The 57671-nt window shown below is 74.9% G+C and carries 52 protein-coding genes (1 of these 52 running past the window's edge); 29 read left to right on the top strand and 23 right to left on the bottom strand.

The window, feature by feature from the left end; all coding sequences use genetic code 11:
* Positions 1 to 182 carry the 5' portion of a Gfo/Idh/MocA family protein gene (locus AC0IVP_RS13145; protein ID WP_471757058.1) on the bottom strand. It extends 847 nt beyond the left edge of the window, so the window shows 182 of its 1029 coding nt (coding positions 1-182); its start codon is at positions 180 to 182; its stop codon lies off the left edge, out of view.
* 70 nt (positions 183 to 252) lie between these two features.
* Between AC0IVP_RS13145 and AC0IVP_RS13140 the strand changes: the two genes are divergently transcribed.
* Complete coding sequence (locus AC0IVP_RS13140; protein ID WP_056290950.1) at positions 253 to 1704, top strand: catalase; 1452 nt, start codon at positions 253 to 255, stop codon at positions 1702 to 1704.
* 36 nt (positions 1705 to 1740) lie between these two features.
* Here AC0IVP_RS13140 and AC0IVP_RS13135 read toward each other — a convergent pair whose 3' ends face one another.
* The 3 genes from AC0IVP_RS13135 to AC0IVP_RS13125 are packed head-to-tail and all read right to left on the bottom strand — an operon-like array spanning position 1741 to position 4058.
* Positions 1741 to 2610: a hypothetical protein gene (locus tag AC0IVP_RS13135; protein WP_082556593.1), complete on the bottom strand. Its 870-nt coding sequence runs from the start codon at positions 2608 to 2610 to the stop codon at positions 1741 to 1743.
* A 51-nt stretch (positions 2611 to 2661) separates the two neighbouring features.
* Positions 2662 to 3627 (bottom strand): polyphosphate kinase 2, encoded by a 966-nt coding sequence (ppk2, locus tag AC0IVP_RS13130; protein WP_471757056.1) that lies wholly within the window; start codon positions 3625 to 3627, stop codon positions 2662 to 2664.
* Between the two features lie 59 nt (positions 3628 to 3686).
* Complete coding sequence (locus tag AC0IVP_RS13125; protein WP_471757054.1) at positions 3687 to 4058, bottom strand: hypothetical protein; 372 nt, start codon at positions 4056 to 4058, stop codon at positions 3687 to 3689.
* 313 nt (positions 4059 to 4371) lie between these two features.
* Between AC0IVP_RS13125 and AC0IVP_RS13120 the strand changes: the two genes are divergently transcribed.
* The gene (locus AC0IVP_RS13120) at positions 4372 to 5448 is read left to right on the top strand and encodes an MGDG synthase family glycosyltransferase (protein ID WP_471757052.1); all 1077 of its coding nucleotides are present in this window, start codon (positions 4372 to 4374) and stop codon (positions 5446 to 5448) included.
* A gap of 26 nt (positions 5449 to 5474) precedes the next feature.
* On the opposite strand, the gene AC0IVP_RS13115 is transcribed toward AC0IVP_RS13120, so the two are convergent.
* Positions 5475 to 7844 carry a LuxR C-terminal-related transcriptional regulator gene (locus AC0IVP_RS13115; RefSeq protein WP_471757050.1) on the bottom strand — a complete coding sequence of 790 codons (2370 nt, stop codon included), beginning with the start codon at positions 7842 to 7844 and terminating at the stop codon, positions 5475 to 5477.
* 281 nt (positions 7845 to 8125) lie between these two features.
* On the opposite strand from AC0IVP_RS13115, the gene AC0IVP_RS13110 reads away from it, so the two are divergent.
* The 3 genes from AC0IVP_RS13110 (at position 8126) to AC0IVP_RS13100 (ending at position 12217) form a co-directional block, all read left to right on the top strand.
* Positions 8126 to 9313: an IniB N-terminal domain-containing protein gene (locus AC0IVP_RS13110; RefSeq protein ID WP_471757048.1), complete on the top strand. Its 1188-nt coding sequence runs from the start codon at positions 8126 to 8128 to the stop codon at positions 9311 to 9313.
* A 232-nt stretch (positions 9314 to 9545) separates the two neighbouring features.
* Complete coding sequence (locus AC0IVP_RS13105) at positions 9546 to 11255, top strand: dynamin family protein (protein WP_471757046.1); 1710 nt, start codon at positions 9546 to 9548, stop codon at positions 11253 to 11255.
* Positions 11252 to 12217 carry a hypothetical protein gene (locus AC0IVP_RS13100; protein ID WP_471757044.1) on the top strand — a complete coding sequence of 322 codons (966 nt, stop codon included), beginning with the start codon at positions 11252 to 11254 and terminating at the stop codon, positions 12215 to 12217. The genes AC0IVP_RS13105 and AC0IVP_RS13100 overlap by 4 nt, the downstream gene beginning before the upstream one ends.
* Positions 12218 to 12402: 185 nt before the next feature.
* Here the strand turns inward: AC0IVP_RS13100 and AC0IVP_RS13095 are convergent, their stop codons facing one another.
* The 3 genes from AC0IVP_RS13095 to AC0IVP_RS13085 form a co-directional block, all read right to left on the bottom strand.
* Complete coding sequence (locus AC0IVP_RS13095; RefSeq protein WP_471757042.1) at positions 12403 to 14175, bottom strand: alkaline phosphatase D family protein; 1773 nt, start codon at positions 14173 to 14175, stop codon at positions 12403 to 12405.
* A gap of 115 nt (positions 14176 to 14290) precedes the next feature.
* Positions 14291 to 14794 (bottom strand): hypothetical protein, encoded by a 504-nt coding sequence (locus AC0IVP_RS13090; RefSeq protein ID WP_471757040.1) that lies wholly within the window; start codon positions 14792 to 14794, stop codon positions 14291 to 14293.
* Positions 14795 to 14824: 30 nt separating this feature from the next.
* Positions 14825 to 16579 carry a PHP domain-containing protein gene (locus tag AC0IVP_RS13085; protein ID WP_471757038.1) on the bottom strand — a complete coding sequence of 585 codons (1755 nt, stop codon included), beginning with the start codon at positions 16577 to 16579 and terminating at the stop codon, positions 14825 to 14827.
* 308 nt (positions 16580 to 16887) lie between these two features.
* On the opposite strand from AC0IVP_RS13085, the gene AC0IVP_RS13080 reads away from it, so the two are divergent.
* On the top strand, positions 16888 to 17583 hold the full coding sequence (locus AC0IVP_RS13080) for a hypothetical protein (RefSeq protein WP_157519044.1): 696 nt from the start codon (positions 16888 to 16890) through the stop codon (positions 17581 to 17583).
* Between the two features lie 70 nt (positions 17584 to 17653).
* Here the strand turns inward: AC0IVP_RS13080 and AC0IVP_RS13075 are convergent, their stop codons facing one another.
* Complete coding sequence (locus AC0IVP_RS13075) at positions 17654 to 19216, bottom strand: Mur ligase family protein (RefSeq protein ID WP_471757036.1); 1563 nt, start codon at positions 19214 to 19216, stop codon at positions 17654 to 17656.
* Positions 19217 to 19434: 218 nt separating this feature from the next.
* Between AC0IVP_RS13075 and AC0IVP_RS13070 the strand changes: the two genes are divergently transcribed.
* On the top strand, positions 19435 to 20022 hold the full coding sequence (locus tag AC0IVP_RS13070; RefSeq protein ID WP_471757034.1) for a hypothetical protein: 588 nt from the start codon (positions 19435 to 19437) through the stop codon (positions 20020 to 20022).
* A gap of 12 nt (positions 20023 to 20034) precedes the next feature.
* Positions 20035 to 22740, top strand: coding sequence for a formate dehydrogenase (fdh, locus tag AC0IVP_RS13065; protein ID WP_471757032.1), 2706 nt, complete (start codon positions 20035 to 20037; stop codon positions 22738 to 22740).
* 3 nt (positions 22741 to 22743) lie between these two features.
* Here fdh and AC0IVP_RS13060 read toward each other — a convergent pair whose 3' ends face one another.
* The gene (locus AC0IVP_RS13060) at positions 22744 to 24075 is read right to left on the bottom strand and encodes a cytochrome P450 (protein WP_471757030.1); all 1332 of its coding nucleotides are present in this window, start codon (positions 24073 to 24075) and stop codon (positions 22744 to 22746) included.
* 122 nt (positions 24076 to 24197) lie between these two features.
* Between AC0IVP_RS13060 and AC0IVP_RS13055 the strand changes: the two genes are divergently transcribed.
* Positions 24198 to 25226 carry an Atu2307/SP_0267 family LLM class monooxygenase gene (locus AC0IVP_RS13055; RefSeq protein WP_056299019.1) on the top strand — a complete coding sequence of 343 codons (1029 nt, stop codon included), beginning with the start codon at positions 24198 to 24200 and terminating at the stop codon, positions 25224 to 25226.
* An 81-nt stretch (positions 25227 to 25307) separates the two neighbouring features.
* On the opposite strand, the gene AC0IVP_RS13050 is transcribed toward AC0IVP_RS13055, so the two are convergent.
* The 3 genes from AC0IVP_RS13050 to AC0IVP_RS13040 are packed head-to-tail and all read right to left on the bottom strand — an operon-like array spanning position 25308 to position 28134.
* Entirely contained in the window at positions 25308 to 26333 is a 1026-nt protein-coding gene (locus AC0IVP_RS13050) for an NAD(P)-dependent alcohol dehydrogenase (RefSeq protein ID WP_471757028.1), read from the bottom strand.
* Positions 26330 to 27085: an iron-sulfur cluster assembly protein gene (locus tag AC0IVP_RS13045; RefSeq protein WP_471757026.1), complete on the bottom strand. Its 756-nt coding sequence runs from the start codon at positions 27083 to 27085 to the stop codon at positions 26330 to 26332. The genes AC0IVP_RS13050 and AC0IVP_RS13045 overlap by 4 nt, the downstream gene beginning before the upstream one ends.
* On the bottom strand, positions 27085 to 28134 hold the full coding sequence (locus tag AC0IVP_RS13040) for an amidohydrolase family protein (RefSeq protein ID WP_056299010.1): 1050 nt from the start codon (positions 28132 to 28134) through the stop codon (positions 27085 to 27087). The genes AC0IVP_RS13045 and AC0IVP_RS13040 overlap by 1 nt, the downstream gene beginning before the upstream one ends.
* Before the next feature lie 184 nt (positions 28135 to 28318).
* Between AC0IVP_RS13040 and AC0IVP_RS13035 the strand changes: the two genes are divergently transcribed.
* Together AC0IVP_RS13035 and AC0IVP_RS13030 are read left to right on the top strand one after the other, a co-directional pair.
* A complete protein-coding gene (locus tag AC0IVP_RS13035) occupies positions 28319 to 29752 on the top strand; it encodes an AAA-type ATPase lid domain-containing protein (RefSeq protein WP_471757024.1) in 1434 nt (477 codons plus the stop codon).
* Positions 29753 to 29794: 42 nt separating this feature from the next.
* Entirely contained in the window at positions 29795 to 31381 is a 1587-nt protein-coding gene (locus AC0IVP_RS13030; RefSeq protein WP_471757022.1) for a hypothetical protein, read from the top strand.
* A gap of 3 nt (positions 31382 to 31384) precedes the next feature.
* On the opposite strand, the gene AC0IVP_RS13025 is transcribed toward AC0IVP_RS13030, so the two are convergent.
* Complete coding sequence (locus AC0IVP_RS13025) at positions 31385 to 31969, bottom strand: TetR/AcrR family transcriptional regulator (protein WP_471757020.1); 585 nt, start codon at positions 31967 to 31969, stop codon at positions 31385 to 31387.
* A 105-nt stretch (positions 31970 to 32074) separates the two neighbouring features.
* Between AC0IVP_RS13025 and AC0IVP_RS13020 the strand changes: the two genes are divergently transcribed.
* The 3 genes from AC0IVP_RS13020 to AC0IVP_RS13010 are packed head-to-tail and all read left to right on the top strand — an operon-like array spanning position 32075 to position 35671.
* A complete protein-coding gene (locus AC0IVP_RS13020) occupies positions 32075 to 33400 on the top strand; it encodes an NtaA/DmoA family FMN-dependent monooxygenase (RefSeq protein WP_471757018.1) in 1326 nt (441 codons plus the stop codon).
* A gap of 38 nt (positions 33401 to 33438) precedes the next feature.
* The gene (locus tag AC0IVP_RS13015; RefSeq protein WP_471757016.1) at positions 33439 to 34911 is read left to right on the top strand and encodes a DHA2 family efflux MFS transporter permease subunit; all 1473 of its coding nucleotides are present in this window, start codon (positions 33439 to 33441) and stop codon (positions 34909 to 34911) included.
* Between the two features lie 13 nt (positions 34912 to 34924).
* Positions 34925 to 35671 carry an NADPH-dependent F420 reductase gene (locus AC0IVP_RS13010; RefSeq protein ID WP_471757014.1) on the top strand — a complete coding sequence of 249 codons (747 nt, stop codon included), beginning with the start codon at positions 34925 to 34927 and terminating at the stop codon, positions 35669 to 35671.
* On the opposite strand, the gene AC0IVP_RS13005 is transcribed toward AC0IVP_RS13010, so the two are convergent.
* From AC0IVP_RS13005 to AC0IVP_RS12995, 3 genes are all read right to left on the bottom strand, one after another.
* Positions 35662 to 36867: an MFS transporter gene (locus tag AC0IVP_RS13005; RefSeq protein WP_471757012.1), complete on the bottom strand. Its 1206-nt coding sequence runs from the start codon at positions 36865 to 36867 to the stop codon at positions 35662 to 35664. The genes AC0IVP_RS13010 and AC0IVP_RS13005 overlap by 10 nt on opposite strands.
* Positions 36868 to 36912: 45 nt before the next feature.
* The gene (locus AC0IVP_RS13000; protein ID WP_471757010.1) at positions 36913 to 38406 is read right to left on the bottom strand and encodes a GAF domain-containing protein; all 1494 of its coding nucleotides are present in this window, start codon (positions 38404 to 38406) and stop codon (positions 36913 to 36915) included.
* 169 nt (positions 38407 to 38575) lie between these two features.
* Complete coding sequence (locus AC0IVP_RS12995; protein WP_056298987.1) at positions 38576 to 38983, bottom strand: GlcG/HbpS family heme-binding protein; 408 nt, start codon at positions 38981 to 38983, stop codon at positions 38576 to 38578.
* 142 nt (positions 38984 to 39125) lie between these two features.
* On the opposite strand from AC0IVP_RS12995, the gene AC0IVP_RS12990 reads away from it, so the two are divergent.
* Genes AC0IVP_RS12990 through AC0IVP_RS12970 form a run of 5 tightly spaced genes read left to right on the top strand, consistent with a single transcriptional unit; the run spans position 39126 to position 44172 of the window.
* Positions 39126 to 39659: a diol dehydratase small subunit gene (locus AC0IVP_RS12990; RefSeq protein ID WP_471757008.1), complete on the top strand. Its 534-nt coding sequence runs from the start codon at positions 39126 to 39128 to the stop codon at positions 39657 to 39659.
* Positions 39656 to 41368, top strand: a complete 1713-nt coding sequence (locus AC0IVP_RS12985) for a propanediol/glycerol family dehydratase large subunit (protein WP_056298976.1) — start codon at positions 39656 to 39658, stop codon at positions 41366 to 41368. Before AC0IVP_RS12990 ends, AC0IVP_RS12985 begins: the two co-directional genes overlap by 4 nt.
* 1 nt (position 41369) lies before the next feature.
* Complete coding sequence (locus tag AC0IVP_RS12980) at positions 41370 to 41957, top strand: propanediol/glycerol family dehydratase medium subunit (RefSeq protein ID WP_056298970.1); 588 nt, start codon at positions 41370 to 41372, stop codon at positions 41955 to 41957.
* Positions 41954 to 43822: a diol dehydratase reactivase subunit alpha gene (locus tag AC0IVP_RS12975; RefSeq protein WP_471757006.1), complete on the top strand. Its 1869-nt coding sequence runs from the start codon at positions 41954 to 41956 to the stop codon at positions 43820 to 43822. Before AC0IVP_RS12980 ends, AC0IVP_RS12975 begins: the two co-directional genes overlap by 4 nt.
* Positions 43819 to 44172, top strand: coding sequence for a glycerol dehydratase reactivase beta/small subunit family protein (locus AC0IVP_RS12970; protein WP_471757004.1), 354 nt, complete (start codon positions 43819 to 43821; stop codon positions 44170 to 44172). Before AC0IVP_RS12975 ends, AC0IVP_RS12970 begins: the two co-directional genes overlap by 4 nt.
* Before the next feature lie 30 nt (positions 44173 to 44202).
* Here AC0IVP_RS12970 and AC0IVP_RS12965 read toward each other — a convergent pair whose 3' ends face one another.
* Entirely contained in the window at positions 44203 to 45366 is a 1164-nt protein-coding gene (locus AC0IVP_RS12965; RefSeq protein ID WP_471757002.1) for a PucR family transcriptional regulator, read from the bottom strand.
* A gap of 116 nt (positions 45367 to 45482) precedes the next feature.
* Here AC0IVP_RS12965 and AC0IVP_RS12960 point away from each other — a divergent pair, with 116 nt between their 5' ends.
* Positions 45483 to 46577, top strand: a complete 1095-nt coding sequence (locus tag AC0IVP_RS12960; RefSeq protein ID WP_471757000.1) for a ferredoxin reductase — start codon at positions 45483 to 45485, stop codon at positions 46575 to 46577.
* Between the two features lie 39 nt (positions 46578 to 46616).
* Complete coding sequence (locus tag AC0IVP_RS12955) at positions 46617 to 47831, top strand: fatty acid desaturase family protein (protein ID WP_056298954.1); 1215 nt, start codon at positions 46617 to 46619, stop codon at positions 47829 to 47831.
* A 64-nt stretch (positions 47832 to 47895) separates the two neighbouring features.
* Here the strand turns inward: AC0IVP_RS12955 and AC0IVP_RS12950 are convergent, their stop codons facing one another.
* Both AC0IVP_RS12950 and AC0IVP_RS12945 read right to left on the bottom strand, forming a co-directional pair.
* Complete coding sequence (locus AC0IVP_RS12950; protein ID WP_471756998.1) at positions 47896 to 48123, bottom strand: hypothetical protein; 228 nt, start codon at positions 48121 to 48123, stop codon at positions 47896 to 47898.
* A 111-nt stretch (positions 48124 to 48234) separates the two neighbouring features.
* Positions 48235 to 48519 (bottom strand): isoamylase early set domain-containing protein, encoded by a 285-nt coding sequence (locus tag AC0IVP_RS12945; protein ID WP_056298950.1) that lies wholly within the window; start codon positions 48517 to 48519, stop codon positions 48235 to 48237.
* A 318-nt stretch (positions 48520 to 48837) separates the two neighbouring features.
* Here AC0IVP_RS12945 and AC0IVP_RS12940 point away from each other — a divergent pair, with 318 nt between their 5' ends.
* A complete protein-coding gene (locus AC0IVP_RS12940; RefSeq protein ID WP_471756996.1) occupies positions 48838 to 49617 on the top strand; it encodes an ANTAR domain-containing response regulator in 780 nt (259 codons plus the stop codon).
* Positions 49614 to 50336 carry a GAF domain-containing protein gene (locus AC0IVP_RS12935; protein ID WP_471756994.1) on the top strand — a complete coding sequence of 241 codons (723 nt, stop codon included), beginning with the start codon at positions 49614 to 49616 and terminating at the stop codon, positions 50334 to 50336. The genes AC0IVP_RS12940 and AC0IVP_RS12935 overlap by 4 nt, the downstream gene beginning before the upstream one ends.
* A 6-nt stretch (positions 50337 to 50342) precedes the next feature.
* Here AC0IVP_RS12935 and AC0IVP_RS12930 read toward each other — a convergent pair whose 3' ends face one another.
* From AC0IVP_RS12930 to AC0IVP_RS12920, 3 genes are all read right to left on the bottom strand, one after another.
* A complete protein-coding gene (locus AC0IVP_RS12930) occupies positions 50343 to 51467 on the bottom strand; it encodes a spore photoproduct lyase family protein (protein WP_056299150.1) in 1125 nt (374 codons plus the stop codon).
* A 40-nt stretch (positions 51468 to 51507) separates the two neighbouring features.
* Positions 51508 to 52770 (bottom strand): Nramp family divalent metal transporter, encoded by a 1263-nt coding sequence (locus AC0IVP_RS12925; RefSeq protein WP_471756992.1) that lies wholly within the window; start codon positions 52768 to 52770, stop codon positions 51508 to 51510.
* 206 nt (positions 52771 to 52976) lie between these two features.
* Complete coding sequence (locus AC0IVP_RS12920) at positions 52977 to 53657, bottom strand: response regulator (RefSeq protein ID WP_471756990.1); 681 nt, start codon at positions 53655 to 53657, stop codon at positions 52977 to 52979.
* Positions 53658 to 53722: 65 nt separating this feature from the next.
* Here AC0IVP_RS12920 and AC0IVP_RS12915 point away from each other — a divergent pair, with 65 nt between their 5' ends.
* The 6 genes from AC0IVP_RS12915 to AC0IVP_RS12890 all read left to right on the top strand — a co-directional run bounded on the left by AC0IVP_RS12915 (position 53723) and on the right by AC0IVP_RS12890 (position 57662).
* Complete coding sequence (locus AC0IVP_RS12915; protein WP_471756988.1) at positions 53723 to 54427, top strand: sensor histidine kinase; 705 nt, start codon at positions 53723 to 53725, stop codon at positions 54425 to 54427.
* A 116-nt stretch (positions 54428 to 54543) separates the two neighbouring features.
* Positions 54544 to 55407 carry a manganese catalase gene (locus AC0IVP_RS12910; RefSeq protein WP_471756986.1) on the top strand — a complete coding sequence of 288 codons (864 nt, stop codon included), beginning with the start codon at positions 54544 to 54546 and terminating at the stop codon, positions 55405 to 55407.
* 83 nt (positions 55408 to 55490) lie between these two features.
* Positions 55491 to 55718, top strand: a complete 228-nt coding sequence (locus tag AC0IVP_RS12905) for a hypothetical protein (RefSeq protein ID WP_471756984.1) — start codon at positions 55491 to 55493, stop codon at positions 55716 to 55718.
* Positions 55719 to 55836: 118 nt separating this feature from the next.
* Positions 55837 to 56139, top strand: coding sequence for a hypothetical protein (locus AC0IVP_RS12900; RefSeq protein ID WP_157519535.1), 303 nt, complete (start codon positions 55837 to 55839; stop codon positions 56137 to 56139).
* A 231-nt stretch (positions 56140 to 56370) separates the two neighbouring features.
* Positions 56371 to 57180 (top strand): hypothetical protein, encoded by an 810-nt coding sequence (locus tag AC0IVP_RS12895; protein ID WP_471756982.1) that lies wholly within the window; start codon positions 56371 to 56373, stop codon positions 57178 to 57180.
* Positions 57177 to 57662 (top strand): phage holin family protein, encoded by a 486-nt coding sequence (locus AC0IVP_RS12890; protein ID WP_471756980.1) that lies wholly within the window; start codon positions 57177 to 57179, stop codon positions 57660 to 57662. The genes AC0IVP_RS12895 and AC0IVP_RS12890 overlap by 4 nt, the downstream gene beginning before the upstream one ends.
* Positions 57663 to 57671: the final 9 nt, after the last annotated feature.

Genomic DNA, 57671 nt, shown 5'->3' with positions numbered 1-57671 from the left:
GCCTGCAGGGAGGCGAACGTCGCGGCACCCGGGTGCTCGGCGGCGACCTGCGCCTGCCGGTCCGGCGACGTCGTCACCACCCCGAGGAAGTCGACGCCGGGTGCCGCCGCCAGCAGCGGGGCGTGGAACCACCTCCCGCCGAAGCCGTAGCCGACCAGGCCGAACCGCACGTCACCGCTCATGACGGCGATCATGCCGCGCCACGCCGGGTGGCTCGGTTCGGACCCCCTCCGGTGGGGCACCCCAGGAGACATGACGGCAACCCCCCAGACCCGGGTGACCACCGACGACGCCGGGATCCCCGCAGCCAGCGACGAGCACTCGCTCACCGCCGGCGCGGACGGCCCGATCCTGCTCTCGGACCACTACCTCATCCAGAAGATGGCCCAGTTCAACCGGGAGCGCGTCCCGGAGCGCGTGGTGCACGCCAAGGGCGGCGGCGCGTTCGGCACCTTCCGGGTGACCGCCGACGTCAGCCACCTGACCAAGGCGGACTTCCTGCAGCCGGGCAAGGTCACCCCGATGCTGGCCCGGTTCTCCACCGTGGCCGGTGAGCAGGGCTTCCCCGACACCGCCCGGGACCCCCGCGGCTTCTCGCTGAAGTTCTACACCGAGCAGGGCAACTACGACATGGTCGGGAACAACACCCCGGTCTTCTTCGTGCGCGACCCGTCCAAGTTCCAGGACTTCATCCACTCCCAGAAGCGCCGGGCCGACAACGGCCTGCGCGACAACGGCATGCAGTGGGACTTCTGGACGCTGTCCCCGGAGTCCAGCCACCAGGTGACGATCCTGATGAGCGACCGCGGGACGCCGAGGACCTGGCGGAACATGAACGGGTACTCCAGCCACACGTTCCTGTGGGAGAACGCCGCGGGTGACAAGCACTGGGTGAAGTACCACTTCAAGACCGACCAGGGCGTCGTGAACTTCACCGACGACGAGGCGGGTGCGATGGCCGGCGAGGACGGCGACTTCCACCGCCGCGACCTGCGCGAGGCCATCGAGACCGGCGACCACCCGTCCTGGACGTTCTCCGTCCAGGTCATGCCCTTCGAGGACGCCGCGGACCACCGGGTGAACCCCTTCGACGTCACCAAGACGATCTCGCAGCAGGAGTACCCGCTGGTCGAGGTGGGTCGGATGACCCTGGACCGCAACCCGGAGAACCACTTCGCCCAGATCGAGCAGGCCGCGTTCGAGCCCTCGAACCTGGTGCCCGGGATCGGCTACTCGCCGGACAAGATGCTGCTGGGGCGGCTGTTCAGCTACCCGGACGCGCACCGCTACCGGATCGGCACCAACTACCTGCAGCTGCCGGTGAACGCGCCGCTGTCCCCGGTGAACAGCTACAACCGGGACGGCGCGATGCGCTTCAGCAACCCGGGCGACCCGGTCTACGCCCCCAGCACGATGGGCGGCCCGGTGGCCGACCCGTCGGTGGCCGAGCCCGGCTGGCACGTGTCCGGTGACATGCAGCGCGCCGCGGCGACGCTGCACGCCGAGGACGACGACACCACCCAGCCCGGCATCCTGATCCGCGAGGTGATGAGCGAGACCGACCGGGAGCACCTGGTCGCCAACATCCTCGGCCACGCCGGTGACCCCTCGGTGTCGGCGGAGATGAAGCCGCGGATCGTGGAGTACTGGCGCGCCATCGACCCCGGCATCGGTGCCCGGGTCGAGAAGGGCCTGCTGGGCTGAGCCGTCGGCCCGGCGCTCCCTCGTGGGGGCGCCGGGTCAGCAGGGCAGGTCGTGGTCCAGCGGCCGCCCGTCGCGCTCGACGACGTACTGGCTGAGCACCACCGACCCGCCGGCGACCAGCGGTGCGTCGGCGCAGTGCAGCTGGGCCTCGGACCGGGACAGCGCCCCGGCCAGCCAGCTGTCCAGCTCGTACAGCGAGCTGCCCGGCGGGACCAGGCCGACGATCTGCTGCCACTGCTGGCTGGTCGAGTAGAGACCGACCCGGGCGCCGGTGGTGGCCAGGTAGTCGTGCATGCCCTCCAGCGCCGCGCGGTTGGCGGCCAGCGCGGCAGCCGAGCCGGACTGCCAGGTGTTCATCGTCTCCACGTCCAGCCACCAGACCAGCTCGGCGGGGACGACGTCGACACCGGCGGCGCGGGCGGCCGGCAGCAGGAACCCGTGGATGTCCACCGACGCGCGGATCTGGCCGTAGACCCAGGAGCACGCGGTGTCGTTCGCGCCGGTGCAGGGGCCGTAGGGGGAGTCCCCGCTGCGCGGCCAGGTGCTGATCTCCTCCTGCAGGTGCCCGGGGTTCGCGGTGTTCACGTAGACCTGCAGCGCCGGCTGGCCGGGCACGTCACCCGTGGTGGAGTCGGCCCAGCGCAGCTGATCGACCAGGCACGGGTTGACCGTCGTCGCCACGCCGCCGTTGACACCGACGACGCCGAAGTCGGCGCCCGTGGGCAGCGGGGTGTCGCACTGCGGGTGGGAGACGTCGAAGCCCAGGTCGGCGGCCGGCGCTGCGGGCACCGCCGGCACGGCGGGCAGACCGGGCACGGGCAGCGGCGCAGCCGAGGCAGCGGTGGGCAGCAGACCCAGGACCGCCGTCCCCACCAGCACGGTGACCGCGCGCACCAGACCCCCCATGGCCGGGACGGTACCGGCCGTACGTGAGGAGGCGGCGGCGGCGGCCCGTGCTCAGGCGGGGCGGGCGTCGTCCTCGAGCACGTCGGCGGCCGACACCACGATCAGCGGGTCCGGCCGGCCGACGACGGACTCGTCGCGGCCCTCGTAGGGCAGCGTGGACAGCACGTGCCGCATGGCCTCCAGCCGGGCCCGCTTCTTGTCGTTGCTGCGGACCACGGTCCAGGGGGCGTGGTCGGTGTCGGTGGCGGCGAAGACCGCCTCCTTGGCCGCGGTGTAGTCCTCCCAGCGGTCCAGCGAGGCCAGGTCGGTGGGGGACAGCTTCCACTGGCGGACCGGGTCGATCTGCCGGACGACGAAGCGGGTCCGCTGCTCGCCGCGGGACACCGAGAACCACAGCTTGACCAGCCGGACGCCGCTGTCGACGAGCATCTGCTCGAAGCCCGGTGCCTGCGCGCAGAACAGCTCGTACTCCTCGTCGGTGCAGTAGCCCATCACCCGCTCGACGCCGCCGCGGTTGTACCAGGACCGGTCGAACAGCACGATCTCCCCGGCCGCGGGCAGGTGTGCCACGTAACGCTGGAAGTACCACTGGCTGCGCTCGCGCTCGGTGGGCTTGTCCAGGGCCACGACCCGGGCGCCGCGGGGGTTGAGGTGCTCGGTGAAGCGCTTGATGGTGCCGCCCTTGCCCGCGGCGTCCCGGCCCTCGAAGACCAGCACCAGGCGCTGCCCGGTCTCCTTCACCCAGCCCTGCAGCTTGAGCAGCTCGATCTGCAGCCGGCGCTTCTCGATCTCGTACTCGCGACGCGCGAGCCGCTCGGCGTAGGGGTAGTCCTCCCGCCAGGTCTCCACCCGGTCGCCGCTGGGGTCCAGCAGCTCGCGGTCGTCGTCCCAGTCCTCGTCGGAGTGCTCGTTGGGGAGGGGGGCGAGCTGCCAGCCGGTGAAGTCGCTCATCCGGTCGGCGTGCTCGGGGTCGGCGACGTAGCGGGGGGCGCCGGGCGGGGTGCCGAGAGGTGTCACGGGGGCAGGTTGCCGCGCCCGGGTGGACGGCGGGTGGACGAGGGGTGACCGCCGGCCCCTCAGAGCTGGTAGGTGCGCCACACCCCGTCGGTCCGGTCGCGCAGTCGGACGGTGCCGCCGGTGTCGGCGTCCAGGTCGAAGGCGCGGTGACTGGCGTAGTCGAACCCGGTCCACGACCCGGGGTGGGCCAGCTGCAGGGTGAGGAAGCGCATCGTGCCCTGGTGCAGCAGCCACCAGGTGGCGTCGGTGCCGGCCTGGCCGGTGACCAGCACGTCCTCGTCGGTGTCGTGCACGAAGACCCGCTGCGCGGTGACGTCGCCGGAGAAGGCGGCGCGGTGGGCGGACCGGTGGTCGAGCACCGAGGACGCCGGGCGGCCGGTGGTCAGCCGGCCGGCGATGTAGGCGACGGCGCGGGCGGTGCTGTCCTGCACGGCGGGCTCCTCGGCTGGGGTGCCACCGAGCGTCCCCGGGCCCGGTGTCGTCGGGGTGAGGTCCGGGTCAACAGCAGGCGGCGACCGGTGTGTCGACCCGGTGCGCCGCCCGCGGGCCCGATGGGCCGCCGCGGGCATCCGCGGTCGTACACCCCGAGTTCGTCGTGCGGTCGTGGCGGGAGCCCCGGCCGGTCCCCGGCGGCGCGGAGGGTCGGGGCGTGCGGGGTCGGCGACCGAGGGGACGGGCATGCACCTGGCGTGGCAGGCGGGACGGCCGGTCCGGAGGCCCACCGGGGGAGGTGGCCGGGCCGGCGTGCTGGTCGTGTCGGCCGGCGTGGGCGCCGGGCACGACGCCGCTGCGGCCGAGCTGGCCGTACGCCTGCGGGCGGCCGGTGTGCCGGTGTGGGTCCGCGACCTGCTGACGGTGCTGCCCGGTCCGGCCCGTCGCCTGCTGGGCAGCGGGTACGGGCCCTGCGTCGACCGGGCCCCGGCCGCGTTCGAGCTGCTGGTCCGCAGGCTGGAGCACGAGGGCCTGCTGTGGGGCGCCGTCCAGCGGGTCGCCACGTCGGCGTCCGCCGGGGTCGCCGCGTGGTGTGCGGACCTGCGGCCGGCCCTGGTCGTGTCGACCTACCCGGTCGCCTCCCAGACGCTGGGCGGGTTGCGGGCCACCGGGCGGCTCGCGGCACCGGTGCTGACCTACCTGACCGACCCCGCGGTGCACCGCAGCTGGCTGCACCCGGCCGTCGCGGCGCACCTGACGGTGTCGGCCGCGACCGCGGAGCACGGGCGGACCGCCTACGGCGCCCCGATGACGGTGGCCGGGCCGCTGGTGTCGCCCCGGTTCGACCGGCCGGTGCCCCCTGAGCGGCAGCGCCGGTTGCGGACGGCGCTCGGCCTGGACGCCGGCCCCGGCCGCCCGCTCGCGCTGGTGGTGGCCGGGTCGCTGGGTCTGGGCGACCCGGTCCCCACGGTGGTCGACCTGCTCGCCGTCGGTGCCACCCCGGTGGTGCTGTGCGGCCGGAACCCGGGACTCCTCGACCGGGTGGCCCGGGTGCCGGGGGCGGTCGCCCTGGGGTGGCGGGACGACGTCCCGGACCTGATGGCGGTCGCCGACGTGCTGGTGCACAACGCCGGCGGGATGTCCTGCACCGAGGCCCTGGTCGCGGGGCTGCCGGTGGTCACGCACCGCCCGGTGCCCGGTCACGGCCGGATCAACGCCGCGGTGCTGCACGACGCAGGGCTGGCGCCGTGGGCCCGCACCCGGACGGAGCTCGCCGCCGCGCTCGCCGGCGCCGCGCGCCGGCCCCGGACCCGGGTGCACCACCCCGACCCGGCGGCCCTGGTGCTGCGCACGCTCGCGCTCCGCGGGGCCGGGACGACGGCGGCCTGAGCCGGCCGGCCCTCCGCCCTCCGGCCTCACGGACCGGCGTCGAGCTCCCGGCTCAGCCGGTCGAGCAGGTCCGCGCGGCCGCCGGCGCCCAGCCGCCGGCGCATCCGGGCGACGTGGTGCTCGACGGTGCGGGGGGACAGGAAGAGCCGGGCGCCGATCTGGGCGTGCGTGCGGCCGGCCAGCAGCAGGCGGGCGACCTCCACCTCCCGGCCGCTGAGCCGGGCGCCGGGTGCCGGGGCGGCCTCCCGGGCGCGCCGGAGCAGCTCGGTGCGGTCCCGCCCCGGTCCGGTGCGGAGGGCGGCCCGGCCGGCCAGGTCCCGGGACTCGGCGGTCAGCCCCAGCCGCACCAGGCGGGACACCGAGGCGGTCACCGTGGCCGGCTCCGCGGTGCCGGTCAGCACGTCGGCCCACACCCGGCCCAGCGCGGCCAGCTCCCGGGCCCGGGAGCCGTGCCGACCGGCCCGGTCCAGCCCCGCCGACGCCTCGCCGGCTGCCGCGCCCGTGGAGGCGGCCCGGACGGCCGCCCAGTGCCAGCCCGCGGACCAGGGTGCCGGGTCGCCCAGCCCGGCCAGCAACGCCGAGCCCTCGGCGACGGCCACCCGCACCGCCGTCGCGGCCCCGTCGTGGACCTCCGCCGACGTCGCCGTGGCCACCTGCAGCTCGGCCAGCACCGGCAGGCCGAGCAGGTCGACCGGGTGCGCCCGGACGGCGTCCCGGACCCGCTCCCAGCCCTCGGCGGACGACTCCTGGGCGGTGCGCAGGCGCAGCACCAGGGACAGGGCGGCGGCCCACAGCTCGTCCCGTGCGGTGAGTCGCCGGCCGGGTCCCGGCTCGACGGCACGGAGGTGGTCGTGCGCGGTGGCCGGGTCGTCGGACCGCAGCGCCGACCACCCCAGCAGCAGCCGGTGCCGGGCGGTCAGCAGCGGGCCGCCGGTGGCCGTGGCGAGTGCCCGGGTGAGCAGCTGTCGCGCCGTCCCCGGGTCGCCGGTGTGCAGCGCCAGGACGGCGCCCACCGCGGCCGGGCTGTCCACCAGCAGCGCCGCGGGGCCGCCCGGTGCCAGCGCCTGGGCCCGGGTGAGGGAGGTCAGGGCCTGCTCGGTGACGTCGTCGCCGGCCATCGGGCAGGTCGTGGCCAGCAGTGCGGCCGCCGTCCTCGCCTGCGTGTCGTCCGGGTCGGGCCCGACGTCCCCGGTGCGTCCCGTGAGAGCCCCGAGGAGGGCCGCCGCGCCGCTGCCCGGGACGGCGCGGGCCGCGGCCCGGTGCTCGCCGGCCGCCGCCAGCAGGGTCGCGGCGAGCTGGCCGTCGGGGTGTTCCCGGACCGCGGCGAGCGCGAGGTCCACCCGCCCGTCGCCGGCGGCGGCCCGGGCGCGGAGACCTGCCAGCGACGACGCCGGGGCACCTGCGGCCACGGCCTCGTCCAGCAGGTCCGATGCCGCGCCGGGATCGACCTGCACCCGCGCCCGCGCCAGGTCGGCCAGCGCGGCAGCGGCAGACGGATCCGCCCCCCGGGCGGCCACCGCCCGGGCCAGGGCCGGCGGGACACGCCCCTGCTCGTGCAGCAGGGACAGTGCCCGCCGCCGCCAGCCGTGGGTCCGGGCGGCGGGCAGCGTGGCCGCCACGGTGGTCAGGGCGACCGGGAGGAGCGTGCCGTCGGGGCGGACCAACCCGGAGGCCCAGCAGGCAGCGACGACGTCGCCCAGCGGGGTGGCGAGCACCTCGGCGAGCAGGTCCTCCTCCCAGGGCACCCCGTCGCCGACCAGGGCCAGCACGGCGGTGGCGGGCCGGGGCAGCGTCGCCAGCTCCGCCGCGGCCCAGGCCCGGACCGCCCGGTCGCCGGCCGGGCTGCGGCCCAGCGAGGCGCCCACGAGCACCGGCAGCCCGCCGGTCCGCGCCGCGAGGGCGGCCGGGTCGACGTCGTCGGGGCCGGAGTGGTGCACCCAGCGGGCGACGTCCGCCTCGTCCAGGTGGGTGCGGTGCACCACCGCCCGGTCCCGGGGCAGGTCGGCCAGCAGGTCCCACCAGGCCGGTGCCGACGGTGCCGGGCGGGCCGCCAGCAGCACCCGGCCGGCCGGCCGGCGCAGCTGACGGCGCAGCGACGCAGCGTCGTCGGTGGTGAGCCGGTGCGCGTCGTCGAGCAGGACGGTCAACGGCGTCCGGGCCGTCCGGGCCGTCCGGGCCGGTCGGGGCTCCTCCCCGGGCCCGACGACGACCTGGCCACGGGCCCGCAGGGCCTCGGCGACCCGGCCCAGCAACCAGCTCTTCCCGGTGCCTCCGGCGCCGCTGACGACGACCACCCGGGGGAGCCGGTCGGCGGCGGCGTCGGCCAGCAGCTGCCCGGCCTCGTCCCCGGCGACGAAGGGCCGGGCCGTGGTGGTGGCCAGGCTCAACGCACGCACGGGTGGCCGACCTCCTCGTCCGGGCGGGCCACGGTGGTCCGCGAGGTGGACGGTAGGAGGGGCTGCCGTCCACGTCGGCGTCTCCGGGTGAACGGCCGGGAGCCGCCCGGTGAAGCCTCGGGCCCACGGGCCCGGCAGCGGTGGGGCGTCCCCGCACGATCCCCCTCCGGTGGCGCCGGGAGAGGGGGACCGGACCGGGTGACCCTCCGTGAGGGTGCGACGGACAGTGGCCGGGAGAGCGGGGCCACCCCCCGCCACGACGACCCGAGGAGCTCCCCGACGTGTCCGACATCGCCAGCTCGCTGCTGACCTTCATCCTCGACCTCCTGCGCGACCCGGCCGCGGCCCGCGCCTTCGCCGAGGACCCCGACCGGGCGCTGGCCGACGCCGGCCTGTCCGACGTCGACGCCGCCGACGTGGCCGCCCTCGAGCCGGCCGTCGCCGAGCACGTGCCCGCGCTGGCCGCCGCCGGGGCCGCCCCGGTCCACTCGGCCGCCGGCCGGACCGCCGACCACGCGGCCGCCACCGCCGCCCCGGCCGCCACCGCGACCGCCACCGGCGCCGAGCCGACGTCGGCCGTCGAGCAGCTGCAGGTCCTGCAGGCGACCTACAGCTACACCGATGCCAGCGTGCACAACGACTACTCGCACGACGTGTGGGCCGAGGGCGACGCCTACCAGGTCATCGGCACCAGCAACGTGATCGGCGACAGCAACGCCGTCGGCGCCGGGTCCTCGACCCGCGACGGCCGGGACTCCTCGGACAACAGCGTCACCACGGTGACCGTCGGCGACATCGCGTCGGGCAACGACAGCTCGGTCGACGCCTCCGACAACAGCGACAACTCGGTCGTCGACAACTCCGACAACAGCGACAACTCGGTGGACTCCTCCACGACGGTCCGGGACTCCTTCAACGGCAACGACCTGTCCGACAACAGCGACAACTCGGACAACAGCGACAACTCCGTGGACTCCTCGGACAACAGCGACAACTCGGTCGTCGACAACTCCGACAACAGCGACAACTCGGTCGACTCCTCGGACAACAGCGACAACTCCGACAACTCGGTCGACAACAGCGACAACTCGGTCGACTCGTCGGACAACAGCGACAACTCCGACAACTCGGTCGACAACAGCGACAACTCCGTGGACTCGTCGGACAACAGCGACAACTCCGACAACTCGGTCGACAACAGCGACAACTCGGTCGACTCCTCCGACAACAGCGACAACTCCGTCGTCGACAACTCTGACAGCAGCGACAACTCCGTGGACTCCTCGGACAACTCGGTGTGGACCGACGCCAGCGACAACTCGGTGGACTCCTCGGACAACTCCGACAACTCGGTCAACGACTCGTTCGGCGGCAACGACTTCTCCGACAACTCGGTGGACGAGTCCTTCGACGGCAACGACTTCTCCGACAACAGCGACAACTCGGTCTCCGAGGACGCCACCGTCTGACCGGTCGCGGCGGAGCCCGCCCGGGCCCCGCCGCACCCCGCTCCACCCGCACACCCGTGGGCCCCGGTCGGACGCCGACCGGGGCCCACGGCCGGCTCCCCCCAGGAGGGACCCCATCTCCACGCTCGAGGTCCTGGACCGGCTCGCGGCTGCCGCGGCGGCGGCCGACGTCCCCGACGTCGTCGCCGCGCTGGCCCGCGCCCGCCGGCGGCTGACCTCCGACGTCCGCCGGGTGGTGCTCGTCGGCGCTCCCGGCGAGGGCACCAGCAGCCTGGTGGACGCCGTCGTCGGCGCCCCGGTGTGCCCGGTCGGCGACGACGGCGGCACGACCGTGCCGTGGGTGGTGCGCGGCGGCCCGGTCGTGTGCGCCGAGCTGGTGGAGACACCGGCCGGCGACGGCGAGCCGCTGCGACGACAGCTGCCGGTGCGCGGGCTGCCCGCCGCGGTGGCCGACCACGCGGCGCCCGGGCGGGTGTCCGTCGAGGTCCAGCTGCCCCGCCGGGTGCTGGACACCCTGGAGCTGGTGGACACACCCGGCGTGGGCGGGCCGGGCGACCCCGAGGGGTCCCGCGCGCGGGCCGCGGTCTCGGGCGCCGACGTCGTCTGGCTGGTGCTGGATGCGGGTGCCCCCCTGCTGCCCGAGGTGGCCGACGTCGTCCGCGCCGCCGTGGACGCCGACGTGCCGGTGCACCCGGTGCTCAGCCGGATCGACCTGCACCCCGCCTGGTCCGACCGGGTCCGCGGGCTGCGCGCCGAGCTGGCCCGGCTGGGCGTCGACGGTCCGGTGCGCGGGGTGTGTGCCCGGCTGGCCGACGAGGCGGTGCGCCGGGCCGAGCCCGGGCTGCTGGCCGAGTCCGGGGTGCCGGACCTGGTCGCCGCCGTCCCCCCGGCGCTGTCGGCGGTCCCGGGGGGAGCGGCCGGGCCGACCCGGGCCGCCCTGGTCGCGGCCGCCGCGGTGTTGCGGGCGCACGGCGCCGCCCGGCTGGCGGAGCTGCAGGACCCGGCGGCCGTGGCGGTGGCCGCCCTGGGCCTGGACGACGTCCGGGACCGGGTGGACCGGCTGCGCCGGCAGGCCTCGCGCTGGCAGCAGGTGCTGGGGGACGGCACGACCGACCTGGTCGCCGACCTGGAGCACGACCTGCGGGACCGGTTGCGGGCGGTCACCCGGGACGCCGACGAGGCGCTGGACGCCCACGACCCGGGTGCCATGTGGCCGGCGGTCGACGGCTGGCTGCACGCCCGGGTGGCCGAGGCGGTCACCGTCAACGCGCGGTGGGCCGCCGACCGGGTCGACTGGCTGACCGGGGAGGTGCTGGCCCTGGTCGAGGCCGACCTGCGCGACGTCGCCGGCACCGAGGTCGGCGCCGCCCCCGGGGCCCGGGTCGGTGACGCGCGTGGACTGCTGGCGGGCCTGGCGGACGTCGCGGTGGTGGACCGCGGCCGGCTCACCGCGCTGCAGAAGGTGCTCGTCGGCATGCGCGGCAGCTACAGCGGGATCCTGATGATCGGGCTGGTCACCAGCCTGGCCGGGCTGCCGCTGGTCAACCCGGTGTCGGTCGGGGCCGGGTTGCTCATCGGCGGCAAGGCCTACCGGGACGACGCGGCCCAGCGGCTGACCCGCCGGCGGGGCGAGGCCAAGGGCGTGGTCCGCCGGCACCTGGACGAGGTCGGGTTCCAGGTCGGCAAGCACCTGCGCGACGAGCTGCGGGCGGTGCAGCGGACCCTGCGCGACGTCGTCGCCGGGCACGTGGACGCCCTGCAGCGGGCGGCGACCCTGGAGCTGCGCACCGCCCAGGAGGCGAACCGGCGGCAGACGGCCGACCGGGACCGCGAGGTCCGCGCGCTGCGCCGCCGGCTCGAGCAGGTCGCCACCCTGGAACGTGCGGTCGCCGCGCTCCCGGCGGGCGGCGGGCCGACCGGTGTCGTGCGGGGCGTCGCGTGAGCGCGGGGGTGCTGGTCACCGGGGCCCCGGCGAGCGGGCGCCGCACGCTGGCCGGCGCGCTGGCGCACGCGCTGCCCGCCGTGCCCCAGGCCCCCGACGCCGGGCTGCGCGTGCACCTCGCCCGCCGGCTGGACGCGGCGGCGCTGGCGGCGACCGCGCCGGTGCTGGTGCTCTCCCGGGCCGACGAGACGGCCGGCGGCCGGGCCGGGGCGATGGTGGCCGCGGCGCGGGTGGCGCACCGCTGGGCGCAGCACCCGGCACTCGCGGGCACCCCGGTGGTCGTCGTCCCCGTCGCGGGGCTGTTGGCCGCCGCACCGGCGACCCTGGTCCCCGACGACCTGGTGGCGCTGCGGCTGCTCGCCGCGGCCGGCCCGGGAGAGGTGGAGGAGCTGCTGCTGCGGCCCGGCGCGCTCGGGGCCCGACTGGCCGGGCAGCCGGGCACCGACGGGCGGGAGCTCGTGGGACGGCTGGGGGTCGTCGGCGTCCGGCTGGGGGCCAGCCTGGTCCGGGAGGGAGTGGGCGACGTCGCCGGGCTGGGTGCCGAGCTGGCCCGCCGCAGCGGCCTGCCCGAGCTGTGTGCCGCCGTCCTGGGCCGGCTGTCCGCGGGCTCAGCGGCCGACGTCCAGCCACCGCCCGACGGACCGGAGGACGACGGCAACCAGCACCGCGACCATCGCCGTCGCGCAGGCCAGGAAGCCGACCTCGTCCAGTGGCGGTCCACCCCGGACGACGTCGGCGGCCACGACGGCGGAGGCGCCGGCGACGCCGGAGAGCACCCCGAGCACCCACCGGGACCAGGCGCGGCGGCGCAGCAGCAGGGCGAGGCAGGCGGTGCCGGCCAGGAGCGCGACGAGCACGGTCCCCACCGGCAGCAGCAGCGTGGTCGCCACGCCCGAGCGGAGCACCGCCGCGGTCGCCTCCGGGTCCTGCTCGGCGGCGACGGCGGCCAGCCGGGCCCGTGAGGCGTCCAGGTCGCGCGCCGTCACCACGAGGGCGACCAGCCCGGCCAGCGCCCCGGCCGCCCAGGCGACCGCGGCCAGCCGGACCGGTGTCGGCGGGGGGCCGGCCTGCGCCGGCCGGGGCGGCGGCACCGAGCTGGTGAGCGCGGGCCGGGGCGGCACGGGGCCCCGGCCCGCGGTCACCGGGTTCACGCTCCCCGGGGCCGGTCCGAGCGTGGCCCGAGCTGGCCGACCGGGCCGGACACCACGCGGGTGCCGCGCACCGACTGCCAGGCCGACTCGAAGCCCACGGTGGCCTGCGGGTCCAGTCGCGGGTCGACGGCCAGGCCCTTGTCGCCGCCGGAGCGGATGAACCAGAAGTCGGTCTGCACCCGGTCCGGCGTCACGTCGATGACGGCGAACCCGTGACCGATGCCCTCCAGGTACCGGATCCACGGGTTCACGCCCTGGAAGGCGGCGGTGGCGGACTGGGCCGCGGCCGCCGAGCCGCCGAGGGACTCCTTGAACCCGTTGCTGGTGACCGACGGGCAGACGAACTCGACGCCGACCGACCGCCGCGCGGTGCGGTAGGCGGCGGCGTCGAAGCCGGCCGGGAGGTCGTTGGCCCACGAGGAGTGGATGTCCCCGGTGAGGACGACGGGGTCGGTGGTGGCCCGGCCCATCGCGGCGACCAGCGCGGCCTGGTCGGCCTGGTAGCCGTCCCACTGGTCGGCGTTGAACACCTGGCCGCCGAGCACCCCGGCGCGGGGCAGGGCCAGCACCCGGGTGAGCACCGTCTGGTTGCCGACCAGGTGCCAGGTCTTGCGGCTGCCGGTGATCCCGTCGGTGAGCCAGGTCAGCTGCTCGGGCTCGGGCAGGTGCCGGGCGGGGTCGGTGAGGGCGGGGTTGAGCTGCCCGCCGACGGTGGCGGGCACCTGCTGGCTGCGGTTCTGCCGGGTCTCGACGACCGACAGGTCGGCCAGGTCGCCGAAGGAGAAGCGGCGGAAGAACTGGGTGCCCCGGTGGGGGGCGGGCTGCCAGCCGGGCTCCCGGATCGGCATCCACTCCAGGTAGGCCTGGAAGGCGGCGGCGCGGCGGGCCAGGAAGTCGCCCTCGGCGCGGGTGCCGGCGGGCTCGCCGGGTCCGGTGTAGCCGGTGTCCGGGTCGTCCTGCTGCTCGTGGTTCTCCGCGCCGGTGTCGTAGGCGTCGTTGGTGATCTCGTGGTCGTCGAAGACGGTGATCCACGGGTGCCGCTGGTGGGCGGCCTGCAGGTCGGGGTCGGTCTTGTAGAGCGCGTGACGCAGCCGGTAGTCGGCCAGGGTGACCATCTCGGTGGCCGGTTCGTGGTCCCGGGTGCCGGCCAGCGACGCCGGGCCGTAGCGGTCCTCGTCGTTGCCGTACTCGTAGAGGTAGTCGCCCAGGTGCAGCACGGCGTCCAGGTCGTCGCGGGCGGCCAGCCCGCGGTAGGCGGTGAAGAAGCCGCCGGTGTAGTTCGAGCAGGACACGAAGGCCAGCCGCAGCGCGTGGGTGCGGCCGGGCTCGTCGGGTGAGGTCTGGGTCCGGCCGACGGGGGAGGTCTCCCCGCGGGAGGTGAACCGGTACCAGTAGCGGGTGTAGGGGGTGAGCCCGCCGACGACCACCTTGACCGTGTGGTCGCGGTCGGCGTCGGTGCGCAGCGATCCGCGGCGGACGACGCGGCGGAAGCCCTCGTCCGCGGCGATCTCCCAGTCGACCCGGCTGCCCGGGCCGCGACCGCTGCCCGGCAGTGCGGGCCGGCTGGGCGTGACCCGGGTCCACAGCAGCACCTCGGTGGCGGTGGGGTCCCCGGAGGCGACGCCGAAGCCGAAGACGCCGGCGCGGGCGGACTCGGCGACGGCGGCCCGGGCCTGCTCGGTGGTGAGCGCGCCGAAGGCCAGCGCGGCGGCGCCGACGGCGCCGCCCTGCAGGACGGAGCGGCGGGACAGCGGTGTCTGGGTGACCACGGGGTTCCTCGTCTCGGGGGGTGGCGCAGGGGTGGCGCGGGGGTGGCGCGGGGGTGGCGCGGGGTCGTGCCGGGCGGTGGTGTCGGGCGGCCGTGTCGGGCGGTGGGGCCGTGGCTCAGTGGCCGCCGCAGCACTCGTGCGGGGTGCTGATCTCGACCGGGCGCCAGGTGCCCGGTCCGGCCGGGTCGACGAGCAGCTCGACACCGTCGGGGTGGCGTACCGGTCGCAGGTGGCCGTCGACGCTGTCGACGACGTCCCCGGGGAGTGCGGGGGAGCCGATGCCGACGACCCGGTCGATGGCGGTGCCGGCGACCAGGTCGGCGACGGTCACCCGCACCGGGACGTCGTCCCCACCGGGGAACCGGACGACCCGGCCCTCCTGGGGGACGGCGTCGGTGGGCAGCACCGCCCCGCCCAGGGCCAGCGCCCAACGGTGCGGCAGGGTCCCGTCGTCGGGGCCCGGGGACACCTGCCAGCTGGCGGTCACCCGCGGGTCGGGGCCCGAGCGGTCGACGTGGGTCAGCACCCAGTCGACCGTCCGGCCGGTTCCGGACAGCGCGTCGTCCAGGGCGGCCAGCAGGTGGACGTCCACGGCCTGTGCCGCGGCCGGGACGCCCACCCACCACCCGCCGGTGTCGGCGGGGACGGCTCAGACCACGTCGACGAAGACCGGGTTCGCGTAGAACCACAGGTCGGCGAAGGGGTCCTCGTTGCCGACGACGTCGATCTGCGGGTTGCCCAGGGCGTCGAGCTGGTTGCCGTCGCTGCCGCGCAGGCGCAGGTAGAACGACTCCTGCACGTTGGTGAACGTGTGGTCCAGCCGGACCCGGCGTCCCCCCGCGGAGGAGGACACGTCGAAGGTCTTCACGACCGTCGTCCGCGGGGCCGCCAGGGTGTCCCGGTCACCGACCGGTCCGGTGACGGGGCCGCTGATCAGGTCGACCTTGGCCAGCCGGGGCACCTGGCCGGCGGAGTTGGGGCCGGCCGGCAGGTCGATGGTGACGTCGAGCTTCACGTCGCCGCCGCGGGCGATCCAGGTGCGCCCGCCCAGGGTGACCCCACGCCGGTCGCCCTCACCGCGGAAGGCCCGCACGCGCACGTCCAGGCCGTCGATGAGGCGGCCGTGCACGGCCACGACCTGGCCGGACTGCAGGCCGCGCATGACGTCCACGTAGGCCTTGGACTGCGCGGCCACCAGGGTGGAGGAGTACTGGCCTGGCCAGAAGTCGCCGTAGGTGGTGATCGGCTGCCCGGTGTCGACCGGGGCGCCCTTGCTGCCGGTGGTGGCGTAGTCCTGACTGCCCTGGACGAAGGTGTCCCGCCACACCTGGTGGGAGTCGGAGGTGGCGGTGACGAACCAGGGCAGGCCCTCGGCGAGCAGGGAGTCCCAGACGCCGCCGACCTTGGCGGTCATCCAGTCGAACCCGCCGTAGGTGCGGTACGGGTTCTCGGCCGCGGTGGGCAGGTAGCCGGGGAAGCTGTTCGTGCCGGGGCCGCGGTCGTAGTAGCCGCGCCCGGACCCCGGGCCGGCCGGCAGCGGGATCGCGGCGGCCTGGTGGCCGGGGGCGCCCTCCATGCCGACGGCGACCCGCGGGGCCGCGTCGCGCCAGTTGCGCAGCTCGTGCGGGCTGTCGATGCCGTTGCGCGAGGGGTGGTTGGCGAACATCAGCGCGATCTCGGTGCGGCCGCCGGTGACCTGCTGGTCCAGGTAGCGCAGCGCGTCCAGGGCGTAGGGCTCGCCCAGCGCCGAGGTGGCGCCGGGGATGACGCCGGTGCTGGCCAGCACGCCGCCGTCGTAGGCGGCCTCGAAGGCCCGCAGGATGTCCACGGTGTTCCGGCCCGGGGGCAGGAAGACCGTGGCGTGCTCGGCGCCGGGGATGTTCCACTCCAGGCCCTGGTAGACGAGCATGTCGCGGTAGGCCGCCCGGGACGCCTCGATGTTGGGCGTCACCTGGTCGATGGAGAACTTCTGGTGCGCGACGCTGCCGTGGTCGGTGATGACCACCCAGGACAGGCCGTACTCCCGCGCCTTGGCCACCTGGGTCTCGACGGTGTACTGCGCGTCGGGGGAGTACTGGGTGTGGATGTGGTGGTCACCGGCGAAGAACCGGTTGTTGCCGCTCCACGGGTTGGTCGGCGTCCGGCTGCCCGGTGCCGCCGCGGCGACGCCCTGGCCCCACCCGCCGGCCGCGCCGGCCAGCCCGGCGGCCGCACCGGCGACCAGCGCGCTGCCGGCGAGGAAGGAGCGGCGGGAGACCGACAGCCGGTCGCCGACCTCGGGGTCACGCCAGGAGCCGGCGAGTGCGGTGGTCTCGTGGGTGTGCCCGTCGGCCCCGTGCGGGTGTGCGTGGTCGTGGGTGTGGTCGTGGGTGTGGTCGTGCGGGTGTGCGTGGTCGTGCGCCATCTCGGGGTTCCTCCCGGGTCGCATGCGTGGTGAGCCACCCGACCCTCCGCGTTCGCGGCGAGGGCCGGGCGGCACCGGGACGCCGATCAGGTGAACAGCGCGTGGAGGGACGGTGAGTCCGGCTCACGACCGCGACCGACGGGACCCGTGCGCCGGCTGTGCGCCGGCCCAGCGACGGGCCCGTGAGCTGCACGTTCGTCGCGAGTCACCCGGATGGATGTGTTCGCTTCCCCACGCATCCGGGAGTGCCGTCGGCGGCGAAGGCCCACTGTCCTCACACCGGGGACGCCTCGATCCTGGGAGTGACCGTGAACACCAAGCACCTCGTCGCCAAGCGCACCGTCGCCGCCGCCATCGCCCTGAGCGCCGCGTTCGGCATGGCCGCCTGCAGCACCGACTCCGGCAGCGACACCGCCGCCGCGTCCAGCTCGTCGACCTCCAGCACCGTGACCAACCCCGAGCCCGCCGCCGTCGTCCCGGCCGTCTCCGGGGGCGACACCTCCGTCGCGCTGGACCAGGGCTTCCTGGACGCCCTCGCCGGCCTCGGCGTCACCCCCGGCGTCACCGGCACCGCGACGCTGGCCGACGGCGCCGTGGACTTCCCGATCACCGGCGGCACCGTGACCCTCTACGACAAGGACTCCGGCTACCGGCCCTTCGTCCAGGGCGTGCTCTTCCACCAGGGCTCGGGCCTGTCGCTGACCGCCGGTGCCACCACCGTCGAGCTGAGCAACTTCACCATCGACCCGGGCAAGCCCGCCCGCCTGTTCGGCGACGTGAGCGTCAACGGCGAGCTCGCCGTGCCCTCCGCCCCGCTCTTCGACCTCAACGGCACCACCCTGGAGCCCGTCTCCATGGACGCCGAGGGCAACGCCGTGCTGAGCGGCACCACCGTCGAGCTGTCCGCCGAGGCCGCCGACCTGCTGAACACCACGTTCGGCGTCACCGCGATCCCGGCCAACCTGGTCATCGGCATCGCGACCCTCACGGTCGCCACCAGCTGACCGACCAGCACGACCAGCACCGCCACACGCAGGGGCGCTCTCCGGACCACGGGGAGCGCCCCTGCGGCGTTCAGCAGGCCAGCGGCTCCGCGGTCCGGCCGGCCAGCGCCTCGCCGGCCACCTCGACGTCGGAGAAGGGCACCGCCAGTCCCGCGTCCAGCGCACCCGGGGCGTCCTGCAGCAGCGTCTCGTGCCCCCGCCCGACGACCAGGACGACGTCCTGCGGGCCGGCCGCGGTGACCGCGCCGGTGATGGCGGCCCGCCGGTCCATCTCGGTCCGGACGTGCGCCCGGGTGCCGATCAGACCGACCCGCAGCTCGTCGACGATGGCCGCCGGGTCCTCCCCGTGGCTGCCCTCGTTGGTCAGCCACACGTGGTCGGCGGCGCGCGCGGAGACGCCCAGGCCCTGGCGCTTGTAGCGGTCACGGGCACCGCGGGCGCCCAGCACCAGGTGCACCTCGCCGTCCGGGCGCAGGTCGCGGGCGGTCTGCACCGCGGCGGCCAGGGCGGCCGGGGTGTGCGCGTAGTCGACCAGCACGGTCGGCCCGCCGGGTGCGCCCACCAGGGTGTTGCGCCCCGGCGGCGGGACGGCGCGGGCCAACCCGGCGGCCGCGTCCGCGGCGTCGACCCCCAGCACCCGGGCGGCGGTCCAGGCCGCCGCCAGGTTGCCCACGTGCACCCGGCCGAGCACCGCCGACCGCACCCGGTGCGTCTGTCCGTCGGCGGCCAGCAGCACCTCCGTGCCGCCCTCGCCGGTGCGCCACTCCAGCACCCGGACGTCGCAGTCGGCGTCCGAACCCACCCGGGTCACCGGGATGCGGGCCTGGTCGGCCAGCCGCCGTCCCCACGGGTCGTCGGTCACCACCACACCCGCAGCGGCCCGGTCGGGGGCGAACAGCGCGGCCTTGGCGGCCCAGTACTGCTCGAGGGTGCCGTGGTGGTCCAGGTGGTCCTCCTCGAACCCGGTGAACACCGCGACGTCGACCGCGAGGGCGTCGAGGCGGCCCACGTCCAGCGCGATGGACGAGGCCTCCACGACCGCCCCGGTCGCGCCCTGGTCGACCATCCAGCGCAGCAGTCGGTGCAGCTCGGGGGCCTCCGGGGTGGTGAGCGCCGTCGACCGGCGGCGCTGCCCCAGGGAGGCGCCCACCGTGGAGACCAGTCCGCACGGTCCGTCGGCCCGGTCCAGCACGGCCTGCAGCAGCGTCGACGTCGTCGTCTTGCCGTTGCTGCCGGTGACCGCGGCCAGCCGCAGTGACCGGGCCGGGTCGCCGGCCACCAGGGCGCCCAGCGGCCCCAGGAGGGGGCGCACCGCGGGCACCACCAGCAGCGGCACGCCCAGGTCGGGCGGGAGCTGGTCGGGCCGGTCGACGACCAGCGCCACCGCGCCGGCGGCGACCGCCTGGGCCGCGTACCGGTGGCCGTCGAACCGGCCCCCGCGCACGCAGGCCAGCAGGCTGCCGGGGCGCACGGCGCGGGAGTCGGTCACCAGACCGCGGACGACGTCGACGGGGCCGCCGACCGTCGTGACACCGGGGCCGGCGACGGCGCGGGCGCGGGCGACCACCCGGGACCACGGGGTGTCCGGCGGCGGGGCGAACGGGTCGGTGCGGGCACCGGACGTCCCGGGCATGTGCTCTCTCCGTGGCACCGCGCGGGGTCGTTCGTGGCCGGGGCTGGGCCGGGCGCGGCCCTCCGACCGTAAACGCGGTTGTGCGGCCAGGCACCCCGGGACCCGGGTTGCCGCCCCCGCACCGGGCGGTGCATCCTCGGGGTGGGCCGAGCCGAGGCCCTCGCGTCGTCCCACCTCGCGAGGTCCGTCGTGCCCCTCCCCACCCACCGCCCGCCCCGGTGACCGCCACCCCGGAGCGCCGCGGCGTCCGCACCTGGCTGGACTCCTGGCCGGTCTACCGCCAGCTCACCGGCACCGACCCGCTGGGCCGCGGCCACGCGGCGCGGTCGCAGAAGACCGAGCACGTCACCTCCCGGACGGCGACCGCCGACCGGGTGGTGAAGTCCGTCTGCCCGTACTGCGCGGTGGGCTGCGGCCAGCGGGTGTTCGTCGAGGACGAGCAGGTCGTGCAGATCGAGGGCGACCCGGACTCGCCGATCAGCCGTGGCCGGCTGTGCCCCAAGGGCAGCGCGAGCAAGTCTCTCGTGACCTCCCCGAGCCGGGTGACGACGGTGAGGTACCGGCGTCCGCACGGCACCGAGTGGGAGGACCTGCCCCTGGACACGGCGATGGAGATGATCGCCGACCGGGTGCTCGACGCCCGGGCCAAGGGCTGGCAGGACACCGACGGCGGCAAGCGCGTGCACCGCACGATGGGCCTGGCCTCGTTGGGCGGCGCGACGCTGGACAACGAGGAGAACTACCTGATGAAGAAGCTGTACAGCGCGCTGGGCGCTGTGCAGATCGAGAACCAGGCGCGCATATAGCACTCCGCCACGGTGCCCGGTCTGGGTGCCACGTACGGCCGCGGTGGGGCCACGAACTTCCAGCAGGACCTGGTCAACAGCGACTGCATCGTCATCGAGGGCTCGAACATGGCCGAGTGCCATCCCGTCGGGTTCCAGTGGGTCATGGAGGCCAAGGCGCGGGGCGCCAAGGTCATCCACATCGACCCGCGCTTCACCCGGACGTCGGCGGTCGCCGACACCCACGTCCCGCTGCGCGCGGGCACCGACATCGCGTTCCTGGGCGGGCTGATCTCCCACGTCCTGGAGAACGGGCTCGACTTCCGGGAGTACGTCGTCGCGTACACCAACGCCGCGGCGATCCTGCGGGAGGACTTCGTCGACACCGAGGACCTGGACGGGCTGTTCTCCGGCTGGGACCCCGAGGCGGGGCACTACGACGAGACGTCCTGGCAGTACGAGGGCGTCGACGACAGCCCGCCGGCCGCCGGCCAGCAGGGCCCGGGCGACCCGTTCCGGGAGCAGAAGTCCGGCGCCTCGCAGGGCGTCAAGAGCGCCGACCAGTACGAGAGCGCCGGCGACGGCGGCGCGACCATCCACGGCAAGCCGCAGCGCGACGAGACGCTGCAGCACCCGCGCTGCGTGTACCAGGTGCTCAAACGGCACTTCGCCCGCTACACCCCCGAGATGGTGGCCGACGTCTGCGGCATCACCCCGGAGGTGTTCCTCGACGTCGCCCGGGCGGTGACGGCGAACAGCAACCGGGAGCGGACGACGGCCTGGGTGTACTCGGTGGGCTGGACCCACCACACGGTCGGCGTCCAGTACATCCGGACCTGCGGCATCCTGCAGGCCCTGCTGGGGAACACGGGCCGTCCCGGCGGCGGCATCCTCGCCCTGCGGGGGCACGCCTCCATCCAGGGGTCCACCGACATCCCGACGCTGTACAACCTGCTGCCCGGCTACATCCCGATGCCGCACGCCGAGTCGCACCCGACGCTGGACGACTTCTGCGCGGAGAGCGAGGGCTCGGTCGGGTTCTGGGGCAACATGCGCGCCTACACCGTGAGCCTGCTCAAGGCCTGGTGGGGCGACGCGGCGACGGCGGAGAACGACTTCTGCTTCGACCACCTGCCCAAGATCACCGGCGACCACGGGTCCTACCGGACGGTCGCGGACATGATCCAGGGCAAGGTGCCCGGCTACTTCCTGGTCGGGGAGAACCCGGCGGTCGGCCACGCCAACGGCAAGATGCAGCGGCTCGGGCTGGCCAACCTGGAGTGGCTCGTCGTCCGGGACCTGCAGATGATCGAGTCGGCGACCTTCTGGAAGACCGCGCCGGAGATCGAGACCGGGGAACTGGTCACCGAGGACATCGCCACCGAGGTGTTCTTCATGCCCGCCGCCACGCACGTGGAGAAGGAGGGCACCTTCACCAACACCCAGCGGCTGCTGCAGTGGCGGCGCAAGGCGGTCGAGCCGCCGGCCGACGCCCGCAGCGACCTGTGGTTCTACTTCCACCTGGGCCGCATCCTGCGCCAGCGGCTGCGGGACTCCGAGGACCCCCGGGACCGTCCGCTGCTGGACCTGACCTGGGACTACCCGACGCACGGGGCGCTGGTCGAGCCCTCGGCCGAGGCCGTGCTGCGGGAGATCAACGGGGTCGGGCCCGACGGTCGTGCGCTGTCGACCTACATGGACATGAAGAGCGACGGCAGCACGTCGGGCGGCTGCTGGATCTACACCGGGGTGTACGCCGACGAGGTCAACCAGGCCGACCGGCGGCGCTCGGGCCGGGAGCAGAGCTGGGTGGCCCCCGAGTGGGGCTGGGCCTGGCCGCTGAACCGGCGGACGCTCTACAACCGGGCCTCGGCGGACCCCGCCGGCAAGCCGTGGAGCGAGCGCAAGAAGTACGTGTGGTGGGACGAGGACGACCAGCGCTGGACCGGGGTCGACGTGCCGGACTTCGAGGTCGGCAAGCGCCCGGACTACGTGCCGCCGGAGGGTGCGACAGCGCAGGCCGGCATCGGCGGGGCCGACCCGTTCATCATGCAGAACGACGGCAAGGCCTGGCTGTTCGCGCCGTCCGGGCTGGCCGACGGTCCGATGCCCACCCACTACGAGCCGGCCGAGTCCCCGGTGCGCAACGCGCTGTACGGCACCCGGGCCAACCCGGGGGTCGAGCACATCCGGGCGGCGTGGAACCGGGAGAACCCCTCGCCCAGCGAGGTCTACCCCTACGTGTTCACCACCTACCGGCTCACCGAGCACCACACCGCGGGCGGGATGAGCCGCACGCTGCCCTACCTGTCCGAGCTCCAGCCGGAGTTCTTCGTGGAGGTCTCCCCGCAGCTGGCCGCCGAACGGCAGCTCACCAACGGCGGCTGGGCGACCCTGGTCAGCGCCCGGACGGCGATCGAGGCCAAGGTGCTGGTCACCGAGCGGATGCGCCCGCTGACCATGGGCGGGGGACAGGTGGTGCACCAGATCGGGGTGCCCTACCACTGGGGTGAGCAGGGCCTGTCGACAGGTGACAGCGGCAACGACCTGTTCGGCGTCGTGATGGACCCCAACGTGCACATCCAGGAGTCCAAGGTCGCCACCTGCGACATCCGGCCCGGACGGCGTCCGCGCGGGCCCGCGCTGGTCGAGTTCGTGGAGAGCCGCCGCCGGGCCGCCGGGGTGGCCAGCGGGCTGGTGCCGCCCGGGGGACGGGCACCGGTGGAGGAGGCGGACTGACCCTCAGGCGGTCCAGCGCACCGGCAGCCGCTTGACCCCGCGCTGGAAGGCCGACCGGAGGAGCACCGGCTCCCCGGCGGCCTCCAGCGTGCGGGTCCGCCCGACCAGCTGGCCGATGAGCGCGCGCATCTGCACCCGGGCCAGCTGGGCGCCCAGGCAGAAGTGCGGGCCGTGCCCGAACGTCAGGTGCGGGTTGGGGGAGCGGCGCAGGTCGAACGCGTCCGGGTCGGCGAACACGGCGGGGTCCCGGTTGGCCGCGGTGAAGGAGACGACGACCTTGTCCCCGACCGCGACCTGCTGCCCGGCCAGCTCGACGTCCCGGGTCGCCGTCCGGCGGAACACCATGACCGGGGTCCACCAGCGCAGCATCTCCTCCACCGCACCGGGCAGCAGCGAGGGGTCCGCGCGGAGCTCGGTCATCGCGTCGGGGTGCTGCAGCAACGCGATCAGGCCACCGGGCAGGCCGTTGCGCAGGGTCTCGTTCCCGGCGACGGCGAACAGCCAGAACATCGACTCGAACTCGGCGTCGCTCACCGAGCCGTCGGCGCCGTCGACCTGGGCCAGCAGCAGGCTCATCACGTCGTCCCCGGGGGCGGCGCGCTTGTGCTCGGCGAGCAGGCGGGCGTAGCCGTAGAGGTCGGGCATGCCGGCGGCGGTGCGCGGGTCGGGCATCCGGCCGTCCGGGCCGGGTTCCGGTCGCAGCCGCAGGGCCTCCCGGGCCAGCTCCGTGCCGGTGCTGCCGTCGAAGTGCGACGACGTCGCGTAGTCCGGGTCCTGCCAGCCGATGACCCGGTTGGACCAGTCGTACATCAGCCACCGGTCCTCGGCCGGCACACCCAGCACCTCGGCCAGGGTGAGCAGCGGCAGGTCGGCAGCCACGTCCCGGGCGACGTCCACGACCTCGGGCCCGGCCAGCATCCGGTCGACCAGCCCGGCGGCGGAGGACTCGACGGCCGCGGTGAGCGCGGCGACGGCGCGCGGGGTGAAGCTGCGGTTGAGCAGCCGGCGCAGCCGGGCGTGGTCGGGCGGGTCGGTGTTGAGCATCATCCGGCGGGCGAAGGGCAGGTCGGTCGCGTCGCGCACCTGGGTGGCGCCCAGCCAGGAGGAGAAGGTGGCGGGGTCCTTCATCACGCGCTCGACGTCGGCGTGCCGGAGCACCAGCCAGAACCCCGGCCCGGCCGGCTGCCCGTGCAGCGCCGGCTCGTCCACCCAGACGACGGCGTGCCGGTCGCGCAGCCGGGCCAGGGCGGCCAGCGGGGGACCGGTCTCGTAGGTGGCCGGGTCCACCACGGCACGGGTGTCGGCGCTGGGGCTGTCGGTTGCGGCGTGCGTCACACGAGGACCCTGGCGCACCCGGATGGTCGCCGTCGACCCCGGGAACACCGCAGACAGTTGAACGCTTGACTAGACTGCACCCGCCACCGCACCCGGTGGCCCATCGACCTGGGAGGTCCACCGTGCACATCGGCGTCGACAGCTTCGTGGCAGCAGTCACCGACCCGTCCACCGGACAGGAGATCGGCCCCGCGCAGCGCATGTCGGACCTGCTCGAGGAGATCGCCCTGGCCGACCAGGTCGGGCTGTACTCCTTCGGCATCGGTGAGCACCACCGGCCCGAGTACTACGACTCCGCCCCGGCGATCATCCTGGCCGCCGCCGCGGCCCGGACGAGTGCGATCCGGCTGGGCAGTGCCGTCACGGTGCTGTCGGCCGCGGACCCGGTCCGGGTGTTCCAGCAGTTCGCCACCCTGGACCTGCTCTCCGGTGGCCGCACCGACCTCGTCGTGGGCCGCGGGTCCTTCACCGAGGCGTTCCCGCTCTTCGGCCTGGACCTGGCCGACTACGACTCGCTGTTCACCGAGAAGCTGGAGCTGCTGCTGCAGATCCGTGACTCCGAGAAGGTCACCTGGTCCGGCCAGCACCGGCCCGCGCTGCGTGGCCAGGGGGTCTACCCGCGCCCGGCGCAGGAGCAGCTGCCCATCTGGGTCGGCGTCGGCGGCAGCCCGGAGTCCTTCGCCCGGGCCGGCCTGCTCGGCCTGCCGCTGATGATCGCGATCATCGGCGGCGAGCCCCGCCAGTTCGCCCCGCTGGTCGACCTCTACCGCCGGGCCGGTGCCCAGGCCGGGCACGCCCCCGAGAAGCTCAAGGTGGGCCTGCACGTGTTCGGCTACGTCGCGGAGAGCACCGAGGCCGCCGCCGACACGATCTACCCGGGCTGGAACGAGATGTTCACCAAGATCAGCCGCGAGCGCGGCTTCCGGCAGCCCAGCCGGGCGCAGTTCGACGCCACCTCCGGCCCCGACGGCGCCTTCTTCATGGGCGACCCGCAGACCGTGGCCACCAAGATCGAGCGGGTCGCCGAGCAGCTCGGCGGCGTCGACCGGCTGAGCCTGCAGATGACCAACCCGCGCCTGGCCCACAGCGACCTGCTCAGGGGCATCGAGCTGCTGGGCACCGAGGTCGCCCCGAGGGTCGCCGCCCTCTAGCCCCGCCCGCCGTGGCATGGGATCCCCCGCATACCGCTGACGCGCCGCGCCGTATGCGGGGGATCCCATGCCGGGGCGTCGTCAGGGGACGAGGATCGCCCGGCCGCGGACGCGCCCGGCGTCCAGGTCGTCGATCGCCTGCTGGAAGTCCGCCAACGCGTAGCGCTGGGTGTGCAGGGTGACCTTCTGCTGGGCCGCGAGGGCCATCAGCTCGACCAGGTCGTTGTAGCTGCCGACCAGGTTGCCGATGATGTTGATCTCCGCCGAGATCAGGTCGATCGTCGGGACGTCGATGTTCTCGCCGTACCCGACGATGAGGTAGTCCCCGCCCTGCCGGGTCATCGCGATGCCCTGCTTCGTCGACCCGCCCTCACCGACGAAGTCGATGACCACCTCGGCGCCCTTGCCGCCGGTCAGCTCCAGCACCTGCTCCACCTGGCTGCCGTCGGCGACGACGGCGTGGTCGGCGCCGATGCCCAGCGCCAGCTCCACCGCGTCGGGGTTCCGGTCGACGACGATCAGCTCGGCCGGGGAGATCGCCGCCATCACCTGGATGCCGATGTGGCCCAGGCCGCCGGCGCCGATGACCACGCAGCGGTCCCCGGCCCGCAGCCGCCGGGCTGCCTTCGCGGCCGCGTGGTAGGCGGTCAGGCCGGCGTCGGCCAGCGCGGCGACGGCGGCCGGCTCCAGCGAGTCGTCCAGCTTCACGCAGCTGCGTGCGGTGGTGAGGATGTACTCGGCGTACCCGCCGTCGCTGTCGATGCCGGGGAACCGGTTGGCCTCGCAGTGCACGTCGTCGCCGAACCGGCAGGCACGGCACAGCCCGCAGGTGACCAGCGGGTGCAGGATCACCGCGTCCCCGACGGCCACGTTGGTGACGGCGTCGCCGACCGCGTGGACCCAGCCCGCGTTCTCGTGGCCGATCGTGTACGGGAGCGCCACCTGGGACTTCTCGGCCCACTGGCCCTCGAGGATGTGCAGGTCGGTGCGGCAGACGCCGGCTCCGCCGACCCGGACGACGACGTCGTGCGGACCGCTCACCTCTGGCTCGTCGACCTCGGCCATCGCGAGCTGCTGGTGGTAGCCGGTGACGCGCACGGCCTTCATCTCAGGACCTCCAGGGGGAGTGCGGAGTCGATGGACGGGCGGAACACCTGGTCGGCGTCCGAACCCGGGTAGCGGGTGGTGAGCAGGCCGCGGCAGAAGTGCGCGTTCCCGTCGACGGAGATCCGGACCGACCGTGCCTTGCGCAGGGTCATCGCCACGGTCTCCGGCGCCGGCCGGGTGCCCTCGGGGGTCAGCAGCACCGGGGACGACGGGTCGGTGGGCAGCCCGAGGGCGGCCCGGCGGGACAGCAGCGAGTCCGTCGACGTCCCGGCCGGCAGGTCGGCCAGGACGAGGGCACCGACGGCCTGCTCGGTGCGCGAGGTGTCGGCGCGGAGCCACTCCGTGAGGGCCCGCTCCATCGCGGCGGTGTGCGCCTTGCGCTGGAAGGTGGCCCGCAGCTCGTCGAGGGACAGCTCCGCCTCGTGGCCGAAGGTGCCCCGGTAGCCGGCGTCCGCAGCGAGCCCGGCGTTGATCAGGTCGGAGTCGTGGTGGTCGTCGAGCTCCACCACGACCCGGCCCACGCCCGGGACGGCGAGCAGTGCGTCCCGGGCGTCGGACACCATCAGCCAGGCGAAGTTGGGGGCGCAGAACGACGTGGGCAGCCGCAGGTGCACCTCGACGTCCGTGCCCTCGACGACCACCGACCGGACGAACCCGAGGTCGGTCACCGCCTCGTCGAGCTCGGGGTCGATGACGGTGTCGAGTGCCGCGGTGACGGCGGCGTCGGACAGTCGGGGCAGGACCGCCGTCATCAGGCCATCGCCAGGTTCTTGTCGGCCGCGTCGGGGTCGCGCGGACCGGTGGCGGTGGCGTCGGCGTCGGCGACCTGCAGGCGCTCGGGCACCGGGATGTCGTACAGACGCGCGGCGTTCAGCCCGAGCACCTTGCGCTTCTGGTCCACCGAGATGGGCGCGTACTCGGTGAGGTCGGCGGGGATCTGGAAGTCCACGAAGGACTCCACCAGCCACTTGGGCGTCCACAGCGCGTAGTCGCTGGAGAACAGGATCCGGTCCTCGCCGATCCAGTAGAGGAGCTCGCCCATGATCTGGGCGAAGTACCGCGGCCGGGAGTGGATGAAGGGCATGGCGACGGCGAGGCCGCCGTAGACGTTGGGCTCCTGGGTGGCGATCCAGCAGAAGTCCTCGAGCCGGGGCAGGCCGACGTGCTCGACGATGAAGTTGAGGTCGGTGAAGTCGGTGGCCACGTGGTCGACGTCGGCGACGTCGAAGGCGTCCCGGTCCAGCGGGCGGATGGTGGGGCCCTTGTGCACGTGCACGTTCGTGATGCCGAGCTCGCGGCAGACCTCGAAGTACCGGTAGGCCATCGGGTCGTCGAGCTTCCAGCCGCGGCTGTCGCCGTGCCAGTCGGCGGTGTAGAGCTTCACGCCCTTGAGCTGGAAGCGCTCGGCGTCGGCGCGCAGCTGGTCGAGGCCGGCCTCGCCGTCGCGGGGGTCGAACCAGTGGTTGTACGTCAGCTTGTCGGGGTGGGCCTGGGTCAGCGCCCAGGCCTCCTCGGTCTGGCCGAAACCGCGCTCGTAGAACTCACCGAGCCGGGCGGGCTGGAAGACCGCGTGGTCGACGATCCCGTCGACGAAGACGTCGCGCATCAGCCGCTCGCCGCCCTGGTAGAGGTACTCCTCGTAGGGCCACAGCTCGGACTCGGGGCTCAGGTTGCGGTGGTAGTCGTAGAAGCAGTCGATGAACTGCTTGCCGTGGATGTTGCGCTGGTTCTCGGGGCGGGCGTCCCAGAGCGCGATGTGCGCGTCCACGACGAAGTAGTCGTTGCCGTCCTTGCTGTACACGGGTCCTCCTCGAGCAGGCTCCAGACCCTCCGTTGGGAGCTGGATCACACCGGCTCCGACGCTAGGGCGGCATGCGCACGTCGCTCTACGACCCGGCGTCTCAATGTGAGACACCGACCACTCGTGGCCGGGGGTCCCGGGCCCTACGGTCGAGGAGCGCACCGTCGCGCGGAGGGGGTCCGTCGTGGACACGTCAGGCAGTCCGGTCCCGCTGGCCCGCCCCCGGGTGCAGGCCTCGTGGGTCCGCAGCGAGCGCTACGGGGTCTCCCCGGAGGGCGTCGAGCCGGTCTTCACCGGCACCGTGGACACCGGTTCGTTGTTCTACGAGTGCGGTGCCGAGGTGCTCAGCCGGCTGCACGGGACGCTGGGCACCGAACCCGTCGGGCTGATGATCACCGACCACGAGGGCCTGGTGCTGGCCCGCTGGTCGGTCGATGCGGACATGAACCGCTCGCTGGACCGGGTGCACCTGGCGCCCGGCTTCTACTTCGGCGAGCAGACCGCCGGCACCAACGGCCTCGCCCTCGCCCTGGCCGACCGGGTGCCGGCGTTGGTGCGCTCCGGGGAGCACTTCGTGGCACCGCTGCGGCGCTACACCTGTGCCGCCGTCCCGGTGCTGGACCCGCGCAGCGGCGACCTGGTCGGCAGCATCAACATGACCACCTGGTCCGACGCCTCCTCCGACCTGCTGCTGGCCCTGGCCCAGTCGGCGGCGGGCAACACCAGCGCGCTCATGCACGTGCGCGCCGGCGGTCAGCCGGTGCGTCCGCTGCCGCGCGGCGAGGTCTTCCACGTGGTGGCCGACCGGCTGCCGGCCGGGGACCCGTGTGCCTCCCGCGGCTGGTCCGAGGCCGTCGCCGGCGCCCGGGACGCCGTCTCGGCAGGCCGGCTGACCGTCGTGGTGGGGGAGCCGGGGGTGGGCAAGTCCGCCGTCGCCACGCTGGCCCGGCAGGGACGACGGCGCCGCGAGCGGGTGCTGGTGGCCCGCCCGCCCGGCCCCGAGGACGTCGAGGCGTGGCTGGCGCTGTGGTCACCGGCGCTGACCTCCCCGGACACCTGCGTGGTGGTCGCCGGCGCCGACGCGCTGCCGGCCTGGGCGGCCGACGAGCTGGCCGCGGTGCTGGCGCACAGCGCGACCCCGCTGCGCCCGGCGGTGCTGACCGCGTCGTCCTACGCCGCGCTGCCACCGGCGCTGGCCGCGCTGGCCGACGCCGTCGTCGAGGTGCCACCGCTGCGCCACCGGCCCGAGGACGTCGGCCCACTGGCTCGGTCCTTCGCCCGGGAGCTGCGCCACCGGGACGTCGAGTTCACCCCGCGGGCGGTCCGGGCGCTGGCCGCGTACGGCTGGCCGGAGAACGTCCGGGAGCTGCGGGCGGTGGTGCGGGAGGCCGCGTCCCGCACCGACGTCGTCGACGTGGGCCACCTGCGCCCGGAGGTGCTCAGCTCCGGGCAGCGGTCGCTGACCCGACTGGAGCAGCTGGAGCGCGAGGAGATCCTGCGCTGGCTGACCGTGCCCGGGACGACGGTGGTGCAGGCCGCTGCGGAGCTGGGGCTGTCCCGCGCCACCCTGTACCGGAAGATCAGCCAGTACGGCCTGGCGGTGCCGGGCCGGGACTGACCCGGTGGCCGGTCGCCGCACCCCGGCGGTCAGGATCGGGGGGTGCCCCCCGCGACCGTCCGCAGCGTCCTGCTCCCCGGCCGGCACCACGTGCTGACCCGGTTCCAGGCCGAGCACCTGCGGGCGGTCGTCGCCGGCGGGGTGGCCGACACCGACGGCGTTCCCGTCGTATGCACCGAGGACGTGGCCGTGGTGTGGGCGGTGACCTCGGCCAACCACCGGGGCACCCGGCGCAACCCGGTGCCCGCGCACCGGCGGGAGGCCGCCATCGAGCGGTTCTGCCTGGCCGAGGGCCTCACCGGTGTCGTCGTCGGGGTGGTCGACGTGGCCCCCACCGACCGGTTCGCCGAGCTGACGCTGAAGACCGTCGCGCACGAGACCGGCGGTCGGTGGGCACCGGACCCGGCCGACACCGTCGTGGCCTGCTCCACCGCGTCGGTCGCTGCGATGTACCGGGCGCTGGGCTACCGCATCGTGCCGGTGGAGGACGCCTCGCCCGACGCCCCGGCCCGGCCGTGGGACGTGCTCGAGCTGCTGGTGGCCGACGACCCGGCCTGGCGCGAGCTCGCGCACCCGGCCACGGTCGCGGTGTTCGACCGGTACGGGCTGGCGGAGTCCACCCGCGTCATCTGCTCGGACCCGGTCGTCGGCTCCGAGGGCGGGCTGACCGCCACCCGGGAGTACCGCTCCTACATCGCTGCCTTCGAGTCCGCGGCGCAGCGCAAGTGGGACCAGGCCCGGCCCTACGTGCAGCCCGGCCGGATCGTCGACATCGGCTGCGCGACCGGCGCGATGCTGGAGCTGGCGGCCGGCGAGCCGACCCTGCACGAGTCGGACCTGTTCGGCGTCGAGGTGGCCCGGCACCTGTTCGACGAGTGCGAGCACCGCCGGGCACAAGGGGCCTTCGCAGCCAACCCGAACACCTTCTTCGTGCAGGCCAACGTGCTCAACGGGCCGGTCTTCCCGCCGGCCACGGTGGACACCACGACGACGTTCGCGCTGACCCACGAGATACTCAGCTACGGCGGCGGGGTGTCCGCGCTGGAGGAGCTGGCCGCGAACGTCGTCGCGCACACCGTGCCCGGCGGTGTCTGGGTGAACTCCGACGTGTGCGGCCCGGCCGACGGCGACCGGACCGTCCGGCTGCGGTTGCGCACCGACGACGGTGCCCGCCCGGCCGGTCCCGTCGACCTGCTGGCCCGGCCCGCCGAGGAGGTCGGCCCGTACCTGGACGGGCTGTGCACCCGGGCCCGCCTCGACCAGTTCGCGGTGGACTTCCGCCGGGCGGCCGGGGTGGCCTTCCCGTTCGAGACCGACGGGGACGACGTGCTGCTGCGGCTGGCCGACGCCATGGAGTTCCTGTCCAAGGTCAGCTACACGCACAACTGGCTCAGCGAGGTGCACGAGCAGTTCTGCGCCCTGGACGGCGCCGCGTGGTCGGCGCTGGTGCGCGCGGCCGGCTTCGAGGTCGACCCGCGCTCCGGCGCCTGGCGCAACGACTGGCTGGTGGACAACGTCTTCGCCCCCGTGGCGACGCTGCTGGACCCGGCGACGGGGGAGCAGCTGGACTGGCCGGACACCCACGTGCTGCTGGTGGCCCGCCGCCCCGAGCTGCCCGGGATCAGCTGAGTCTCAGGCGGGGGGAGTGGCCCAACCGGTGCGCAGCAGGGACCCCAGGCCGGCCGGGGAGGCCGCGTCGGCCATGGCCGCCTCGCGGACCCAGCTGATCGCCAGCACCGCCAGGAACAGGTCCCGGCCGCGGACGTCGGACCGGGCCCGGCCGGCCTGCTGGGCCGCGGTGAGGAACTCCTCGGTCGTCGTCACGTAGCCCTGGCAGGTGAGCGCCAGCGGCGAGGTCTGCTCGGTGACGGCGGCCCGCAGCGGGTCGGGCAGTCCGTCGAACGCGGTCGCCCAGGTGCCCAGCGCCTCCAGCCAGCCGTCCAGTGCGACGGCCGGGTCGGTCTCCGCGGTCCGGACCGCGTCCCGGCGGGCCACCAGCTCGCTGTCCCGCGCCGCGAGGAGTGCGGCGAGCAGGGCGTCCCGGCTGGGGAAGTGCCGGTAGAGGGTGCCGGCGCCGACACCGGCCTGCTTGGCCAGCGCGTGCAGCGACCCGGTCACGCCGTGCTCGGTGAAGTACCGCTCGGCGACGTCCAGGATGTGCGTCCGGTTGCGGGCGGCGTCGGTGCGGGGCCGCCGTCCGGCTGTCGTCTCGGACACGTCCGGCCTCCCTGGTGGACAAGACGGAGAGTGTCTCCGTATGGTCGTGGCATCCGAACGGAGACCATCTCCGGATCAGGTTACCGCCTCCCGACAGGACGTGTCGTGCCCGCTCAGCTGCTCCTGGCCATCCAGATCGCCAACGGCTACGGCTCCCAGCCGGGCTCCTGGCGGATGCCCGGTGTCGACCCGCGCAGCTACACCGACATGGACGTCTTCGCCCGGTACGCGCAGGCCGCCGAGCGCGGCAAGCTGCAGCTGGTCTTCCTGGCCGACACCCCGGTGCTGGAGAACGACATCTCCCGGGCGGTGCCGAACCACTCGATCGACCCGCTGGTCGTGCTGACCACGATGGCCCGGGCCACGCAGCGGATCGGGCTGGTGGCCACCGCGTCCACGACGCTGAACGAGCCGTACGCGATCGCCCGGCAGTTCAAGGCCCTGGACGTGGCCAGCCACGGCCGGGCCGGCTGGAACGCCGTCCCGACCTCGCTGCCGGCCGCCGCCGCCAACTTCGGCGTCGCGCTGCCGCCGCGGGCGCAGAAGTACGAGCGGGTGCACGAGGTGGTCCAGGTCGTGCAGGCGCTGTGGGGCAGCTGGGAGCGCGACGCCTGGGTGCTGGACGTCGAGGGCGGGCGGTTCGCCGACACCTCGAAGATCGCGCCCGTCGGCCTGCAGGGCGCGCACGTCGCCTCCCGCGGACCGCTGCCGATCCCGCCGTCGGAGCAGGGTCAACCTGTCGTCTTCCAGGCCGGCGGGGGCGGCAACGGCCTGGCCGTGGCCGCCCGGTACGCCAGCGGCGTCTACGCCAACCCGTTCAGCATCGCCGAGGGCAAGGCCCACCGGGACGCGCTGCGCGCCGCGGCCGCGGCCGTCGGGCGGGACCCCGACGAGGTCAAGCTCTTCGCCGGCTTCATGCCCAGCATCGCCGGTTCCCGCCGGGAGGCCCTGGACCGCCGCCGCCGGCTCGACGAGGTCGTCGACCTCGAGGCGCGGGTCGGGTACCTGGGCTCGATGCTCGGCCTGCACCTGGAGCCGGCCCAGCTCGACGAGCCACTGATCCCCGAGCAGCTCGCCGCGGCCCGGCCCTCGCCCGGGGACCCGCGCGCGCCGCACGCGCTGGAGGTCGCCCGCGAGGGCTGGACGCTGCGCGACGTCCTCGCGCACGGCGTCATCGACTACCACCCGGTCGTGCCCGGCACCGCCGAGGACGTCGCCGACCACATGCAGGCCTGGTTCGAGGCCGGCGCCTGCGACGGGTTCTCCCTGGCCATCGACGTCTACGCCGACGGCATCGACGCCTTCGTCGACCAGGTCGTCCCGGTCCTGCAGCAGCGCGGGCTGTTCCACCTCGACTACGAGGGCCCGACCCTGCGGGAGAACCTCGGTGTCCCGGACCAGTACGGGCTCGACCCGCGCCTCACCGCCTGACCTCCCCACCACCCTCCCGACCCCTGAGGACCACGCGCATGGCCGCCCACGACACGACCGCCGCACCGGTCGCCGACACCACCGCACGACGGCCCGCCGCGGACCGGCTGGCCCCGGGCAGCGGCCTGGTGATCGGCATCCTGATGGTGTCGGCGTTCATCGTCCTGCTCAACGAGATGCTGCTGGGCGTCGCGCTCCCGACCCTGATCACCGACCTGGGCATCACCCCGACCACCGGTCAGTGGCTGACCACCGGCTACCTGCTGACCCTGGCGGTGCTGATCCCGGCGACCGGCTTCCTCATGCGCCGGTTCCACCTGCGGACGGTCTTCCTGGCCTCGATGAGCCTGTTCCTGGTGGGCACCGCGATCGCCGCGGTCGCCCCGGGCTTCGAGGTGCTGCTCGCCGGGCGCATCGTGCAGGCCGCCGGGACCGCCGTGTTCGTCCCGCTGCTGATGACCACCACGATGCGGCTGGTACCCGAGTCCCGGCGCGGCCAGATGATGGCCGTGGTGACCGCGGTCCCGGCCGTGGCCCCCGCCGTCGGGCCGGCGGTGTCCGGGCTGGTGCTGTCGGCACTGAGCTGGCGGTGGCTGTTCCTGCTGGTGCTGCCGGTCGCGCTGCTCGCCCTCGTGCTGGGTGCCTGGAAGCTGCGCAACACCACCACCCCGGAGCCGGTGACCCTCGACGTGCCGTCCCTGCTGCTGTCGGCGGTCGGGTTCGGGGCGCTGGTCTACGGGCTGGCCTCGATCGGTGAGTCGGTGTCCGGGCACACCCTCGTCCCGCCGTACCTGCCCGTCGGAGTGGGACTGCTCGGCCTGGCCGCGTTCGTCCGCCGCCAGGTGGTCCTGCAACGCGGACCCGGGGCGTTCCTGGACGTGCGCGTCTTCCGCAGCCGGGGCTTCAGCATCCCGCTCGTGGTCATGGTCGTCATCGCCCTCAACGGGTTCGGCTCGCTGATCGTGCTGCCGCTGCTGCTCACCGAGGTCACCGGGCTCAGCACCCTGGCCATCGGGCTCTTCCTCGTCCCCGGCGGTGCCGCGATCGCGATCGTCTCCGCCCTCGGCGGGCGGGTCTACGACCGCGTCGGGCCACGCCCGCTGGCGATCCCCGGCTCGCTGGTGTGGACGGCCGCGCTGTGGTTCTTCAGCACCGTCGACGAGGGCACCAGCGCACTCGCCCTGCTGCTGGCCTACCTGGTGCTCAACGCCTCCCAGGCCCTGATGTGGGCCCCGATGACCACCAGCGCGCTGTCCTCGCTGCCCGCCGACCTGTACCCGCACGGCACCGCGGCCTTCACCACCGTCCAGCAGCTGGCCGGCGCCGCCGGCGGAGCGGTGCTCGTCTCCGCCTACACGATCGGCTCCGGTGCCACCGACGCCGGCGACCTCAGCACCGACCAGGCCGTCGCCGCCGCGCAGACCGCCTTCACCACCGCCGGCGTCCTGGCGTTCGTCGCCGTGCTCGGCGTCCTGTCCGTGGGCACGTCACCCACCACCACCACCACCTGAGAGGACCACCCACGTGAAGATCGGCATCCTGGGCGTCGGCGCCATCGGCGCCACGCTCACCGCACGCCTGACCGCCGCAGGCCACGACGTCCGCGTCGCCAACTCCCGCGGCCCGGAGACCATCCCGGCGCAGGTCACCGACGCCGGTGGCCGCCCGGTGCACGCCGACGACGTCGCCACCGACGTCGAGGCGCTGGTCGTCTCGATCCCGCTGTCCGCCGTCCCCGGCGTCCGGCCCGTCGTCGACCGGCTCGCCGCGGACGCCGTCCTGCTCGACACCTCGAACTACTACCCGGTGCGGGACGGGCAGATCGCTGTCCTGGACGGGGGTCAGGTCGAGAGCCTGTGGGTGTCCGAACAGCTGGGCCGCCCGGTCGTCAAGGCCTGGAACTCGATCGTCGCCGGCTCCTTCGCCGGCCTGGCCCGACCCGCCGGCGCCCCGGACCGGATCGCGCTGCCGGTGTCCGCCGACGACGACGCCGACCGCGCGCTGGGCCGGCTGCTGGTCGAGCAGACCGGGTTCGACGCCTTCGACGCCGGCCCGCTGGCCGACTCCTGGCGCCAGCAGCCGGGCGCGCCGGCCTACTGCACCGACCTCACCCTCGCCGAGCTGCCCGCCGCCCTCGCCGCGGCCGACCCGGCCCGGTCGCCGCGCCGGCGCGATCTGGCCATGGCGGTCATCGGCGAGCTGATGGGCGACCCGTCCGCGGACCGCGGGCCGGACTTCCTGGTGCGCGTCAACCGACTGCTCTACCCCTGACCGCCCGGCCTGGTCCGCGGGATCCGCAGTCCCGCGACCAGCCCGAGCGCCAGCACCCCCGTGGTGACGGCGAACGCGACCTGGAAGGAGGCCGCGTCGGTGAGCGCCCCGGCGGCCAGCGGCCCGATGATGCCGCCCAGGTCCGCGGCCATCTGGAACACCGCGACCACCCGGCCGCCGCGGGCCGGGCTGACGTCGGCGACCAGCGCCGCCGGGGTGCTGGCCAGCAGGGACGCCGACAGCCCGAACACCGTCATCGACACCAGGAACGCCGGGGTGGACGCCGGCCCGGCCAGCACCGCCACCGAGGCGGTGGCCAGGCCCGCGCCCAGCAGCAGCGAGGGCCGGCGCCCCCAGTCGTCGACCAGCCGGCCCGAGCGCAGCAGGCCCAGCGCCTGGGCCAGCGACCCGACCAGCAGGCCGGCGCCGGCCCAGGCGACGGTCCGGCCCAGCTCCTCGGTGACGTACAGCGGGACCAGGGAGTTGCGGACGCCGAAGAGCATCCAGCCCACCCCGAAGTTCGCCGCCAGCGCGGCGACGTAGGCCGGCTGGGCCAGCGCCGCCCGCACGGCCAGCGGCTGGGCGGCGGGCACGTCGGGGGCGGCGACCAGGTCGGGGTCGACCGGGCCCGAGGGGACCCGCAGCTGGGACAGCCCGACCAGCCCGGCGACGAGCAGGAACCCGGCGTAGAGGAAGAACGGCAACCGGGGTGAGAGCTCGGCCAGCAGCCCACCGGCCGCCGGTCCGGCGATGCCGCCCAGGATGAACCCGCCCTGGTAGGTGGCCGCGGCCCGGCCGCGGTGGGTGGGCGGGGCGACCCGCAGCAGCAGCGACAGCGCGGCGACGGTGAACATCGCGCTGCCCACCCCGCCCAGCGCCCGCAGGGTCAGGAAGACCGGGAAGCTGGTGGCCAGGCCCGCCAGCCCGGTCGACACCGCGACCACCGCCAGTCCGGTGCTGAGCACCAGTCGCTCGCCCAGGCGCTCCACCAGCGCCCCGCCGCCGAACGCCGAGGCGAACCGAGCCGCGGAGAAGGCGCTGACCGCGAGCCCCACGGCCGTCGTCCCCACGCCGAAGGAGCGGGCGAAGAGCGGGATGGCGGGGGCCACGACCCCGAACCCGAGGGCGACGACGAAGGCCACCACGGCCAGTACCCAGACCTCCCGGGGTAGGTCCCCCCGACCCTCGCGCAGCACCGGCGGATCGTCGCAGCCCGTGCCCGGACGGCGCCGGGCGGGGGCTCAGGCCAGCAGCCGGTCCCGGTGCACCTGGACCGGCCCGCGCCGGGCGTCACCGGCCGGCAGCAGCTCCAGCAGCCGGTCGTGCACGGTGAGGTCGTCGGCGCCCACCCCGCCGGCCAGCCGGTGCAGCAGGTCGACGTCCCCACCGTCGAGGACGGCGCGGCGGAGGCCGCCGGCCAGCTCCTCGCGCAGGTCGCGCACCAGCGGGGCCTCCGAGCGGGGCAGCAGCAGGCCGGGGGAGGCGCTGAGCGCATCGGCCACCCGCCCCTCGCTCAGGGCCCGCCGCGCGGTGACGACGTCGCTGTCGACGGTGGCGGCCAGCCGGTAGGGCCGGGTGCGCAGCAGGTCGGCGCCGATCAGCTGGCGCAGCCGGTGCACCTCGCCGCGCACGGTGGTCTGGTTCCCGCGGTCCCCGTAGAGCAGCAGGGCCAGCTGCTCCCCGGTCAGCCCGTCGGGGTGCACGGCGAGGGCGGTGAGCACCTCGGCCGGGCGCAGGGTGAGGGCCAGCGGGCGGTCGTCGAGCCGGGCCCGCGGGTGGTCGCCCAGGAAGCGCAGCGACAGCGAGGGCACGGCCGGGGCCAGCCGGACCGACCGGGCGGGAGAGCGCAGCAGCCAGCCCCCGGTCAGTGGCTCGGCGACCACCTCGGCGCCGTTGGCCAGGGTCAGCCGGTCGGGGTCGGCGGGCAGCGAGACCCGCTCGGGCCACCAGCCGAAGGGCTGCCCGGCAAGCAGCCGCCCGGACCGCGTCACCAGCGCTCCCGCGGCCGGGCCCAGCCGGAGCAGGTGGCCCATGTTCTCCATCCGCAGCCGCTCGTCGGCGATGGCCAGCTTGACCCGCAGGTGGTGCTCGGCCAGCTGCGCGGTCGCCGACACCAGCTGCACCAGGGCCGGGTGCACGGTGTGCAGCGGCCCGCTGACGTCGACAGCGCCGAGGATGGCGCCGGTGTCCGGGTCGTGCACGGGGGCGGCCACGCAGGTCCACGAGTGGTAGGTGCGCACCAGGTGCTCGGCGGAGTGGATCTGCACCGGGGCGTCGACGGCCAGCGTGGTGCCCATCGCGTTGGTGCCGATGGCGGCCTCGCTCCAGTTGGTGCCCGGGAACAGGCCCACGCTGTCGGCCTGGACCAGCAGCTTGGCCGCGCCGTCGCGCCACAGCACGTTGCCCGCGGCGTCGGTCACCAGCATCACGTGCATGGCCTCGTCGGCGATGCTGGCCAGGGTGTTGCGCAGCAGCGGCAGCACCTCGGCCAGCGGGTGCGCGTCCCGCACACCGGGCAGCTCGTGCTCGTCGTAGACCACCGGCGGCGTGCGGTGCTCCGGGTCGACGTGCGCCGCCAGGCTCCGCTGCCAGGACGCCGACACCACGGGCCGCGGCACCGGACCGTGCTCGTCGCCGGACAGCACCGCGTCGAAGACGCCGGTCAGCTCCCGGGCGTGCGCCGCGGGGTCGGTGCCGGAGTCGTCGGCGACCCGGCGCACCCGTCCACGCGCCACGGTCGCCTCCTGACCTCGACGTGGCGCCGGTCACCCCGACGCCCGTCCCGATCATCGGGGGCGAGGGGTGCCCCGGCAAGCGCCCACGCGCACCGGTGGACGGGGCGCCCGGCCGTGGACGACGGCCGGCCGGGTGACCCGTCGGTGGTGTACGGCGCTGACCTGCGGGTCAGCCCGGCAGTGCGGCCACGGCGGCCTCGGCGACCGACACGTCCTGCTCGACCGACCCGGCGCTCACCCCGACCGCCCCGACCAGCACGCCGTCCCGGGTGAGCGGGATGCCGCCGCCGAAGGCGACCATCCCGCCGGCGGTCTGCTCCAGGCCGTAGAGCTCCGCGCCGGGCTGGACCAAAGGCATCAGCGCAGCGGTGGGCAGCTCCATCAGCACCGAGGTGACGGCCTTGCGGGTGGCGATGTCGATGCTGGCCCGGATCGCGCCGTCCATCCGGGCGAAGGCGACCAGGTGCCCGCCGGCATCGACGACCGCGACGTTCATCGGCTGGCCGATCTCGGTGGCGTGGGCGAGGCCGGCGTCGAGGACGACGCGGGCGTCGGCGTGGCTCAGGGGTGCGCTCATGCGGCACATCAGAACCCCTCCACGCCCCGCAGACCAGACCCCCCGCCGACGCAACGAACAGGCAACGTGGCGGCTGTCACAGTGCCGCGCAGGACCCACCGGACCGCGCCCAGGACGTCGTCGACCCCAGGAGCACCCCCGCATGAGCACCCCCGCACCACCCACGTTGACCGTCGCCGACTACCCCCTGTCGATCAACCGCCCCGAGCTGCTGCGCACCCCCACCGGCAAGCCGGTCACCGCGCTGACCATGGACGCCGTCGTCTCCGGCGAGCTCACCGCCGAGGACCTGCGGATCGCCCCGGAGACCCTGGAGCTGCAGGCCCAGCTGGCCGACGCCAGCGGCCGCACCCAGCTGGCCGCGAACTTCCGCCGGGCCGCGGAGATGACCGCGATCCCCGACGCCGAGGTGCTGTCGATGTACAACGCGCTGCGCCCGCGGGCCTCCACCGCGGCCCAGCTCACCGCGATGGCCGACAGGCTGGAGCAGACCTACGGCGCCCCGGTGTCCGCCGCGCTGGTCCGCGAGGCCGCCGAGGTCTACGGCCGCCGCCGGCTGCTGGCCGACGACGACCCCGAGGACGCCGCGACCGCCGCCACCAGCCCGGACGCCGTCACCCCTGCCGTCGCCGCCGACGAGACAGCCGCCGACGAGACCACCGGGAGCCCCGCATGACCGCCGTCCAGCCGCTGCGCGCCGAGGAGCCCCGCCACTCGCTGCGCACCGAGGTGCTCGAGGCCCGTCCGGTCAACCTGGACGGGTTCGTCGAGGAGTGGCCCGAGAAGGGCCTGGTCGCGATGGAGAGCGACTTCGACCCGCAGCCCAGCGTGCGCGTCGAGGACGGCCGGATCGTCGAGCTCGACGGCCGGGAGCGCGCCGACTTCGACTTCATGGACAGCTTCATCGCCGACCACGCGATCGACGTGGCGACGACCGAGGCGTCGATGGCGCTGCCCTCGGTGCAGATCGCCCGGATGCTCATCGACCCCGGCGTCTCGCGCTCGGAGGTCATCGCGGTGACCCGCGGGCTCACCCCGGCCAAGGTGCTCGACGTCGTCAAGCTGATGAACGTCGTGGAGATCATGCAGGGGATGCAGAAGATGCGGGCCCGCCGCACCCCGGCCAACCAGGCGCACTCCACCAGCGCCCGGGACAACCCGCTGCAGGTCGCCGTGGACGCCGCCGAGGGCGCGCTGCGCGGGTTCGCCGAGCTGGAGACCACCCTGGGCGTCGTCCGGTACGCCCCGCTGGTGGCCATCGCGCTGCAGGTCGGCGGCCAGGTCGGCCGCGGTGGCGTGCTGACCCAGTGCGCGCTGGAGGAGGCCACCGAGCTGGAGCTGGGCATGCGCGGCATCACCGCCTACGCCGAGACGATCTCCATCTACGGCACCGAGTCGGTCTTCGTGGACGGCGACGACACCCCGTGGTCCAAGACGTTCCTGGCCTCGGCCTACGCCTCCCGCGGGATCAAGATGCGGTTCACCTCGGGCACCGGCTCGGAGGTGCAGATGGGCAACGCCGAGGGCCGCTCGATGCTGTACCTGGAGATCCGCTGCATCCTCATGGCCAAGGGCGCCGGGGTGCAGGGCCTGCAGAACGGCTCGATCAGCTGCATCGGCGTCCCGGGTGCGGTGCCCGGCGGCATCCGCGCGGTGGCCGCGGAGAACCTGGTCGCCTCGATGATGGACCTGGAGTGTGCGTCCGGGAACGACCAGTCCTTCTCCCACTCGGCGATGCGCCGGACCGCGCGGATGCTGCCCCAGCTGCTGCCCGGCACCGACTTCGTCTGCTCCGGCTACTCGGCGGTGCCCAACTCGGACAACATGTTCGCCGGGTCGAACTTCGACACCGACGACTACGACGACTGGAACACCATCCAGCGCGACCTCCAGGTCGACGGCGGCCTGCGGCACGTGCGGGAGGCCGAGATCGTCGCCGTCCGGGCCAAGGCCGCCCGCGTGCTGCAGGCGCTCTTCGAGTACCTGGAGCTGCCGCGCATCACCGACGAGGAGGTCGAGGCGGCCACCTACGCCAACAGCTCCAACGACTACCCCTTCCGCGACGTGCTGGCCGACCTCACCGGTGCCCAGCAGGTCATGGACCGCGGGGTCACCGGCCTGGACCTGGTCCGCGGGCTGGAGGCCACCGGCTTCCACGACGTCGCCGAGAACCTGCTCACCGTGCTGCGGCAGCGGGTCTCGGGGGACCTGCTGCAGACCGCGGCGGTCCTCACCGCCGACTTCACCCCGCTGTCGGCGATCAACGACGCCAACGACTACGCCGGCCCGGGCACCGGCTACCGGCTGCAGGGTGAGCGGTGGGAGGAGCTCAAGAAGCTCCGGCACGTCACCTCCGCCACCAACCCCGAGACCGAGGTGGACTGAGATGACGACCCTGGACGCACCGGCCGAGCGCACGCTCACCCTGCGCGAGACCGGCCCGGCCACCCGCGGCACCCGGCCCGACGAGGTGCTCGTCGCGGTGTCCCCGGCCTTCGGTGACCCGTTCACCCAGACCATCGTCGGGGTGCCGCACGCCGAGGTGCTCCGCCAGCTGATGGCCGGCATCGAGGAGCAGGGCGTGGGGGTGCGCGTCGTCCGGGTCTGGAACACCGCTGACCTGGCCGCGATCGCGCACATCGCCGCCCGGCTGTCCGGGTCCGGCGTCTCGGTGGGCCTGCTGTCCCGCGGGACGACGATGATCCACCAGAAGGACCTGCCCCGGCTGTCCAACCTGGAGCTCTTCCCGCAGTCCCCGCTGCTGGACGCCCCGGTGTTCCGGGCCATCGGCTCCAACGCCGCCCAGTACGCCAAGGGGGAGTCCCCGCAGCCGGTGCCCACCCGCAACGACCAGATGGCCCGCCCCCGCTGGCAGGCCAAGGCCGCGCTGCTGCACCTCAAGGAGTTCGAGTGCATCCGGGCCGACGCCGGCCCGGTCGAGCTCGAGGTGACCATCGAGCGCGCCGCGGGGTGAGAGACCGGCTCGTCGTCGGCGTCGACATCGGCAACTCCACCACCGAGGCCTGCCTGGCCCTGGTCGGTCCGGGCGGCGCGGTGACCCACCTGGGCACCGCGCTCACCCGGACCACCGGGGTCAAGGGCACCCCGGCCTCCACCGAGGGCGCGCTCACCGCGGTGCGCCGGGTGCTCGCCGACGTCGGCCGGCGCCCGGACGAGCTGGACCGGGTGCTGCTCAACGAGGCCACCCCGGTGATCAGCGGCCTGGCGATGGAGACGATCACCGAGACCGTCATCACCGAGTCCACGATGATCGGGCACAACCCGGCCACCCCGGGCGGCGAGGGCCTGGGCGTCGGGGTCACCGTGTCGGTGCTGGACCTGCCCGAGCACCCGGTGGGGGAACCCGCGGTCGTCGTCGTCCCGGCGGGGTGGGACTTCGACGACGTCGCCGGTGCGCTCAACGACGCCGTCGCCCGAGGGGTGGAGGTCGTGGCCGCCGTCCTCGCCGGGGACGACGCCGTGCTGGTCACCAACCGGCTGCACACGCCGGTCCCGGTGGTCGACGAGGTGTCGGCGGTGGAGAAGGTGCCGCTGGGCATGCGGGCCGCCGTGGAGGTCGCGGCACCGGGCCGGACCATCCGCACGCTGTCCAACACCTACGGCATCGCCACCGTCTTCGACCTGGACCCCGACCAGACCCGGCAGGTGTCCCCGGTGGCAAGGGCGCTGACCGGCAACCGCTCAGCCGTCGTCGTCCGCACGCCCTCGGGCGACGTCACCGACCGGCGCATCCCCGTCGGGGTGCTGGAGCTGCGCGGCGAGACCCGCACGGTCAAGGTCGACGTGGACGCCGGCGCCGAGGCGATCATGGCCGCGCTCGCCCGGGTGCAGCCCTTGCGCGACGCCCACGGCGAGCCCGGCACCCACGTGGGCGGGATGCTCGCCGCGGTGCGCGACACGATGGCCGACACGATGGCCGACACGATGGCCGACACGATGGCCGACGGGTCCGGGGAGGCCCCCGGGGACATCGCCATCCGGGACGTGCTGGCCGTGGACACGTTCGTGCCGGCCGAGGTGCGCGGCGGGTTGGCCGGGGAGATCGCCCTGGAGAACGCGGTGGGCCTGGCCGCCATGGTGCGCACCAGCCGCAGCCGGATGCAGGCCGTCGCCGCCCGGGTCGCCGCCGAGATCGCCGCCGAGGCCACCATCGGGGGCGTCGAGGGCGAGATGGCCGTGCTCGGCGCGCTCACCACCCCCGGGGTGCAGGTGCCGGTGGTCGTGGTCGACCTGGGCGGCGGCTCCACCGACGCCGCCTCGCTGTCCGCCGACGGCGTCTGCACCGCGGTGCACGTCGCCGGTGCCGGGGAGCTGGTCACCCGGCTGGTCGACTCCGAGCTGGCCCTGGACGACCGGGAGGTCGCCGAGTGGGTCAAGCGCTGGCCGCTGGCCAAGGTGGAGAGCTTCTTCCACGTCCGGCACGAGGACGGCACGGTGCAGTTCTTCGACGAGCCGCTGCCCTCGCACGTGTTCGCCCGGGTCGTCGTCCTCACCCCCGACGGGCCGGTGCCGTTGGCCACCCGACGCTCGCTGGACGCCGTCCGGCGGGTGCGGCGGGAGGCCAAGCAGCGGGTGTTCGTGGTCAACACGCTGCGCGCGCTGCGCCAGGTCGCCCCCGACGGCGATCTGCGCCGGCTGGACTTCGTGGTGCTGCTGGGGGGCTCGGCGCTGGACTTCGAGATCCCCGACCTGATCGCCGACGCCCTCGCCGGGTTCGGCGTCGTCTGCGGCACCGGGAACGTGCTCGGTGACCAGGGTCCGCGCAACGCCGTCGCCTCCGGGCTGGTCGCGGCGTACGCGAACGGCCTGGGCGGGTGAGCCCCCGCCGCGAGGACCGGGTCGAGCCGCCGGCGGTGGTGCTGCACCACGCGCCGGGTGCACCGTCCGCCGTGCTGCGCGAGGTGTCCGCCGGGGCCGAGGAGGAGGGTGTCCCGCTGCGGCTGCAGCGGGTCCCCGACGGTGCTGCCCTCGCACTCGGGCACGCCGCGGCCCGGGACTCCCGGCTCTCGGTGGGCGTCGGGGTGTCCGCCGACGGTGCGGTGGCCGTGCACCACGCCCAGCTGCCCGCCGACCGCCCCGCCCTCGCCGTCCGCGACGGCACGCCCGCCGACTGGCGCCGTGCCGGCCGCACCGCCGCCCGCGTCGTCACCGGCCTGCCCCTGCAGTGACCACCCCGATCGACTCGGGGAGCTGCGGCCTCAGGCGAGGGCGAGGGTGAGCTCGAGGACGGTGCGGGGGTCCTCCAGGCGGTCGCCGTAGAGCTCGCGCAACTGGCCCATCCGGTAGCGCACGGTCTGCGGGTGCACGAAGAGGGCGGCGGCGACGTCGGCCCGGCGGCCCTGGTGCAGCAGCCAGGACCGCAGCGTCTCGGTGAGCTTCTCCCGGGCGCCCTCGGGCAGGTCGTCCAGCGGGCTCAGCACCTGGGCACGCAGGTCGGCGAGGGCGTCGTCGTCGGCGCGGAGCACCAACTCGGCCAGCCGCTGCTGGGTGTCCAACGCCGCCGTCCCGGGTGCGGTGAAGCCGAGCTCCAGGGCGCGGGCGGCGCGGGCGTGCGAGGCGGCGACGTCCCACCACGGCCGGGGCGGTCCGACGACGGCCTCCCGGCCCTCCAGCGCGCGCAGCAGGGCCGCGCGGCCCGGGCCCTCGCCGTCGGGCACCAGCAGCACCGACAGGTCGTCGTCCACCGGCTGCAGGGTCTGCCCGTCCAGCAGCGCCAGCGCACCGCGCACCCGGGAGGCCGGCAGCAGCACGGCGGTGAGGGTGCCGGGGGGAGTCCAGTCGGCCCGTGCCGCCGCGGCGGTCAGCTCCTCGACGGTGCCGCCGGCGAGCAGCCGCTGGCCCAGCCGCTCCAGCACCCGCTGGCGGACCCGGCCGCTGGCGGTGCGCTCGTCGGCGTGCCCGGCGACGCTGGCCGCGGACAGCGCGTCGATGTAGGCGAAGACCAGCTCGGCGAACCGGGCCAGCTGCTCGGCGGTCAGCCCGCTGCCCACGGCGGTGGCGGCCAGGTGCCGCCAGGCCACCCGGGCACCCACCCGGTAGGCGCCCAGCAGCGCGTCCAGGGACCGGCCGCCGCGCGCCTCGCCGCGACCCAGGGCGTAGGCGCCGTCCAGGGCGGGCTGGATGGGGGTGTCCGCCGCGGCCGCGCCCCGGGTGGTGGCCAGCTCCAGGAACCCGCCGAGTGCCAGCTGGACGGCGTTCTCGATGGTGGCGCCCATCGTGTCGGCATAGGCGTCGGCGTAACTGGGCACCGACACCACGATCGCCGCCACCGTCGCCTCCGCGACCGCCGGCAGGTCGTTGCGGATGGCCCGGGCGACGTGCATCGGCAACGTCCGGGGTGCGGGGTCGGTCGGTGCTGCCACGACGGGGCCTCTCAGCTGCGGTTTCTGGCAGGAGTTGTTCGCAGGGTGTGAAAAGCACCCTCCGATTCACCAGCTTGGCACAGGTGTTCGTACCCGGGAGCGGGCAGGATGGGTCCATGACGACATCCGTGCCTCGCCGACCCGGTCTGCGCACCCGTCTCGGGGACCGGGTGCTGAGCCTGGTGGAGGCGGCGACCACCCCGCTGCTGCCCACCGACTACCTCGACGTCTTCGCCCCGCTGCGGTCCGGTGCCGACCTGCGCGGGCGGGTCGTGGAGATCCGGCCCGAGACCGCCGATGCCGCCACCCTGGTCATCCGGCCCGGCCGGGGCTGGCGCGAGCACACCCCCGGCCAGTACGTCCGCCTCGGGGTCGACGTCGACGGCGTCCGCCAGTGGCGCGCCTACTCGGTCACCAGTGACCGCACCCGCACCGACGGCTGCCTCACGGTCACCGTCAAGGCCATCCCGGACGGCGTCGTCAGCAACCACCTGGTGCGCGAGATGCGCCCGGGCACCGTCGTCCAGCTGGACCAGGCCACCGGGGACTTCACCCTCCCGCAGGAGCGGCCCGAGAAGGCCCTGTTCGTCACCGCCGGCTCGGGCATCACCCCGGTGATGGGCATGCTGCGCAACCACCTGGACGAGCTGGGTGACGTCGTCCTGGTGCACTCGGCACCCCGCCGCGAGGACGTCGTGTTCGGTGCCGAGCTGCGCGAGCTGGCCGCAGCCGGCGGCCTGCGGCTGGTCGAGCGGCACACCGGGACCGACGGTCTGCTCAAGCCCGCCGAGCTCGCCGAGCTGGTGCCCGACCTGGCCGAGCGCACCACCTGGGCCTGCGGCCCGGTCGGCATGCTCGAGGCGCTGGAGGAGCACTGGGCCGCCGAGGGCATCACCGAGCGCCTGGTCACCGAGCGCTTCCGGCCCCGCGTGCTGGTCACCGGCGAGGGCGGCACGGTCACCTTCGGGAAGACCGGCACCACCGTGGAGGCCGACGGCGCCACCCCGATCCTGGACGCCGCCGAGGCCGCCGGGGTGCTCATGCCCAGCGGCTGCCGGATGGGCATCTGCTACGGCTGCGTGCTCCCGCTGCGCGAGGGCGCCGTCCGCGACCTGCGCAACGGCGAGCTCACCACCGCCGCCCCCGGGGACGGGGTGCTCGTGCAGACCTGCGTGAGCGCCGCCGCCGGGCCGTGCGACATCGACCACTGACACCCCACCTCTCGACCCCCCGACGCTGAGGAGACCCGCATGACCGCGCTGCAGAAGAAGTCCGAGAACCCCGTCGCGCACCTGTCCGCCCAGGACGTGGAGGACATCGGCCGCCGGCTCGACGCGATCCGCCAGGAGGTCGCGGACAGCCGCGGCGCCGCGGACGCCGCCTACATCCGCAAGGTCATCGACGTCCAGCGCAAGATCGAGCTGGCCTCGCGCGCCGTGCTGCTGCTCTCGAAGTTCCCCCCCGCCTGGTTCGTCGGGACGGCGGGCCTCTCGGTCGCCAAGATCCTGGAGAACATGGAGATCGGGCACAACATCCTGCACGGCCAGTGGGACTGGATGCGCGACCCGAAGATCCACTCCACGACGTGGGAGTGGGACATGGCCAGCCCGGCCGAGCAGTGGAAGCACTCGCACAACGAGCTGCACCACACGTACACGAACGTGATCGGCAAGGACAACGACCTCGGCTACGGGATCATGCGGGTCGACGAGGACCAGAAGTGGATCCCGCTGTACCTGCTGCAGCCGCTGTGGAACTTCGTCAACGCGTGCTTCTTCGAGTACGGCATCGCCGCCTACGACCTGGAGCTGGGCAAGAACCTGGCCACCCCGGAGCGGCGCGCCGACCCGGGCTTCCGGGCCCGGGGCAAGGCCGTGCTGCGCAAGATCCGCAAGCAGGCCACCAAGGACTACGTGGTGCACCCGCTGCTGTCGGGCCCCTCGTTCCTGCCCACCCTGACCGCGAACTTCGTGGCCAACGTGGTGCGCAACGTGTGGTCGCACTCGGTGATCATGTGCGGGCACTTCCCCGAGGGCGTCGAGACCTACGAGAAGACCTCCATCGAGGGCGAGACCCGCGGTGAGTGGTACCTGCGCCAGATGCTGGGCTCGGCGAACATCTCCGGCTCCAAGGCCATGCACGTCATGACCGGCAACCTGTCGCACCAGGTCGAGCACCACCTCTTCCCGGACCTGCCGAGCAACCGGTACGCCGAGATCGCCCCGAAGGTCCGCGCGATCTTCGACGAGTACGGGCTGCGGTACCACACCGCATCGCTGCCTCGGCAGGTCGGCAGCGCCTGGCACAAGGTCTTCCGGCTCTCCCTGCCCAACGGCTGGATGGCCGCGACGACGCCGAAGAACGCCCCGCAGCAGGTCGCCAAGCTGGTCCAGCTGACGACGGCCAAGCCCAAGGTGCGCCGGGCCATGCAGCGCGAGTGGGAGCAGGCCGCCACGGCGGCCTGAGGCAGCCTGAGACCCCTGTCCGACCGGGCCCCCGTGACCACCAGGTCACGGGGGCCCGGTCGGTTCAGGTGGCGGCGTCGGTGAGCGAGGCCAGCCCGCCCAGCAGCATCAGGCCGCCCAGCACGATGAGCACCAGCCCGCCCACCCGGTTGCCCAGGGTCGGCCGGCGCCGGGCGCGGACCCCGAGCACCACCAGCACGACGGCGATGAGCAGCCCGAGCAGCTGCCCGATGACCAGGCCGGCCGTCTCGGCGCCGTTCGCGGCGGCCAGCACGAGGGGAGCAGGGGTCACGGGAGGGCAGCGTGCCACGCCCGGGTGGTGGCGCGGCCGCAGGCCCACCGAAGGGACCTCGTCCACGTGGGCCGTCGCCGGACCCTCACCCGAGGGCCCGGCGACCGGGGGTCACAGGTGCAGCAGTGAACCCTGCTCGTCGTGCGCGTGGGCCTGCGGGTCGTCCAGCCACACGCCGCCGTCGGCGAGGTAGCGGAAGCGGACGGGCTCACCGGCCGGCAGGGTGACGACGACGCTGCGGGTGCCGTTGGAGCGCTTCTTCAGCACGTGGGTGCCCGGCGTCCAGCCGTTGAAGTCACCGACGACGGAGACCGGGCCGGGGACGGCCTGCTCCTCCAGGGCGAAGGTGACGGCGACGTCGGTGCGGGCGGCGGGGGACTTCTTCAGTCGGATCATGGCGTTCTCCGGTCAGGCGGCTCGGGCGTGCGGAGCGGGCGACGGCGGCCGGTCCAGCGGGGCGTGTGTCGCGAGACTAGGGAGCCCAGCGGGCCGTCCCGGGCAGGCGCACCGGGCCCCCCGTCGACCCGGGACGGGTGGTGCTGGGGAGGCTGGTGGGACACCGCGGGGCCGCCGTGCAGGTCGTCCGGGCACCGGTAGGGTGAGCGCGTCCGCTCGTCGGACCGAGCGTCCAACAGGGGGGCGTCCAGCCCTGGGGCGGCAGTCGTGCCGGCCCGGATGGCGTGAGCCGTGAGCCGTGAGCTCAGGAGCCCCCTCATGACGACCCCACCCGACGGACCCGACCGGTCCGCGTTCGACGACGTCGACCTGGCCCGGGAGACCATGCAGTCGGTGCTGCAACGGGTCGCCACCCAGGCCAAGCACGCCATCCCCGGCGTCGCCGAGGCCTCGGTGACCGTCGTCGAGCGTGGCCGACCGACGTCGGCGGCCTGGACCGGGTTGCTGGCCTTCGAGCTGGACGAGACCCAGTTCGGCCTGGAGTACGGGCCGTGCCTGTCCGCCGCCGGCAGCGGCGAGGTGGTCGCGATCGCGGACATGGCCACCGAGGAGCGGTGGGGGCGGTTCACCCCGCTGGCTCTCCGGCAGGGCGCGCTGGCCTCGCTGTCCACGCCCATCCCGTTCCAGCACGACCTGCAGGCCGCGCTCAACTGCTACGCGACGCAGCCGCACGCCTTCGACGCCGCAGCCGAGGCGCAGGCTCGAGGCATCGTCGGGCGGGCCGCGGTGGTGATCAGCAACATGCACGCCTACGACAGCACCCGGCGCACCGTGGAGAACCTGCAGGAGGCGATGCGTTCCCGCGCGGTGATCGAGCAGGCCAAGGGCATCCTCATGGGCCGCGCGGGCATCTCCTCCGCCGAGGCCTTCGAGACCCTCGCCCGGCGCTCGCAGGACGCCAACCGCCAGCTCCGGGACATCGCCCGCGAGCTGGTCGCCGAGGTCACCGGCGAGGGCCGGGAGGAGAACCGGGACAGCGACCGCGACGACGGCGCCGACAGCCGCGGTGACGACGGCCGGGACGGGGGCCGCCGGTGAGCGCCGTCGACGACTTCGCCTCCGCGCTCGCCCGGGAGTCCGCCGCCGACCCCGACCCCGCCTCGCTCCCCACCCGGCTGGCCCGGGCCGCCGTCCGGGCGCTGCCCGTGCAGGGCGCCGGGATCACGCTGGCCCAGGACGAGCCGGTCGGCCGCCTGCCGATCGGCGCCTCCGACCCCACCGCGGCACTGGCCGAGCGGCTGCAGTTCACCGCCGGGGACGGGCCGTGCCTGACCTCCTCCCGCCTGGGCCAGCCGGTCTTCAGCGACGAGGAGGACGCCGGGAAGCGCTGGCCGGCCTTCGTCGACGCGCTGGTCACCCGGACCCCGTACCGGGCGGTGGCCTCGCTGCCCCTCTTCGACCGGGGCGAGCCGTTCGCCTCCCTGGACTTCTACCTCGACGACCCCTCCGGGTCGCGGGCGCTCGACGTGTTCGACGTCGTCTCGCTGGCCTCGCTGGTCGCCGACGCGCTGGTCACCCAGGTCGGGTTGGCGGCGGCCTTCGGCGGGGGTGACCGGTCGCCGGGGGTCTCGGACCGGCTCTCCGTCTGGCAGGTGATCGGTCTGCTGGCCACCCGGGGGGACACGGACTCCGACACCGCGCTGTCCCGGCTGCGCGCTTACGCCTTCGGTCGGGACGAGACGGTGGACGACGTCGCGGCCGCCGTCTCGGCGGGGCGGCTCGACCCCGAGCGGGTGCTGCAGGGGGACCCGGTCTGAGGTGGCTCAGAACGCGTAACGGACCGTCAGCCACGGGGCGTGCGCCCGGATCAGCGCACGCAGCCGGTCGACGGCGGCCCGCTTGACGTCGGCCCGGTAGCGGACGTTCGCCTGGCCGTTCTGCGAGGTCTTGGCCTCCTGCAGGTCCGGGCGCCACAGCAGCTGCTCGGCCTGCGGGTGCCAGCCCAGGTTCACCTCGTGCAGCGCCTCGTTGTGCGTCAGCAGGACGACCTCCGCCGCGGCCTGGGCGCGGGTGGCGGGGGACAGGACGTCGGAGAGCTGCTGCAGCAGCGCCGTCCAGTCGGCCTCCCAGCCCGGGCGCAGCACCACCGGGGACAGGTTCAGGTGCACCTCGTACCCGGCGGCCACGAAGTCGTCGGCGGCGGCGATCCGCTCGGCGACCCGGCTGGTGCGCACGTCCAGGAGGCGGGCGTCGTCGTCGGGCATCACGGAGAACCGGATCCTGGTGCGCCCGCGCGGGTCCAGTTCCAGCAGCTGCCGGTTGACCCACTTGGTGGCGAAGGAGGCCTTGGCGGTGGGCAGGTCGGCGAAGGTGGCGACCAGGTCGGCCACGTTGTCGCTGACCACGGCGTCCACCGAGCAGTCGCCGTTCTCGCCGATGTCGTAGACCCAGGCGTGCGGGTCGCACTGGTCGGGCTCGGGCTTGGGGCCCAGCTTCGCCACGTGCCGGCGCAGGTGGGCGGTGATCTGGTCGATGTTGGTGAACACGGTGATCGGGTTGGCGTAGCCCTTGCGCCGCGGGACGTAGCAGTAGGCGCAGGCCATCGCGCAGCCGTTGGCAGTGGAGGGGGCGATCCAGTTCGCCGAGCGGCCGTTCTCCCGGGTGGCGATCGACTTCTTCACCCCGAGCACCAGCGTCTCGCTCTTCACCCGCACCCAGCGGTCCACGTTGCCGGCGTTGCCGTGCAGCTCGGGCACGCCCCAGTGGCTCGCGACCTCGACCACCTCGGCGTCGGGGAAGCGGGCCAGCACCTGGCGGCCGCGAGGAGAGGCGGCCGCGGCGGGCTCGGCGTAGACCCGGCGCACCTGCAGCAGCCGGTGCCGCACCGGGGTCTCGGCCGCGCGGGCCTCGGCGGCGTCCAGCTCGTCGAACAGGCTGGGCTGGGTCACGTCCTCCAGGGTGCCCCGGGTGCGCGGCCCCTGCACCCGCTCAGAGCAGGACGTCGACCACCAGCCACGCGTTGAGCGCGGTGACGGCGAGTGCGACGACGCCGGCGGCCAGCGTCGTCACCGGCCGGTTCACCCACGCCCCCATGACCGAGCTGCGGGCGGTCAGCCAGACCAGCGGGACCAGGGCGAACGGGATGCCGAAGCTGAGCACGACCTGGGACCAGACGAGCGCGGTGGTGGGGTCGGCCCCGACCACCAGCAGTCCGACGGCGGGGGCGACGGTGATCGTGCGGCGCAGCAGCACCGGGATCCGCCGGCGGAGGAACCCGGCCATCACCACCTGTCCGGCGTGGGTGCCGACCGAGGAGGCGGCGAACCCGGAGGCCAGCAGCGCGACCGCGAAGGCGATCGCCGCGCCCTGCCCGGAGCGCTCGCCCAGGCCGGCGTGCACGCTCTCCAGGGTCTGCTCGCCCTCCCCGGAGAACAGCCCGGCGGCGACGACGAGCAGCACCGCGTTGACCACCCCGGCCAGCACCATCGCCAGCAGCACGTCCAGCCGCTGGGCCCGCAGCAGCCGGCCCCGTCCCTCCCGCGTGCGACCGGCGGTGACGGCGTCGCCGTAGCGGCCGGGGGTGAGAGCGGAGTGCACGTAGACCACGTGCGGCATCACCGTGGCGCCCAGGATGCCGACGGCGAGCACGGCGGCGTCCCCGGACAGCGGGGTCGGGGCCAGGCCGGCGACCACGCCCGCGGGGTCGACCCCGGCGTCGACCATCGTGTAGCCGAAGCCGGCGGCGATGACGAGCAGGCAGCCGGTGACCGCCCGTTCGAAGGGACGGTGGCCGCCGCGCTGCAGGCCCAGCAGGGCGAACGCGACGACGGCGGTGAGCACACCGCCCACCGGCAGCGGCACCCCGAAGAGCAGGTTGAGCGCGACCGCACCCCCGACGATCTCGGCCAGGTCGGTGGCGATCGCGACCACCTCGGCCTGCACCCACAACCCGCGGGTCACCGGCTTGGGCAGGGTCAGCCGGCACAGCGTGGCGAGGTCCCGCCCGGTGGCCAGGCCCAGCTTCGCGGTGAGGGTCTGCACCAGCACCGCGAGCACGTTGGCCGCCACCACCACCCACAGCAGGGTGTAGCCGAACGAGGCGCCGGCGGTGGCGTTGGTGGCCACGTTGCCCGGGTCGACGTAGGCGATGGCGGCGACGAAGGCCGGCCCGAGCATCGGCCACAGCCGGGCCCGGCGGGGTGGGGGAGCGAGCGGGGGCAGGGTGGCGGCCTCGACGCGGGACAGGAACACGGGGACCCCCGGGGGTGGCTCGCGGACGGGCGGACGCTCCTGTCCTGCCCGGGCCACCGGCCCGGTCGGGCCGTCCCTGGCCCGCGCGGGCCAATCCCGCCGCCCCGGTGGCGGCTGGCCGCCCGCGCGCGTGGACTCGGGCCAGGGCGCCGGGTCCCCAGCACGGGGACACCGCCGGGGCCTGACCCCGTGAGGAACCCGTGCGCTCAGCCCTCCGCCGTCAACCCCAGCCGACCCGCCAGCGCCGCCGCCTCGGTGCGGCTGGAGACCCTCAGCTGACGCAGCAGGCCGGCCACCAGCCGCTTCGCCGTCCGCTCCGACACGTGCAGGGTGGTGGCGATCTCCATCGTCGGCGTCCCGGCCGCGACCAGACGCCACAGCCGGCGGTCGTCGGCGGACAGCTGGCCCAGCACGCCACGGTCCTCCCGGGGCGCGGCGTCGGCGAGCAGCCTGCGCAGCAGCGCCGCCGGGACGACGGACCAGCCCTCCAGCAGCGCCAGCAGCGGCGGAACCAGCGTCTCGGGCTCGCTGCTCTTGGGCAGGAAGGCCTCCGCCCCGGCCCGCAGCGCCTCCAGCTGCTCGTCCTCGTCGGCGGTGCCGGACAGGGCGACGACCCGCACGGTGGGCTCGGCGCGCCGGATCGCCGCGATCGCCCGCAGCCCGCCCGGTGGGGGCATGCCCAGGTCCACCAGGGCCAGGTCGGCCCGCTCCCGGCGGACCAGGGCGGCCGCGGCCGAGGCGTCGTCGGTGCTGCCGACCACGCGGACCCGGCCGCGGCTGACGGGGGGCAGCAGCACCGCGAGGCCCCGGCTGAACAGCGGGTGGTCGTCGACCACCACCACGTCGACCGGAGCAGCGGTCGGGGCGGAGGGCTCGGGGAGGCTCACGCGTCTCCAGGGGGTGCGGACGGGGTGCGGCGGGACTGGCCGCGGTCGTCGGGGAGGCAGTGCCCGTGACCATCGCCGCCGACACCACCACCGGCGTGCCGCGCTCCCCGCTGGCCCGGGTGGCGCGCGTGTTCCGACGCCGTCCCGACCCGGCGCCGGCGCGTGACGACGACGCCCTGGTGCGCGCGCTGTGCCACGACATGGGGACGCCGCTGGCCTCCCTGCGGGCCCTGCTGGCCCACCTGGACGCCGCCGGGGACGACGCCGGCGAGGTCGCCGACCTGGCCCGGGCGCAGGCCGACTGCCTGGTCTCCATGCTGCGCACCGCCTCGGCGACCGGGGGAGCGCTCCCGGCGACCGGCTGGCCGCGATCGCTGGCCGACGTCGTCCGGGCGAGCCTGGCGGCGTCCGGCCTGCCCGGCGACCAGGTCCGGGTCGCCGTGGAGCCCGGCGCCGGTGACGTGCCGGTCGCCGACGCCCGGGTGCAGCGGATCCTCACCAACCTGCTGGAGAACGCCCACCGGCACGGCCAGGGGCGGGCGGTGCGGCTCGTGGTGGGGGCCCGCCGCGGGTGGGCGTCGCTGGAGGTCACCCAGGCCGGCGTCCCCGACCGGGTGGTGGAGCACCTGCGGGCCCAGGAGCCGCCGGCGGACCTGACCGGGCTGGGCCTGTGGTCGGTGCGCCGTCAGGCCACCGAGCTCGGCGGCCGGGTGACCTGCCGGCGCGGGCCCGCGGGCCTGTCCGTGGTGGTCGACCTGCCCGACCGCTGAACCCGGCACCGGGGGGCCACCGGAGGGCCCGGGCGGGCCACCGGGGGTGGGGAGTGAGGGGGTGAGACCGCGGACGCGGTGCTCGCCGGAACCGCCGACACGAACCAGGAGACACCGTGTTCACCCACACCCACGCACTGCAGTTCGAGGCCAAGCCCGACGGTCCCGACCCGGACTTCGCCCGCAAGATGCAGGAGGTCCTCGGCGGCCAGTGGGGCGAGATGACCGTCGCCACCCAGTACCTGCTGCAGGGCTGGAACTGCCGGCTGCCCGGCAAGTACAAGGACATGCTGCTGGCGATCGGCACCGAGGAGCTCGCCCACGTCGAGATGATCGTGACGATGATCGACCGGCTGCTCGACCACGCGCCGCTCAAGCCCGACGCCGCCGACCGCACCAAGGAGGCGGCCGCCGGCTACGGCCAGCACAACCCGCAGCACCTCATCGCCAACGGCTCGGGCGCCTCCTACATGGACAGCATGGGCAACCCGTGGACGGGCGCCTACGTCACCGCCAGCGGGAACCTCTACGCCGACTTCTCCTACAACGCGACGGCGGAGATGCAGGGCCGGCTGCAGGTGGCCCGGCTGTGGAACATGACCGACGACACGGGCGTCAAGGACCTGCTGCGCTTCCTGCTCACCCGCGACCACATGCACCAGCAGCAGTGGCTGGCCGCCATGGAGGAGCTCAAGAGCGACGGCCTGGACGGCGTCCCGGTGCCCGAGGCCTTCCCGCTGGAGGAGGAGCTGCCCGAGTTCGCCTACACGTTCATCGACGCCTCCGACGGCCCCGACGCCGCCGCCGGCCGGTGGGCCAACGGCCCGGCGCTGGACGGCACGGACAACGTGCTGACGTCGGCGCCGATCGCGGCCCACGCCGACGCCCCGATCCTCCCGCCGGGCGACCCGCGGCTCTACGGCACCCCGCCGGTTCCCATGCAGGGCTTGCTGCAGAAGGCCAAGGACGCGCTCACGTAGTCCCGCTGCCGGTGCCCGCGGTCCCCGGCGGCGGGCACCGGCGCCCCACCCGCTCCACCCACCCCGATCCGGAGGAGGTCCCCGTGTCCCCGACCCTGGCCCGGTCCGCCCCGTTCACCGTCCTGCTCGCCCTCGCCCTCACCGCCGCCGTGCTCACCCCGGGCGCCCCGGTGCTCGCGGCCTGCCTGGTCGCCGCCGCGCTGGCGCACCGGCTGCTGGCCCGCCACCACGTGCACCGGCTGCCCGCCGCGTGGGGTCACCGTCGAGCCCTGGCCCCCGCCGAGGACGCCGCCCCCGCCGTCACCGGCTGACCCTCGGACGGGTCGGCGCGACCCCTCAGCGGGGTCCGCTAGCCTGCCCGGCGGGTCCAACACCGAGGCTCGAGGACGTCCGTGCTGCCCGCGGACAGCACCCCGAGGCGGTTCCCCCGTGACGGCAGACGTGGCCCGGTTCCTGCTCGAGCGCGCGGCCGACGAGCTCGACCGGCTGGCGGCCGACCCGGCCGCCCCCGACGACCGTGCTGCCCGCGCCGTCCGCCACGCCCGGGGCCGTCACGAGGTGGCCCGGACCTGGCTCCGGCTCGCCGCGACCGGGGACGAGCTCCTCGCGCCGCGGCTCGCCGAGCTCGGGCGCGTGCTGTGCCTGCTGGCCGCCGCGTACGAGGACCACCCGGACTTCCCCGCGCTCGCCGAGCGTTCCCCGCTGCTCCGGTCGGGCTTCCCGCTCTGGTGACACCGCCGCTCCCACCGGGTTCCGGCCGGGGTGGTTCCCATCGCGCGTTTCCACCCCCGAGCGGCGGGTAGCTGAGAAGTCCCGGACCGCCACCCAGAAACGGTGGCCACCACCCGCGCGAAGCGCAGCCCGTCCGGCCCCCGCACACCCTCACGACGCCTCCAGGGCGCCGTCGACGAGTGCTGCGCCGGGCCGTCCCGCGGGCTGTCCGCACCCCTCCCTGGAGGAACGATGACGCACTCCCTCGACACACCCACCAGCGGCACGAGCGGCGGCACCGACAGCGGCTCCGCCTCGACGACCGACGTCGCCAAGGACGAGGCCCGGTCGGTCGGGCAGACCACCGCGCAGGCCGGCAAGCAGGTCGCCGGCACCGCGGCCGAGCAGGCCCAGCAGGTCACCCAGGAGACCCGTCGGCAGGCCGCCGACCTGCTGTCCCAGGGGCGCCAGCAGGCCACCGAGCAGGCCCGCGCCGGCCAGCAGAAGGCCGCGGGCAGCCTCTCCGCCCTGGCCGAGGAACTACGCGCGATGACCGACGGCGAAGGCGGCTCCGGCCCGGCGCACGACCTGGTCCGGCAGGCCACCGGCGCCGTCGACACCTTCGCCGGGCACCTGCGCGACCGCGAGCCCGGCGACCTGCTCGAGGACGTCCGGCGCTTCGCCCGCCGCCGTCCCGGCGCCTTCCTGCTCGGCGCCGCCGTGGCCGGGGTGCTCGCCGGCCGGCTGACCACCGGCGTCGTCGCCGCCCACAAAGACCAGGGTGGTCAGGGCGGCTCGGGCTCCTCCGGGACGCCGCACGACGTCACCACGGGCACCGGCGCGCTGCCCGGCGCGGCGTCCGGGTACGCCGCCGTGCCGCCGGTCGACGTCCCACCGACCTACACCGGTGCCCCCACCGACGCCGGCCTGACCACGGGCGCCGGCTACGCCTCCGGCCCGGGCTACGACCCGACGACCGGGTACACCCCGGTCCCGCCGGCGCCGTACGGCACCGATACCCCCGTCGTCCCGCCGGCCGACCCGACGCGGGGCCGGGCGTGAGCGCCCCGTACGGCACCGGCGCCGAGCGCGTCTCCGCGACCGACATCAGCGCGGCCGCCGCGCCCAAGGCCGGCATGGGCGCGCAGACCGACGACGGTCACCCCGACGTCGACGGCGTCTCGGTCGGTCAGCTCCTCGGTGAGGTCAGCAAGGACCTGTCCACGCTGATGCGCCAGGAGCTGGAGCTGGCCAAGGCCGAGCTCAAGACCGAGGCCGCCAAGGCCGGCAAGGGCGCCGGGATGCTCGGCGGGGCCAGCTACGCCGGGCACCTCACCGTGCTCTTCCTCAGCCTGGCCCTGTGGGCCGCGCTGGCCAGCGCCATCCCCGCAGGCTGGGCGGCGCTCATCGTCGCCGTCGTCTGGGGCGTCGCGGCCGGGGTCCTCTTCGTCATGGGCCGCAAGCAGCTCAAGACGGTGAACCCCAAGCCGGAGCGGACGGTGGAGACCCTGCAGCGGGTCCCCGGCGCCGTGACCCCCTCCTGACCCCCACCC

The sequence above is a fragment of the Klenkia sp. AC732 genome (assembly GCF_979256525.1).
Note: the sequence above shows the minus strand (reverse complement) of the source record. Positions and strands in the feature narration are given on the sequence as shown.

Excerpts from the sequence above, each read along its gene's own strand:
- AC0IVP_RS12990 (WP_471757008.1), top strand. The coding sequence starts at position 39,126 with ATGAGCACCCCCGCACCACCCACGTTGACCGTCGCCGACTACCCCCTG.
- AC0IVP_RS12960 (WP_471757000.1), top strand. The coding sequence starts at position 45,483 with ATGACGACATCCGTGCCTCGCCGACCCGGTCTGCGCACCCGTCTCGGG.
- AC0IVP_RS12985 (WP_056298976.1), top strand. The coding sequence starts at position 39,656 with ATGACCGCCGTCCAGCCGCTGCGCGCCGAGGAGCCCCGCCACTCGCTG.
- AC0IVP_RS13135 (WP_082556593.1), bottom strand. The coding sequence starts at position 2,610 with ATGGGGGGTCTGGTGCGCGCGGTCACCGTGCTGGTGGGGACGGCGGTC.
- AC0IVP_RS13045 (WP_471757026.1), bottom strand. The coding sequence starts at position 27,085 with ATGACGGCGGTCCTGCCCCGACTGTCCGACGCCGCCGTCACCGCGGCA.
- AC0IVP_RS13075 (WP_471757036.1), bottom strand. The coding sequence starts at position 19,216 with ATGCCCGGGACGTCCGGTGCCCGCACCGACCCGTTCGCCCCGCCGCCG.
- AC0IVP_RS12980 (WP_056298970.1), top strand. The coding sequence starts at position 41,370 with ATGACGACCCTGGACGCACCGGCCGAGCGCACGCTCACCCTGCGCGAG.
- AC0IVP_RS13140 (WP_056290950.1), top strand. The coding sequence starts at position 253 with ATGACGGCAACCCCCCAGACCCGGGTGACCACCGACGACGCCGGGATC.
- AC0IVP_RS12995 (WP_056298987.1), bottom strand. The coding sequence starts at position 38,983 with ATGAGCGCACCCCTGAGCCACGCCGACGCCCGCGTCGTCCTCGACGCC.
- AC0IVP_RS12955 (WP_056298954.1), top strand. The coding sequence starts at position 46,617 with ATGACCGCGCTGCAGAAGAAGTCCGAGAACCCCGTCGCGCACCTGTCC.
- AC0IVP_RS12945 (WP_056298950.1), bottom strand. The coding sequence starts at position 48,519 with ATGATCCGACTGAAGAAGTCCCCCGCCGCCCGCACCGACGTCGCCGTC.
- AC0IVP_RS12895 (WP_471756982.1), top strand. The coding sequence starts at position 56,371 with ATGACGCACTCCCTCGACACACCCACCAGCGGCACGAGCGGCGGCACC.
- AC0IVP_RS13015 (WP_471757016.1), top strand. The coding sequence starts at position 33,439 with ATGGCCGCCCACGACACGACCGCCGCACCGGTCGCCGACACCACCGCA.
- AC0IVP_RS13085 (WP_471757038.1), bottom strand. The coding sequence starts at position 16,579 with ATGGCGCACGACCACGCACACCCGCACGACCACACCCACGACCACACC.
- AC0IVP_RS13050 (WP_471757028.1), bottom strand. The coding sequence starts at position 26,333 with ATGAAGGCCGTGCGCGTCACCGGCTACCACCAGCAGCTCGCGATGGCC.
- AC0IVP_RS12940 (WP_471756996.1), top strand. The coding sequence starts at position 48,838 with ATGACGACCCCACCCGACGGACCCGACCGGTCCGCGTTCGACGACGTC.